The organism is Nostoc sp. NZL (assembly GCF_015714705.1).
Taxonomy (GTDB): domain Bacteria; phylum Cyanobacteriota; class Cyanobacteriia; order Cyanobacteriales; family Nostocaceae; genus Nostoc; species Nostoc foliaceum_A.
This window is the reverse complement of record NZ_WBKL01000152.1, coordinates 1-57,671: the sequence shown is the minus strand read 5'-3', so window position 1 is coordinate 57,671 and position 57,671 is coordinate 1. Positions and strand designations below refer to the sequence as shown.

The window sequence follows — 57,671 nt, the reverse complement described above, 5'->3', positions numbered from 1 at the left end:
TCTTGGGGATTTAACCAACAACACCCGCCAGAATAATCTCCCAAATATTGCTCTGAGTATTGAATAGCTAACTCTGTTTTACCTACCCCACCTTGTCCAGTCACATCGGTAATAGCCACAACATCATTTGCTTGCAATAGCTGACGCAATTGTTCTATTTGCTCATCCCTCCCAACAAATTTACGAGCTTGACTCTGTTGGATATTATGCGGGATATCAAAAGGATTGAAATGAGATTTTTCAATATCTCCATCCCAACTGCGGGAATAAAAATAAGTCGGCAGTTGTTTTTTATCTAAACTGCTAAATCGCTGCTTAACTGCCTCAGTAACTTCCCTCATATTCGGGGGAAAAGCCCCATTAGCTGCTGCAAAAGCTTCTCTCACAGCTTGAGAAAAGTATCCTGTTTTATTTTCGTAATTTACCTTAGCTTTCTCTCCTTCTCGCGTAGCCAGTAACACAAATTGTTGACTATCTTGCCTTGGCTGACCACTCAAAAAAGCTTTGCCACCTAAATTAGTTGGTCTTCCCTTCGACTCTAAAACATAATTGGCACAGGCATCAATAATACAAATATGATTACGAATCTGAAAATTATCCGAACCCAACAACAATAATAAAGAATTAAAATCCAAATTCTGCCAATTCTGTTTATTTGCATCAGCACAAAGCAACCGACGCTCTCGTTCTGAGGTAATCAAACCATGTCCCGCCCAAAAAATGTAGAGTAAATCCCCCGACTTTGGGGATAAAAAGTTAGTCACAATATCGGAGATATTTTGCTCTGTTGCTAACTCTACAGTTAATCCACATTCCCCAATTAACTGATGATTTTCTTCCAGTGCTGATAAACATAACCGAATATTCTCTTTCGGTACACCGTGCAGATGCAGCCAATAAGCAAATTTCAGCGCGTCATCGGCTGGCCCTCCACCTGGCACGTTCCAAGCGGTTTCGTGGTACTTTTCAATACCCACAATTAACCCAAATGTCCGCTCCGGTTTAGCCATCAACTGCATGATGACCTAGCCTCTGACGTTATGGGGAAAATGACCTAACCCCCCAACCTCCTTCCCTACAAGGGAATGGGGAGCCAAACTCCCCTCTCCGCTTCGGAGAGGGGTTGGGGGAAAGGTTCTTCTACGATTACTGAATTGGTTTTCTAAATACCGTAAAAAGTAACCCATTATGGCAACCTCGAAATAATCGCCTCCCAAGTTTTAGCATTTGTCCAATAAGCACCGTGGGAACGGGGAAACGGTTGTCTACTATCCACTCGCACATCCTGCACTCTATCAAGGAAAATTTTATTACCAACGTAACTGAGAAAATCCCGTAAATCGTAGATATTCAACCATTGCGGGAAATGCTCTGGTAATAACTGCCCATATTCTAAGCTGTAGAGGGCGTCAATCTCATATAAAAATGGTGCTTGGGAACCAACTGTTACCAATAATTCCACCTGAGACAACTGCTGCTGCACTAGCAAATCTACACAAGCGATACCTCCCAAGCTATGGGCGAGTAAAACCACTGGCGGTTCTGCTTGCTCAATCTGTTGCTGGATAAACGCCCTGATTTTTTCACCCCGCGTCTGATACAACAAAATATCACCAGGCATAGGCGAAATTTTATCAGTTAACTCAAGGCGGTTTCCTCTGACATAATTTGTTCCGCCGTGCTGCGCTAGTTCAACAAATGGCTTTAATAACCAGCCACCGAATCCTAACTCTGCCTCTCCCAAAGCCAGAGTCAGCAATTCCGCAACTTTATCCCGCAACTCTGCATCGGTGAGTATGGGGGGAAATTTTTCTTGCAATTCGCTAATAAACATTGCTTGAGCTGCGATCGCTCTAGCTATTGGTGCATAATATTCACTCAAATCAGATTCGGAAACTGTAAGCAATGCCCGTTCATACGGTTCACTGCGAATAACAGCCTCTCGTGCTTCTGCAAATATCTCTGCAATTCCCGCCTCTTGCAACTTAGCTTCCAGTTCCAATGTTGGAGTAAAACTCGCTACACGAGATTGTAAAACATCCCCTGGTTCTTCCCCAAAAGCATTTCCTGATTCAATAGGTTTCAAAGACAACAACCGCAATTCATACAGAGGGTCACGGTATAATTGCCCCCACAATACAATATCTGCGTCCTCTTCTGGCTGAGATAAAGCCAGTGTCGCATCCTCTAAGGGTACTGATGCCCGATTATCATTGAACTTTGCACCTAATTCACCCCAAAGACAGGGAGCAACTTTGATGTCAGGGCGTTGGGCGTGAATCTTTTGCTCAATTATCTCAAAGGTTTCGTTGTATTCTCGTTCTCTAATGCCAGTGCCATGTACAAATATTACAGTGGTCATTGTTTATTATCAGGGTGGCTAGCGATGCCTGCGGCGGGCTACGCCTACGCAAAGCTTCTCCTCTGTATTATTCATGACCACGTTATCCAAGACAAGAGAACTTATGCCAATTGCCTGTGAGGTTGCTCCAGAACTTGGGGTTTAAGCCCCAAGTCTTGCCATATCTACTCTTAAACCTTAGTCGTGAGAAATCTTGATATTTCTGCATGTGCCAACACAGCAGCAGGTTCGCGCTGGAGAGCGTTGTAATACTTTCTCTCAAAGGTATTGCCCGTCTCTAACGGTACAATCAGCGTGCGGACATCAGCAATCAACTTTTCAAAATCGTCCATCGATATCGGTTCATCTGCTTCGAGCATTTCATCAACTTGCACAACCACCTCAGAAATGCGATGTAGCCAAGCAAATTGTTCATGAGCGATAACTAGCTGAAGAAGTTCTCCGCTTGATACTCGTCCACTAACCTGTTCGTAGGCAATACGTTCTGTCTCCAGCAACATCTTATGAAGGTGGAGTAATTTGTTTCGTAAATCACGCAGATATTGATGTTGACGTATTCTTTGTGAAAGTGTGTTAGAAGTCAATGTTACCCATCCTTTCGTTACGATAGTCTTCAATGGCTTAAATAATTTCTGCGTCGGTATTCATCACGAATAGACTGTAGCGAACAACTGACCTAATACGGTTCGGTTAACAGGTTTGTCTCTCGAATATCCGCCCAACCCCCCGATAAATTGGCGGGCTTTTTCTCCTCTTCACCCTCTTTGTAAGGGGGTCACCGCAGGCGGGGGGATCTTATCCGAACTGTATTGTCATCTGCCCAATCTCAGTTCATGTATTCGGTATCCTTTTTAAGACGCATGACATTTAACATATCTTTTTATAGCTGTTATATCTTATATTTGATTACTCATATATTAGCATAAACTTATAAGAAGTACATAGTGTAGAACCTATCGAGAAAATATCAATTATGGGAAAACAGTCTTAATGTCGCTAGCATATGTAATTTTAGGTCTTCTTCAGCAGCAAGAAATGACAGGCTACGACCTCAAAACGAGCTGCTTTGATCAATGCATTGCTCATCTATGGCCAGCAGACCAGGCACAAATTTATAGAACTCTCGATAAGCTAGTTGAGCAAGGCTGGATTACCTGTAAGATTGAGATTCAGCACGATCGCCCTAACCGCAAAGTCTACAGCGTAACGGAGGCAGGGAAAGCCGAATTTGCCCGATGGCTTGGGACTCATCAGCCGTTACCAACTGTACGAGAACCAATGCTTGTCCAGTTGCATTTTGCAGACCAGTTGCCGAATGAAACCATCATTTACCTACTGGAACAAGAATTGGCAGCTCGAAGCAAAAAGCTTGCTGAATGTGAAATCATTGATTTGCCATCACTTGATGACGAGTCTGCCAACCGTGAGCAGGTGATGCAAAGGCTTGTGCTGGAGTTGTTGATCCGAAGAGAACAGACTTATATTAATTGGTTGAAGATAGCGATCAATGTTATCAGTCATCAAAAACCATATGCATCACATTATCAGATTCTATAAATCAAGGCAATGACAACAATAGCAGTCAATCCGTATCTCGATCGCAATTTTGCTCCAATCCATGAAGAAATCACCACAGACAAATTGCTAGTCATCGGTGAATTACCCCTTGACCTATCGGGGATGTTTGTCCGAAATGGCCCTAACCCTCAATGGACACCCATCGGTGAATATCATTGGTTTGATGGGGATGGGATGTTGCATGGTGTGCAAATTAGCAACGGCGTAGCTACATATTGTAACCGCTACGTCCAGACAGCCGGATGGAAAAAAGAACGAGAAGCGGGTAAGGCTCTCTGGAGTGGGTTGCTAGAACCACCACAAATGGATAACCCCTACGGTGGCTACAAAAATACTGCCAATACTGCCTTAGTGTGGCACGCTGGTCAGATGTTGGCGCTGAACGAGGGAGGTAAACCTCACGCCATCAAGCTTCCTGAATTAGAAACTATTGGTGAGTACACCTATAATGGCAAGCTAGTTTCTGCCTTCACAGCCCATCCTAAGGTAGACCCGGTTACAGGCGAAATGATCTTCTTTGGCTACTCTCTGTTTGTGCCACCGTATCTGCAATATAGTGTAGTCTCAGCCCAAGGCGAACTGTTGCGGACAGTGCCAATTGACCTGCCAATGGGAGTGATGATGCACGATTTCGCCATCACTGAAAACTATACGATCTTTATGGATTTGCCGCTGACTTTTAGCGCCGAGCGATCGCAACGAGGAGAACCCGTTATGATGTTTGAGCGCGATCGCCCAAGTCGTTTTGGCATTCTACCACGTCACGGTGATAACAGTAATATCCGCTGGTTTGAAAGTCCCTCTTGCTACGTCTTCCATACCCTCAATGCTTACGAAGACGGAGATGAAGTAGTGCTTATTGCCTGTCGCATGAGTTCTACCACTGTTTTGAGTTCTGATGATTTGCAACTCGACCCAGAAGGAAATATCCCCCGTTTATATCGCTGGCGATTTAATCTCAGTACGGGGACAGTGCGTGAAGAGATGTTGGACGATGTAGCTTCAGAATTTCCCCGTGTCAACGAAAATCTGTTGGGGCGAAAAACCCGATATGGCTACAGTAACAAAATGGCAAATAGTCCCCTACCTTTATTTGAAGGGATCATTAAGTACGACTTCAGCAGTGGACAGTCCCAAACCCACGAATTCGGACAGGGGCGCTATGGCGGTGAAGCTGTGTTTGCGCCGCGTCCTGGTGCAATTGCTGAGGATGATGGTTGGCTTGTAACTTTCGTCCACGATGAGAATTCAAACACTTCCGAATTAGTAGTGGTGAATGCCCAAGATGTAACTGCTGAACCTGTAGCGCGGGTGATAATTCCTCAACGAGTGCCTTATGGATTTCATGGTGCTTGGGTTGCACAGGAATAGTCAACTTAACGCTAAATGGGCGGTTACAAACCGCGTCTACACAGAACAAAACCCGCCTCCGCGGGTTAAAAAACCTTAATTTTCTCTTAGCCTACGGAGGTGTAGCTCCTGTTTGTGTAGCCACGATTTTTAATTGCTAGATATAGCAACAGCCAAGGTGATTACGACATCAACAGATGATAAAACTTAGACACAAAAAGACTTTTCACCCAGTCCCCAGTTCCCAGTCCCCAGTTCCCAGTCCCCAGTCCCCAGTCCCTTGCTATATATTCTTCCTATTCCTCCTTTCTAACCTCAAATTATTGTTCCCTATACCCCCCAGCGTAGTTAATTACGCAAATTGTTCTATAGGATTTGTGGGTTCCATAAGCAACACCAGACACTTTAAAAGCGGCGTTAAAAATGTTTTTTCTATGACCGCGATCGGGCACACCATCATCAATAATTAATTGCATGACAATATCTTGGGCGGTGTTTGGGCCATAACTGATATTTTCGCCTGCGGTTGTTTGCCATCTACCATAGCGGTTGATGCGATTAAAGGGGTTGCTACCATCGCTACCATCATGACCTGTAGCACCTTTTGGGCCTTGGTCTTTAACATGGTCTCTTGCTCCTAAAGACATACCTTTCGAGGCACTCAACGCTCCTACAGGACGTGCTGATTTCAGAAATGCGATCGCTTCATCGACTGCTTTGACTCCTTCTTGAGTTCGCAAATAGGTATTATTAGAAATTTTGACTCGGTTCCCCTCAAAGCGCTTTCTATAGTTTTCCATAATTGGAAGGTATGCTTTGGGGTTTGTTCGTACCTTATTTGTTTCCACAATTACCTGTTGTTCCAACGGTGAAAGATAACTCGCCTTTGCTAATAAAGTTGGACTAGTTGGTTTAACTACTGCTGGATTAGAGTTTGCCACAGACGGACTAGATTGAAACAATTGATTTGAGCAGCCGAAAATTAGGGCAACTGGCAAAAATACCCAAAATTTAATGCGATGCATTTATAACCTCACAATTTTTTATGGATTAATTTAGTGAATTAGAAGAAATAATAATTTTCAACACACACAGAAGTTGGTAACCGCTTCTTTATTCGGAATTTTAGAAGCGGCTTTTTGACAGATATCAGAACTTCGATCAGTCCCCGAAGAAGAACGGAAATAAGTTTATCAAGAGTATAGATAACGCTGCGCTCGTCTTTGTTCCTTGAGTGTGAAAAAAGGATTACTTAATACCTGTTGTAACCTAGCTAACACTCAAACGTAAAGCACAAAATTTTTTTACTTTATTACGCCTGTTTTTAAGTACAATAATTAAGAACATTGGCTAATACAAAATATAACGCAAATAAAAACTTTGCATATTTGCGTTTGATAGAAAAACCTAGAGTTTATATCATGTCCGATCAAATAAGTGTTTTTGCGATCGCTTGTTCTCAGCATTACCGTAGGCGATCGCATCGTCTCACTCGCAATTGACTAATTATTACACTTTGAGAAACCAGCGTTGTCGATACATCAGAACACCAACAGCCCACCACAACAACACGGTGACTATGGCAAACAACAGGGAACCATTCAAGACTCCCGCCCAAGATGCGAAAAAATTCTGGTAAATCCAATTGTAGGTACTGGGAGCGTCTTTGCCTGTACCGATAGTGGTTCTGACTAAGATTTTAATCAACAAAACGGATGGAACGAAAAGTGCGATCGCATTTAAGCCCATAATTTCAAAAGGTTTACTCCAGCGACGTATCAGCCGGATTTCGATGAGTTCATAACAAGCTGCTAATAAAAGTAAAGCCCAACCGCTGGTGAAAACTACATAAGAACTTGTCCATAGCTTTTTGTTAATGGGGAATATCCACCCCCACGCCCAACCGATAATTAAACAAGCAACTCCAAATAATCCTAAACCTATACTTGTGCGTGACTGTACAGGTTGGCTGCGTATCCATTGACCAGTGAAGTAGCCAGCGAGGACGTTTACTATACCGGGAACACTACTGAACAGCCCCTCTGGATCTCCCATAAAGTTGAAACCATCACCTTTATATAGATGTGCTTTGGGAATAATCAGGCGGTCAATATAAGCGCCGAAATTACCTTCTCGCGTCAGCATTCCCGCTCCATAATCGGGCACTGGTAAATACATCATCGTTAGCCAGTAGCCGATAAGTAGCGCTGCTGCAAGTATCCATTGCCCTTTACGCGGAAGGTTGAGAACTACCAAGGAAGCCAGCAGATAGGTAATGCTAATGCGCTGCAATACTCCCATCATGCGGATACTATTTAAGTCAAAAGTCCAAACACCTTGATTCCAAAAGCCATTTAGTAGCAAGCCTAAGGCAAAGAGAATGGCAGCACGGCGTAAGATACGCCAGTAAACATCTGAGGTTGGTTTGTTATCTTTGGTGTATTTTGACAGCGAGAAAGTCATTGCTACGCCGACAATGAAGAGAAAGAAGGGAAATACCAAGTCTGTTGGTGTGCAACCGTGCCAATCGGCGTGGGCTAAGGGAGGATATACATCATCTGCGACTCCCGCCATATTGACGAGAATCATCGCAGCGATGGTAATGCCGCGAAAAACATCCAGTGAAGTCAGGCGCATAAGCGGAATTTTATGTTAGATGAGTATCTAAACTACCCCGCCTGATGCAGGTAATCAAGCAAAATTTATAATATGTCTAATCAAGAAATTGAATCAACTAAAGATTTTGAGCAAAAAAAGGATGAACAGGATAATGAAAGTGGATATATAAAAATAAAATCTCCCTGAAGAATTAAATAATTTAAATCTTTTGCCAGAAATCAAGAAGGAAATAAAAACTTTTCTTTCTATGGGTTGCTTCTCGGCATAGTCTGTTTCATCAATTCTAGATAAAATTAATCAACAGCACATTACAAAAATACTTGAAAGCGTAGAAAAAGATAGTGAAAGAGCAATACGCTTGGATTAAGGCTTAACTCTTTGTCAAACAAAGCCAATTTTTTAACGAACCGCAAAGGACGCAAAGGGCGCAAAGGAAAAGAAGAAAGAGAAAAAAGGGTAGAAAGAAATGCTTAACTAACCTGTATTGAGTAAAAAAAATTGAGCTAGCTTATGGAAATAATGTAACGTGCGCCTCCGTTGGAGACTCACGTTAATGTAGTGCGTTAAAGCAGTGTAACGCACTCACAAATAAATTAACCCTTAAACTTCAACATTCAAAGTACGCACCAAAAAAGCCCATTTGTCTGCGGCTTCTTCGATAATTTTAGCTGTGGGTTTACCTGCACCATGTCCTGCCTTAGTCTCAATTCTAATTAACACTGGCGCATCACCTGTGTGAGCCTCTTGCAAAGCTGCGGCAAATTTGAAACTATGAGCAGGGACAACGCGATCGTCATGATCGGCTGTGGTAATTAAGGTTGCTGGGTAAGCTGTATCTGGTTTGAGATTCTGCAATGGCGAATAGGCATAGAGTGCAGGAAATTCCTCTGGATTATCCGGGGAACCATATTCGGAAGTCCAAGCCCAACCGATGGTGAATTTGTGGAAGCGCAACATATCCATCACGCCGACTGCTGGTAAAACTGCACCAAACAAATCGGGACGTTGCGTCATACAAGCACCCACCAATAAACCGCCGTTACTACCACCTGCGATCGCTAGCTTATCAGTCTTAGTATACTTATTAGCAATTAACCACTCAGCAGCGCCAATAAAGTCATCAAAGACATTCTGCTTTTTATCCTTCATTCCTGCTTGATGCCATTCTTCGCCGTATTCTCCACCGCCGCGTATATTGGGCATAGCATAGACACCACCCATCTCCATCCACACCAACAGACTCACAGAAAAACCAGGAGTCATTGAGGTATTAAAACCACCATAAGCATAGAGATAAGTGGGGTTATTTCCATCTAATTTTATGCCCTCTTTGTGCGTAATAAACATGGGTACTCTAGTACCATCTTTGCTCTGATAAAAAACCTGTTTTGTCTCATAATCGTTAGGATTAAAATCTACCTCTGGCTGGCGAAAAACAGTACTTTTACCAGTTATCATATCGTAGCGATAGATAGTTCCTGGTGTAGTGAAACTGGTGTAACTATAAAAAGTTTCGGTATCATGACGCTTACCACCGAAACCACCTGCTGAACCGAGTCCAGGTAGTTCTACTTCTCGAATAAATGCACCTTTGAGGTCAAAAATTTTAATTTGGCTGTGAGCATCTTTGAGGTAATCAGCAACAAATTGGTTATTGAGTATCCCGACACTTTCCAATGTTTCTGCTGATTGGGGAATGATTTCTCGCCAATTTTCCTTGGCAGGATTTTTCGTGTCAATCGCAATAACTCTTCCCCGTGGTGCATTTAAATCTGTGCGAAAATAAAACACGCTATCATCATTGTCGATAAAGCTGTAATCTGCCTCAAACTGGTTAATTAGTTCTAAAACTTCAGCATTAGGGTTAGTCAAATCTTTGGAGAAAACCAAATTTTTGGAGTCAGTACCCAGCCAAACTGAAATTATGAGATAGCATCCATCTTCAGTAACACCGCCACTAAAACCCCATTCCTTTTGGTCAGGACGATGATAAATCAGTACATCTTCTGATTGGGGTTGACCTAATTGATGATAGTAGAGCTTTTGATAATAGTTAACATCTTCCAATTGAGTTTTTTCATTTGGCTCATCGTAGCGACTGTAGAAAAAACCTTGATTATCATGTGTCCACGACGCACCAGAAAATTTAATCCATTTCAACTCGTCTTGTAGGTCTTCACCAGTTTCAACATCGCGGACTTTCCACTCTTGCCAATCAGAACCAGAAGCGGATAACCCATATGCTAAAAGTTTAGCATCCTCGCTAATAGATAATCCTGAAAGAGCAACAGTGCCATCTTCTGAAAGTTTATTTGGGTCGAGTAAAACTTTGGGTTGGTCGTCGAGGGTTTTCAGAGTGTAGAGGACACTTTGATTTTGCAGTCCGTCATTTTTAAAATAAAAGTAGCGTTCGGTAGAACTGTCTTGCAGAGATTCACCTTCTTTAAAAGGGATACCATATTTTTCATAATCCCAAAGTTTGGTGAGGCGCTGTTTAATTTTTTCCCTGGTAGGAATTTCACTCAAGTAGCCAAAAGTAATTTGATTTTGTGCCTCAATCCAAGTCCTTGTTTCTTCAGAGTCAGGATCTTCTAACCAACGATAAGGATCTGCGATTAAAGTACCGTGGTAGTTATCGACTTGATTGTTCTTGTGACTGGATGGGTAAGTGAGGGATTTTTTAGAGGAGGGCATAATCTCAGGTCAAAAGTGCTTCTTTACATACTACAAACATAGACCCAAGACATTGAGCATAGACTGAGTAAAAGTATTTTGTTTTAGAGGCAAAGTGCGTTCGCTTTTAGCGTCTCGTAGAGAAAAAAGCGAAAAATGCGGTCTTGAGGAAACCCCAAGAGGAGCAATTTTTCAAGACAAATAGGACTTACGCATGAGTACCGGAAAAACGTAGAAGTATTCGCAAAGCGTCTTGTAGAAAAGCGGCTGGTTGCAGGCTACCACAGAGACACAGAGAACACGGAGTAATAAGAGATTGAGAGAGTTTTTGCGTAAGTCCTCAGGATTTAGGAGACTATTTGCCACCAACCGAATGCTGGGCCGATAAAACGGATAGTTGCCCATCCGATAACCATAAGGCCAATGCCTATCCAGGCACCACGAGTAGTCCAACTAACAAATAGTTCGGCTTGATTTTTTGTGATGGGAAGCCAAGGCAAGATCCGAGTCTCTTGACCGTATGTTTCCCCTAGTGTGGTTTTACGACGCTTTGCTTCACCCATAATCAGCAACTCAAATTTTACTTAGGTTCTAAATTTATCTTGCCAGGAATAATGGCTACACAAAGGTGATGAATGGCATCACCTTCATAAAATGTAAATTGAGCATGGGGCATTGACAAATTGCTTTAGGCAGAATTTTCTTCATCGGTATTAGAAAACAGACTGGGATCGAGATAGTTAATGCGTGCCAGAGGACTTAAGGCGGCAAGAATTTGAGCGCCGTAGCTGCGATTAACTACACGACTATCAAGTAAAGCAACAATGCCTTGACTTTCTCGCACTGGAGCGATCGCTCTTTGTAATTCATTCAAGGCAGCCGGCAACAAATATAACCGAAACCAATCTTGATGCGATCGCTTATAACGAGCTACCCTACCAGCTACCAGGGGATTTTCTAAAGATGGTAGCGGCAAAGTAGCAATAATTAACAAATGAGGTGCAGGCAAGACTCTTTGATGTTCTCGCCAAAATTCCCAACCGCTAATCAAAATACCATTTTCATCTAAACAAGTTTTTTCTACTTGCACCCGCGAACCAAACTCTGAGGCCAGAATTGCCGCAACTTGAGACTTAAGTGGCACATCCCCCACCAAGATAACCGTTAATCCCGGTGCTGTAGCACTCAGACAAACCAGTGTGCGGACTTTGTGAATAAATGCCGCTTGGAATTCTGGCGTGTTAGGTAGGGGCAACTTATAAGGTACATACAGTTGAATTGCTTCTGCTTGACTCTCCGAAGAGAACTTCAAGCAAGTTAAATCGTCCAAACCCAGGCGCTGTCGGAAAAGAGGAGCCTCAGTTTCCGGTTCGATAGCGCTACCAATTAAAACTACTGGTTGTCGCTGCCAAATAGGCGAGAGAATTTCCCCTAATTGCATTGGGGCATAGTGTAAAGAAAATAAACCTTGTCGATGGGCAATTGTCGCCCAGAAGAGAGGAGAGGGAGAAAGATTTTCGTCAAGGCTTTGAAATTGCTGCCAGAAATTTTTCCAATTATCTGGGAGGTTGGCTTGATCTAAAGCCAAATACAGACGACTCAAAATTTCTATTTCTGGCTGGGAAATTAGATAACACTCATAAGGATTAGCTGGATGCTGAAAAAGCTCGTATGCCAGTTGTATCCGTGCTTCGCTAATTGCCTCAGCTTGGTTTGGGCAAGCCAGCATGAGTTGATCCCAATCATGGGGTTGAATATCTTGGGTAAGTTGATGACGCACCCAATCTTCGAGATCATCTACTCCATCAATAATAGTGGGAATGCCTTGGGGAAAGCGATCGCCACCAGCAAATTGTCCTTTTAACCAAGCTTCTGGGGAGGTCAACAGTAGCCCTTGGAACTCAGCACCAGGCCAAGCGTCACCTGTTCTAATCGATTTATTGGCTGGTAGCCACTGCTGTAGACGGGGAATTTCTACCCGCAGCAGAAGTTGCTGCACCGCTTCTTGAGCAACAATAATTACAGGGCCATGCCACATTAGGGCTGATGCTACGAAACTGGTACGATACCGCCCTTGATAGCCACAAACTGCCCCTACTTGAATGAGGGCGCTACGTCCCAGGCGCAAGGCGCGTGCTACCAACCGTGCCATCGTCAAATGATGGGGCCAGGAAGGGAACCCCGCCTGCGATCGCAAAAAGTTATGTAGTGAAAAATGAACTTCTGCCTCAATCACACGCTTTTAATTCCATACAAAGTGACTTTTACTTCCAATTGCCCCATTTCTATTATGTTGTTCTTTGTCATTGGTCATTTGTCCTTTGTTTTTGATCAATGACCAATGACTCATGACTAATCACCCAATACCCTGAATTATGCCAACTTACACAGGAATTTCCAGCGAAGCCTTCAGGCATCCACTAGATCGCCAAGCCGAGCAAGCTTTACGAAATTTACCAGGATTTGATTTAATCGCTCGTAAATTTGTGGAATTTATCTACGAACGCCCTCAGTTAGTTTATCTAATGGGTAACACCATCCAAGTCGGGCCGCGTCAATATTCCACTATTTACCAGATGTTTCGGGAATGCGTCCGAGATTTGGACATTTACCCAGAACCGACACTGTTTGTCTCGCAAAATCCCCAAGCAAATAGCTATGCGCTGGGGCAAGAGAATCCTTACATAGTCATAAATACAGGGATACTAGACTTACTAGACGAAGCCGAGATTCGGGTGGTGCTAGCCCATGAACTGGGGCATATTAAATGTGGTCATACTATTTTAATTCAAATGGCGATGTGGGCGATGAGTGCTGCTTCCGCCTTGGGAGAATTGACCTTCGGTCTCGGTAATATTGTCACACAAGGTTTGATTTATGCCTTTTTTGAGTGGCGGCGTAAAGCCGAGTTATCGTCAGATCGTGCCGCACTACTAGTGATGGATGACTTGAATCCTGTGATGACAACGATGATGAAACTTTCTGGCGGTAGTAATAAATATGCCAACGAATGTAGTTTACAAGAGTTTATCAAGCAGTCAGAAAATTATCAGGCACTGGATGAAGATGGACTAAATCAGATATATAAATTTTTGATCTACAATGGCGCTCAGGGTACGATGTTGAGCCATCCCTTCCCAGTGGAACGCTTGCATTACTTACGGGCGTGGGCAGTATCAGAAGAATACCAGCAAATTCGCCGAGGAAATTATCAGCGATCGCCTGCTTCCGGATCAGTAAATGTTGCAGCAGAATCTTCTGCAAATGAAACAGAAACTTTGCGCCGTCAAATTGAAGAATTACAACGCGAAATCGACAGAATGAAAAGGTCTGAGTAAATTCTTTTAGGGTTGTGTTAGACAAGCCTTTTTGAGGGGAGTCACTTGCTGATAAGGGAAATCCTTATCAGCAAGTGGGTTGCTGGGATCTTCCGGGGCAAAATATCACTAACCCAAGCATATTGTGGCAAAGACTATTTTTAGCCGTAGTTTACAAGTAACAATCTATTAATTGCATCAGGTTGAGTCCCGCAATTTTCTACAATAAGCGCAGGGACTTTGATTAAAGGTGTCAGTAAATAAATGCCTAAAACCGTTGCCGATGTGATGAGCCGCGATCCAATTGTCGTCCGGGGGGAAACTCCACTCAAGGAAGCTATCCAAATTCTCGCAGAACGCCACATCAGCGGATTACCTGTTGTGGATGATGTCGGTAAATTGGTGGGCATTATCTCCGAAACCGATTTGATGTGGCAAGAAACTGGTGTGACTCCACCTGCATACATTATGTTTCTTGATAGCGTTATCTATTTAAAAAATCCTGCTACATATGAACGTGACTTGCACAAGGCACTAGGGCAAACCGTTGGGGAGGTGATGAGTAAAAACCCGATCACTATTTCCCCTGATAAAACTTTAAGGGAAGCCGCTACAATCATGCACGATCGCAAGGTTCACCGCTTGCCAGTACTTGAGGGCACGGGTCAAGTAATTGGTATCCTCACTCGTGGTGATATTATTCGGGCAATGGCAGCAAGTCAAGATTAGTCAATAGTCATTAGTCATTAGTCAAGAGTTTTTTGACCCTTGAGTGTTGACTCATGCTGTTTTTTACACATTTGAAAATCAAGGATAACTAAATGAGTATTACTCCGGAGTCTGTTAAGCAATTGCTCAGTTCTGAGGATTTAGGCGATCGCTTACGTGCAGTAAATCAAATCCGGGAACTGGAACCTGCGATCGCCTTTGAATTGATTCAAACTGCTATTGGTGATCCCAATTCCCGTGTCCGTTACTCAGCAGTGAGTCAAATGGATACATTGGGAGCACAAAATTTACAGTTATCCTTGGATATCTTGCGCGATCGCTTGCTTCATGACTCCGAAGTAGATGTACAAGCAGCAGCAGCAGACTGTTTGGGTGCGCTTAAGTTACATGAAGCTTTTGAAGATTTGCAGCAGCTTTATCATACAACTGGTGAATGGCTAATACAATTCAGTATCATTGCTACATTAGGAGAGTTAGGCGATCCACGAGCCTTTGAACTACTCAAAGAGGCACTCTCATCAGAAAACGAATTAGTCCAAACTGCTGCTATTAGTTCTTTGGGTGACTTGGGAGATTTACAAGCAGTTCCCCTGTTGGCTCCCTATGCTAACAATCCAGATTGGCAAATTCGTTACAGACTTGTACAAGCCTTGGCTCGTTTGGATAGTGCAGAAGCCAAATCTATATTAGAAACTCTAGCTGATGATGAAATGGAAGCGATCGCAACTGAAGCTAAAAATTCTTTGCAGTCAGTTTAAGGCTATCTTAGGTTAAGAAAAGTCATTCTTAAATAGATTTGTCTGATGATAAAAAAATTCGACCTAGTTGGAAAAATTTTGCATTCCAGCCAAATCGAATAGATAAATTAGAGTTACTTTTAGTTTCTAAAAGTAACTTTTTTCTATTGAGGGTCTATTGAACGAAACTTTTACGTCGGCGAGACATAGCCATTACTGCACCGACTGCACCCAAGCCTAGTAATGCAGCTGGTTCAGGAACTGTACTTACTGCAAGACCTGTGAAACTTGCATTAAATGTTTTACCAGCATTGTAAATTGCTTCTGCATTAGTATCTTGAGTAGCAAAAGTGATGTATCCCTTTGCATTGGTTTTGTTACCAAATCCATCATCAAAGAATCCAAGGTAATTTATATTTATATCTGTTCCTCCGTCTTGTAAAGAGAATTCTGGGGTCTCCCAAGATGTCAAACTAAATGTATTTGCTCCATCTGCAAGAGTACCAGGGGTTGCAAATACACCTAAGTCAAGAAAAAGAGAACCAGATGTCAAAGGGTTAGTAGTAACGTTGAATATGTTAGCTGCATTGAATGCTGTAAAACTTCCACTTCGTAATGATAGTGAAGCTAAACCAGGGTCAGGGTCAAATTGTAACGATGTATTTGAAACTGTAACTGTAGTAGTAGGAAATCCAGCACCAGTGAAATTAAAACCACCATTCAGTGCGGCAGCTTGTGCAGAATCAGCAAAGCTAAACATTCCAGCAGTAGCTAAGGGAATTGCAGCAGTAACGGCTAAAGTTGCATTTAGTAATGTAGATTTAAAACCAATCATTGTTGTTTGAAGCTCCTAGTAATAACCTTAAATCAAAGCAATTGCTTTACTTTTAATCTCAGTAATTTATGGAAAATACTGTCAGTGAAAGCGAAACTTGCGTGATGTATTTCTTATCTCTATAAAATCACACATATCCAAGGACTGCAAGATTTACTTAGTTGGCTTCATCACATCTTTAATTAGTTTGTCATCTTCATAAAATTTTAATTCCTTGTATAACTAGTCTTCGTATCTTTTTCATTCTATAGGGTTGAGCAAAGGCTGGGGGTGAGGGCAAAACCTTGAAACAAAGCAGATTTTCACTTAAGTTTAACCCAATGTACAGATCACACTCCTACCTATGTAGAGGAATCAGATTTTATTTTGGTAATGATTACGTACACTTAAAGTAAGAGGTGATTAATCTTTCTTTATTACCTTAAAATGCTAAGAGCCAAAGACCTGTGGCCAAGTTGTCACAACAAAAACTACAACGGCTGCGATCGCTAACAACCCTTGAATCAAATTTCCAACCAAAGACCCGACTACAATTCCTATGCCCGCCTTAACCGCCAACCGGAATTCACGTCGGTAAAGATACTCACCAATAATTGCTCCCAAAAGTGGCCCTAGTAAAATACCTAACAGTGGGCCACCAAAAGGCAAGGTTGGCAATAATCCCAAAAAACCCACTACCAAACCAACAATTGCGCCAATTTGCCCCCACTTGCTAGCTCCAGCTTGTTTTGCTCCTACATAGCTAGCTAAAAAATCCACTCCGACACTGAGCACTAAAACTATAATTGTCACAATTAATGGAATCTTGATAGCTGCAAAAGAACTACTAACGATTCCCCAGACGATAATTGCAATTAAAATTAAGCTGCTACCAGGAATGGCAGGAACTACAGCACCGATGATACCCACAAGCATTACAGCAAGTAATAGCCAATAAATAATTTGCATAGATAGAATTGTAAATTTCTAAATTTCTGAGTCAGTTAGTCATTATTAGAGGCGCACAGCTAGTTGTGCGCCCTCATTGCATATTGTATCTGGGTGAGATACTGAAAAATGCTGAGATTTCAACCTGAACCAAATATAATTTTCTAGTTCAATCTGCTAAAATCTCTCTCTAGATCGCTCTTGGCTCGTCTTGGTAAATCTCGGTTGTGGGGACTAATTAAGTTGCTGGACAGATGCGATTTACACTGTTCAAAAAACTGAACAGCAAGTGCCTTACCTGCGGTTTGTTTATTACCCAAACCTCTAACCATAGGCGTAGTGAAAGCACAAGCCGTTCGTACTAAGTAACTGAACTTCCCAAACACTCCAAGACAAAGTTTAAAACCAATGACGAGAAAAATTTTAACTGGACTGAGTTCAGCAACCTACGAACACCCTTTTGATCGCAAAGCCTTGGCTTCTTTGCAAAATATGCCCGGTGTCTCTTTGCTACTTAAAAAAATTAACGAATACGGAATTGATCGCTTACTCAGACTGCAAAGCCTTGGTAGTGAAATCAGAATTTCATCCCGTAATTTTCCCCAACTACATGAGACATTTGTAGAAACCTGCCAAATTCTTGATGTTACTCCACTTCCTGAACTGTATCTGTTTCAAGGTACAGGTCACATTGAAACTTACATTGTTGGGGTAGAAAAACCCCTTGTCGGTATAAATTTAGATGGAATGGAGTGGCTTGACGCAGATGAGTTGCTTTACGTTTTCGGACACGAAATCGCTCGCATCAAGAGTCAGCATATGGTTTATCACCAAATGGCAATTGTTATGCCAACTTTGAAAAATTTGTTGAGCAGTACCACATTGGGTGTCGGTGGCTTGGTAGCTAGCGGAATGGAACTGGGTTTGTATAATTGGCGGATGATGGCTAGGTTTACTGCTGATCGGGCTGCAATGCTTGCTTGTCAGGATATTGACGTAGCAACCACTACACTCATGAAACTTGCAGGTTTACCAGATGAGTACTTGACTCCTGCTGTAATCGAAGATTTCCTTGTCCAAGCCCGTGAGTTTGCATCCAATAGCTTTGATACTGTTGATAAGGTCACTAAAGTATTAAGCTATACAGAACCTGGGCTTTCCTGGGTAGTTATGCGGGCTGGCGAGTTATTGAAATGGGTTGATTCAGGAGAATATGAGAATGTAATTCAACAGAAAAATTTAAAGACACCGGAAGAACCGGAAGAAAAAGAAGTAAATACACCAGAAGAGAAGGAAGGGTGGAATTTTTTGACTTCTTGGTAACTTAATAATTCGTAATTCGTAATTCGTAATTCGTAATTAAGGGACTTCCAGAAATTAAATTATCCAATTTCTGGACTTCACTACGACTATCCCTCCCCCTGCTCCCTGCTCCCTGCCTCTATAGCGATGGTATATTTTTTTATTTGGAAGTCCCTAACTAGATGGCGTTTCTTAATGTAGAGAGGTACAGCTTAACCTCACCCTAAGCTGTGCTTTATCTCCCTTACTTACTAAGGAGAGGGGCTGGGGGTGAGGTTTTGACATGTACTTCATGCATCTGGGAACCACTATAAAGTCGAGCTAAGAGTAACTGCTAATTTATCAGCAATTCCTGCAATCCAGTTTTCATCTTGTTTGGTGTAACTGCGAGGAGCATTCGCGCCCAAAATTAGGGCACCTTGGTTACCAATAGGTTGACAAATCACACCTTGAGTATTCTCTGGTAAATAATCAAATTCAAGCCTACCTGGATATATTTTTAGAGCAACTAGATAAATCGGCTTTTGTTTTTCGAGTACCTGTTTTAAGATTACTCCTAGTACAACCTCAGATTTAGTACCCAGAATCCCGCGACGCAATAAAACTTTACCTTGATAAAAAACCACCAGCGATCGCGTTACTGTATTAGTCAACAATAAATGAGATGCCCAGGCTAGTTCTGTTTTAACGGTATCTGGTAAATCTGCTGCTAGTACAAAACCTTCTTCTCCAATTAGTTCTACAGTATCAGGCGATCGCGGCTGAACTTGCTGCCAAATTAAACCCGTCAAAATTAACACTGCACTCAAAATTACACCCAGCACATCACCACGCGATTGAGACTGGGTTAATTCCGGTGTTAATAAACGGTTAATCAGCAAAAGCACAGCGCCTAGCCCACCCACGACAATGGGTAGACGCCGCAAAACTCGATTAGGATCAGGTTTAGTCATTAGTCATTAGTCATTAGTCATTGGGCATTGGGCATTGGGCATTGGACGATAATATAATAGTTCTTCTCCCCCTGCTCCCTCATCTTCCCCTGCCCCCTGCTCCCCTGCCTCATCTCCTCACTCCTCCCCTGGTTCAATAATTCGCTGGAAAAGATAACCAGTACCCCGCGCGGTGAGAATTAATTCTGGGTTGCTAGGATCATCTTCTAACTTTGCCCGCAAACGGGATATATGCACATCCACTACGCGGGTATCAACATGGCGTTCTGGTGTATAGCCCCAAACTTCCTGCAAAATTTCCGAACGAGAAAAAGCTTCTCCAGAGCGACTGACTAACAACTCTAACAAGCTGAACTCCATACCCGTCAATCGAATCCGCTCATCGCCTTTGTAGACTTGTCGCTTATTCGTATCGATTTTAATATTAGCGACATGGATTACGCCAGAACTGGGAATGCCAGTTCCACCGGTTTTGTCTACCCGCCGCAACACCGAGCGAATTCGAGCTTCTAGCTCTTTGGGGGAAAATGGTTTAACTACGTAGTCATCAGCACCCAATTCTAGCCCGGTGATGCGATCGGCTACATCCCCCAAGGCTGTTAGCATAATAATGGGGACATCTGATTCTTTTCGTAGTTCTTGACATACACCATAGCCGTCTAGCTTTGGCATCATTACATCCAAAACTACCAGATCAGGATCAGTTTTGCGAAAAGTTTCTAAAGCTTCTTCCCCATCGCCAGCCGTCACAACATCGTAGCCAATCATGGAAAGGCGCGTTTCCAAAATCCGGCGAATGCTGGCCTCGTCGTCTACCACCAAGATTTTTTCTTTATGGCTTTCCAAGTTTCTCTATGCTCCTTCACTAAAAATTTACATGATTAATTTTTAATACCATAATATTAAGATATCATTCCATCAATTGATTTGGAAAAAGCTCCAAATACTACTATTATTGGTTTTTAGTTTTTTTCAAGAATTAAGTAAATATTAAGATTATTTAATAAGATTTAAGAATGGCAAAGCCAAAAACCTTTTACGTTTGTAACGAATGTGGAGCAGAATCGCCCCAGTGGTTTGGTAAATGTCCAGCTTGCGGCACTTACAATTCTCTAGAAGAACAAATTTCTATTCAGTCCTCAGTAGATGTACCCAGCCGGGGAGGAGTGAGTAGTTGGCAATCAACTCAAACCAATGGCAAATCTCATGCTAAACCAGCTAAAGCACGAGCCTCTTTAACATTTGACCAAATTACTGATCGTCAAATTGCCCGCTGGGAGTCTGGTTATGAAGAATTGGATCGAGTGCTTGGGGGCGGAGTTGTCCCTGGCTCTATGGTGCTGATTGGTGGTGATCCGGGTATCGGTAAATCGACTTTATTATTGCAAGTATCAAATCAATTGGCACAGAAATATCGCATCCTTTACGTAACTGGTGAAGAATCAGGACAACAAGTAAAATTACGAGCTTCCCGTTTGGGAGTATCAAAAACCCTAAGTGTGGTGAATGAGGAGAAGGTAACAGTAGTAGTAGATACTACACTTCCTATAGACCCTGACAGTATAGGCGCAGATTTATATGTACTGCCAGAAACAGATTTAGAAGAAATTTTACGGGAAATAGACTCTCTTAAGCCGAACGTGGCGGTGATTGATAGTATCCAAACGGTGTTTTTTCCGGCGCTGACTTCTGCGCCAGGTTCGGTGGCTCAGGTACGGGAATGTACGGCAGCATTGATGAAGGTGGCGAAGCACGAAGATGTCACTATGCTGATTGTGGGACACGTCACCAAAGAAGGAGCGATCGCTGGGCCAAAAGTCTTAGAACATTTAGTAGATACGGTGTTGTATTTTGAAGGCGATCGCTTTGCCTCCCATAGGTTATTACGCACAGTAAAAAATCGCTTCGGCGCGACTCATGAAATCGGCATCTTTGAAATGGTGGCAGATGGATTGCGAGAAGTCTCCAACCCCTCAGAGCTATTTTTAGGCAACCGTGACGATCCCGCTCCTGGTACTGCCATTGTCGTTGCTTGCGAAGGGACTCGCCCGATAGTTGTGGAATTACAAGCTTTGGTGAGTCCCACCAGTTATCCCTCGCCTCGTCGGGCTGCTACTGGTATAGATTACAACCGTTTGGTGCAAATTCTCGCCGTCTTAGAAAAACGGGTGGGAATTCCCATGTCCAAGTTAGATTCTTACGTTGCTTCAGCGGGTGGGTTAAATGTGGAAGAACCAGCGGTAGATTTAGGAATTGCGATCGCGATCGTTGCCAGTTTCCGCGATCGCATAGTTGATCCCGGTACAGTATTAATCGGTGAAGTTGGGTTAGGCGGACAAGTGCGATCGGTTTCCCAAATGGAACTACGGTTGAAAGAAGCTGCTAAGTTGGGATTTAAACGAGCGATCGTGCCAAAAGGGACAAAATTTCCCGACTTGAATATTGAGATATTACCAGTATCTAAAGTAATAGATGCGATTATCGCCGCCATCCCCCATCAGGAACTAACAGCAGACGATTTAGAACCTGATGAAGATGAGTAAACAATAGCCTCCTTTTTTAAGGGTGTTGGGAGGATCTAAATAGCAGCACAATTGCGGTGCGGGCGGCGGGGATTGAGCCAGAAGTGTGATGAAATGTTTTAGGAAAAATTGAAAGCCACTGATCCCCGGCTTGTTTGACAAGTCCGGGATCTTAATTTCTCACAAATGATTAAGTAGGGCTGAATACCAGTTGTTAGGTAAGACGAGGGTTTAACAACTGCGATCGCCATAGGTTTATTACGATTGAATATACTGCTTATTGTCGGCTGCATCAGAATTGCCTAAAATCTACCTTGCCAAAGGCCGATATCTATGGCGTGCCAAAATAAATACCAGTAAAACTATGGTCTTGATAAATGGCGTGGAATCCAGGGCAGGAATTGTTTGGCGATCGCTACATTATCGAAAGAGAATTGGGTAGGGGCGGAATTGGCATTACCTACCTCGCTAGACCTTCATCCTTAATCGGCAGTATCAGAATAGAAAAGCTGGATAAATTTCACCTGTTCAAAACAAGTAGAAACAATTCAAGTCAGTGACGAAATGAATTTAGATATTGCTCCTGATTGCACAATTTATGGAATTGAATTGCTCAATGCTAACCACCAATTAGGTGCTGATGAACAGGGTAATTTAATCGTAGTCAATAAAGCATTAGGAGAATCTGCGGAAATTAAGTTGTTACTATAGTGTTGATAAATCAAAATAGTAAGTAGAAATTACAAACAATCAGATGTCAAAAAAATGCTAGAAATTACTAAAAATTACGTCATGGATGAAAATCAGCGTCCTATCGCTGTACAAATTTCCATCGCTGACTTTGGAAAAATTGAAGAAATATTGGAAAACTACGGCTTGGTACAGCTAATGGAAGAGTCGGAGGATGATGCTATCTACGACACGATTTAAGTAACACAAAAATATCAGTTATGACTTCTTCTCCTCACTATATTCCCCAATCTGACCCGCCACTTCCTCCTTGGGAAAACCTACCAACGATGTATGATTTACCAAGTGAAAACCCAGAGGAACCAGGTTTGCCAGACGATTTTCACTTTTTACAACCCTTACTTTTATACTTAACTTTTCAGCCCATTAACTGGAATCCAAAATTAGTTTATAGTGCTGCTGACCTTAATCTCTACTATGATCTCCAGCATCCTTTGTGGTATAAACGCCCAGATTGGTTTGGTGTAGTAGGTGTAGGAAAATTATATAAAGGGCAAGACTTACGGTTAAGTTATGTAACTTGGCAAGAACCAGCAAATCCCTTCGTGGTTGTTGAGTTATTATCTCCAGGTACGGAAGACGAAGATTTAGGCACAAGAAGAGAAAGTGCAGTAGATAAACCTCCTAGCAAATGGGAAGTTTATGAGCGAATTTTGCGGATTCCCTACTATGTTGTATTTAGTCGCTATACTAATGAACTTCGGGCTTTTCAATTAGTTGGCGGTCACTATGAACCGATGAATTTGACTGATGGATACCTACTAATGCCAGAGATAAATTTAAGTTTAGGCTTATGGCAAGGTTCATTTCGAGATATTGAAAGGTTGTGGTTAAGGTGGTTCACTTTGGCGGGAGAATTAATTCCCGCACCCACAGAGGAAGCTGCTGCTGCAACTGAACGAGCTATGATTGCTGAACAAGAAGCTGCTCAAGCCAAACGAAAAGCAGAACAATTAGCAGAACGTCTGCGTCAGTTAGGCGTGAATCCTGATGAACTAGATGAATTATTGTAGCTTCAGGCGTGTTGTCTTATACGTAGTATAATTTTCGCTTTTGAAGAATCACCTGTACAGAAAACTTTCATAGCTGATGACGAAGCAGCTATCTCTTAACGATATTGGCTCTCAGAAAGGTTAATTTTTGAGAGCGATCGCATATTCGGCACTGGAAATACATATAATAATTTCTTTGGCAAGTCTATAGCAACCTCAGTTTTTGTGAAAAACTATGAAATCACGCTATATCCTTACTGTTCCAAAGCTCAGTGCCAATTGAGTTACTAGGGGTAAGATGTGGTTCATCTGCGAATCCAAAAAGCGATGTCCAAAGCAGTCGCAGATATTACCGCAGACACTGGTCATGTTCCGGCTGCTAAAATACCTAAATATAAGTAGTCTTAGAGAACTACTCAGTTGAAAATTGTCTATTTGGTCACACAAGACCGTCAAAAGATTGTAGAAAAGTGTATTTCCTTGTGTTGATAGTGGTGTTAATCTCAATTTTAGGGATGTTATAAGCCTTTATCTGCTAGAGTTTCTGACTTTCAGCAAACTAAATAATCTATCAACAATAAAATCGCTAGGAGTGCGATGAGATGTCACAGTCCCCTATGACAAGACCAGAAATAGCTGCTGGAACTCTAATTGATAACCGCTATATTATCCAAAAACTTCTGGGACAAGGAGGATTGGGGCGAACTTACTTGGCGTTTGATACTCGCCGCTTTAATGAAGCTTGTGTTCTCAAGGAGTTTGCACCCATTAGCACAGGGGAGAGTGGACTGGAACAATATCGCAACTTATTTAAAAGAGAGGCAAAAATTCTTCATCAATTGCAACATCCTCAAATTCCTAAGTTTTTGGCTTGCTTTGAAGGAGATGGTCGGCTATTTCTAGTACAAGAGTATGTTGACGGTAAAACATATTCGAGGCTGCTGGGAGAACTTCAACGTCAAGGAAGGAATTTTTCTGAAGAGGAAGTTATACAGTGGCTAAAGAATCTGCTTCCTGTTTTGGAATATGTCCATCAGCACAACATCATCCATCGAGATATTTCTCCTGACAACATCATGTTACCTGATGGTAAGGATCTGCCAGTGCTGATTGATTTCGGTGTAGGCAAGCAAATTGCTGACATGAATGAAGGGAGAAGTTCCAACCACCAGGTGACCTTTGTTGGCAAAATGTCTCTTGTCGGCAAAGTGGGATATGCTCCCCGCGAACAGATTAGCTTGGGTTTATGTTCCCCCTCTAGTGACCTGTATGCTCTGGGAGTAACAGCTATTGTACTACTCACAGGTAGAGATCCATCCTTACTAATGGATCAGTACTCCTTAGAATGGAACTGGCGTTATTATACTTACGTCACTGATAATTTTGCTCAAGTACTTGATTGTATGTTGGCAGACAGGCCTAACAAGCGATACCAAACAGCTAGGGCAGTTCTCATGGATTTAGAGCGGATTGGAGAACCACAAGTGGTAATGTCTCCTGCAATCATGGTTGATGATTTGCCTCCCACGGTATTTAATCCTGAATTTCAGGCTATGTCGGCAATATCGCAGTCATACAACCAACCTGGAGAAACAATTTTTAGTTCACCTAGTTCACCTGTTAGTCCACAAACTGGGCGAATTGAACAACAAGAACCTTCACTCCAACCAGCATTTATCAAACATTGTCAGCAAGAGTTAGCCTACCACATTGGCCCAATGGCAAATCTGATTATAGAAGAAATATTAGGTCAAAATCCTTATATTTCACCTGAACAATTTGTTGAACTCATAGCCAGAGAAATTCCTGATTTTCAAGCAGCTTTTGAATTCAAAAAAACCTTATTCTCATAGAGATTTAGATCATCGTTAATTTAGAGATTCTTTTGAATTGTTTAACTAATCTGAGAGTTTAAGTGAAAAGCAACTAAGCGCAGCCAGTTTTATGGTGGGGTCTAAATTTTCGTTACAAAACTGAATTACGAATTACGAATTACGAATTACGAATCATTTTACTCCCCTGTACCTCCCTGAGTGCGTTTGATTCTTTTCATTGCCATTTCTAAACTTAATTGCATCCGTTTAAAGGCTTTAGCTAAATTACCGATTTCATCATTAGACATCTGCTCAAATTCAACTTCCATATGTCCGGTACTAACTTCTTCGGCTATGCGAGTCATGCGTTTGAGAGGCATAACAACTTGTCTATTCAAGAAAAAGTTGACTAGCAAGATAGTCGCTATAAAAATAGTTGATACAATTAAGATAATTAGTAAGGAAGACTGATTAGCTTTGTTGATAACATTATTCGCAGGTACTGATATAATTTGAGCGCCGACAATTTCATTCAACTTCCACCCAAATCCATTAGCTGTACCATAAAGACTAATCATACTTGGAGGTGCAGCTTCAGGTACACTATGACACTTCAGACAGCTTGCTTCAGAAATTGGGAGTGGACGAGCAATATAAAAGATATCCCCACCAGGAATTGAGCGAAATCCACTCACTTCTTTAAGGTCTGGTTTATTTCTGAATCTTTCTACAATTTCAGTCTCAAAACCGTCAGCCTTATCCCGAAGATTTGTGGGATTGAGAGTTGCTTCTTTATAAAAGAAATCACGGTAATCTGTTGTTTTCCGTAAAATCTCAAAGACCTCCCTTGCTGAGTATGCCGGCACACTTTGCGGCAAAAATTCAGTTTCCAATTTATCAGCTAGCTCTGGATTCACTTGAGTACTGGTGTATTTACGAACAGAACTCATGGTTTCCATGAGCATAAGACCTGTTGAGCTAATATCTTGTTTAGCATTCTCTCTGAGCAGAGAAGAAAGAGCAAACCCACTCAAGCTCAGACCGAATGTCAGAATTACCAATAGCAAAATTGTAAACTTTTGTTTCAAATTCAGATTCTTTAGCATAATTTTAGATTACCTACAAGTCAAATTATTATGAATAAATATGGCAAAAGTCACCGTTTACTCTACCATGAGCAATCAACTCTCATTTGGTATAAAGGCATAGTTTAGCTAAAACTATTAGGGTATACCTAACCTTATATTAGTAATTATTGAGGTTAATAAACATGTTCTCTAAGTAACTAAGTTCCAAAAAGCTACAACAGCAAAACAAAATTGAATTTCCAAAAATTCGTAGTGGCTGTTCTGATCCCGTGCCAAAATAAATACCAGCAATTGTCAAATATTACTAATGGTGTGGAATGCAGGAAAGTCTTTATTCGGTGGACGCTACATTATTGAAAGCCAACTAGGCGAAGGCGGAATTGGCATTACTTATCTTGCTAGAAATCAACGGAATCAACTGCGAGTGATAAAAACCCTCAAAGAAGAAATCCTGAATCACCCCGCCTGGATACTCCACCGAAACAAGTTACGGCAAGACTTCCGTGATGAAGCAGTTCGGCTTGCTGTGTGTCACCATCCTCATATAGTACAGATAGAAACTATCTTCGATGAGGGAAATTTGCCTTGCATGGTAATGGAGTACATCGAAGGCGAAGACTTAGGACAGCACCTGAGACGCATGGGGGTGCTATCAGAAGCAGAAGCTTTGCTGTACATTAGGCAAATTGGCGATGCTTTGACGCTAATTCACTCTAAAGGCTTGCTGCATCGGGATCTCAAACCACGCAACATTATGATCCGCATTGATAAATCAGAAGCAGTGCTGATAGACTTTGGCATCGCTAGAGAATTTATTCCCAATATGATCCAAAGGCATACAGTGTATCGTACTCCTGGTTTTGCCCCACCTGAACAGTATGAATCAGAAGCGCCACGAGGAGAGTACATTGATATCTACGCCTTAGCTGCTACATTGTATAATTTGCTTACCGCAGTTATACCGACAAGTGCTGATGATAGACGTCACAATGTTAATTTAGAACCACCACAATATTTTAATCCTAAGATCAGCGATAGGGTAAATCAGGCTATTATGTGCGGCATGGATTTGGAGTCAACCTATCGTCCCCAATCTGTGCAGGAGTGGTTGGATTTATTGGGCCCTGATACTGGCGAGAACATAGCACCAATATCATCCACTTTGGTAATAACGCCTAGACTTAAACCACCTCCACCTGTTGTAGTTGTATTAGATCAGCAGAACTGGCAATGCGTACAGACCCTCAGAGGTCATTCTAGTATGGTTCATGCGATCGCCATTAGCTCAGACGGACAATTGATTGCTAGTGGCAGTAATGACCATACTATTAAACTTTGGCAACTGGGTACTGGCAAGCTAGTGCGTCAACTGGGACGTTGGTCTTCTGGTCATTCCAGTATGGTTCATTCTGTAGCTTTTAGCCCAATCTCCTCAAAGCTTTCTTATCAAGGTGAGTCAGGCAAATCTGCGAGAACCGCAGACCTGAATTGGGGAATTTTGGCTAGCGGTAGTTGGGATAACACCATCAAATTGTGGGATGTAAACACAGGCAAAGAAATTCGTACTCTCATTGCTCATGCTAACTGGGTGAATTCCGTTGCTTTTAGTCCAGATAGCAAGTTTCTGGCTAGTGGTAGTGCTGACTGCACAATCAAACTGTGGCAAGTACACACAGGTATAGAAATCCAAAGTTTCATAGGTCATTCTGACTCAGTTTCGTCAGTCGCCTACTCTCCGAGAACACCTGCAACGAATAGCAAAGATAGACAGCTTGTAGCTAGTGGCAGTAATGATTACACCATCAAACTATGGCAAGTCTACACAGGTAGAAACATCTCCACATTATTGGGTCATTCCTTCTTCGTTAACTGTATTGCATTCAGCCAGGATGGGGAAATTATCGCCAGTGGTAGTGGTGACAACACCATTAAACTGTGGCATGTAAACACAGGCAGAGAAATTCGTACTCTCATAGGTCATTCTGATTCAGTTTGGTCAGTTGCCTTTAGCAAAGATGGGCAATTTCTCGCTAGTGGTAGTTGGGACAACACTATCAAACTGTGGCATTTACACAGTGGGAGAGAAATCAGCACACTTACAGGGCATTCCAACTATGTTAGATGCGTCGCCTTCAGTCCCGATGGACAAACCCTAGTTAGCGGTGGTGATGACGATACTATAAAGATTTGGCGACGGGGATCATAAATAATTCGTAATTCGTAATTCGTAATTCATAATATTTTTGCTTAGTGTGGTTCTGTAGTTTTAAACCTACAGATAGAACTGCGATCGCCCAAAAATTGTAACAATAATGACGACAACCGTTATTTTTGAGCAATAGATTATATGGGCTTTGGTATTGGTGATTTATTCTGGATTTTTCTCCTTCTGACTTCTTTGCAACCCCTTTGGCAAAAACGTCAAATAGAATATCGGCGCTTGCGTGCTTTACAACAATTCCAGCAGGAACGCAAAAGTCGGGTGATTTTACTGATTCACCGCCAAGAGTCTATTAGCTTATTGGGAATTCCCTTATCTCGCTACATTACTATCGAAGACTCAGAACAGATACTGCGAGCAATTCGCCTCACACCCCCAGATGTGGCGATTGACTTAATTTTGCACACTCCTGGTGGTTTGGTTTTAGCGACAGAACAAATCGCCAGAGCATTAATTCGCCACCAAGCAAAAGTCACAGTCTTTGTACCCCACTATGCTATGAGTGGCGGTACCATGCTTGCCCTCGCCTCTGATGAAATTATTATGGATGCTAATGCTGTCTTAGGGCCAGTTGATCCCCAATTGGGTAACTACCCAGCAGCAAGTATCCTAAAAGTAGTCGAAGATAAACCCATCAGTGAGATTGATGACCAAACTCTCATTATGGCCGATCTCTCACGCAAAGCAATACAGCAGGTACAGAGATTTGTACGGACTCTGCTTAAAGACAGTATACCCAAACAAAAAGTTTTGCCAGAAAATATCGAATCGATTATCGAAGCCTTGACAACCGGGCGCGTAACCCACGACTATCCCATCACTATTGAAGAAGCAACAGAAATGGGGCTGCCCGTAACCGTCGGACTGCCCCATTCTATTTATGATCTCATGGATTTGTACCCACAGCCACAAGGAGGGCGACCCACCGTTCAGTACATTCCTATGCCTTACAATGACCGCCGTCCAATTCTACCTACACCCAAGGGCAGACCCTTAGAAGAGCCAAATCAGATGACTTGAGGGACTTTGAAGTAGGAGTTTTTGGTAGCTGCTAGGGTGTAGCTGTCGGCGTAGCTGTTGGTGTAGCTGTTGGCGTAGCTGTCGGCGTAGCTGTTGGTGTAGCTGTTGGTGTAGCTGTCGGCGTAGCTGTCGGTGTAGCCGTTGGTTTAGCTGTCGGAGTAGCTGTTGGTTTAGCTGTCGGCGTAGCTGTCGGTGTAGCCGTTGGTTTAGCTGTCGGAGTAGCTGTCGGTTTAGCTGTCGGTTTAGCTGTTGGCGTAGCTGTCGGTTTAGCTGTCGGCTGACTGAAGACTGTCTTTGCTTCTTCATTCAGCTTTTGGCGGAGTGCTAAATCAGCAATTCCAGTTTCTGACAACTGATATTTCTTCTGATACTCCTTCACCACTGCTTCCGTGCGGGAATCATAAAAATGATCGCGCGCGAGGAGAGGATTTGGCTTTACCACTGCGTTCAAATTTGCTTCCAAAATCCGAACGATGTTAGCAGCAAAATCCTGGGTTTTTGGCCCTGCTATCCCATCAACTGATTTTAGCTTATAACCTGTCTGAAATTCACGAATTGCTTTTCTAGTTTCCTCATCCGTCAAAGGGCTATTTGTTACCTTGACGTTATAGCCTAATCCTCGCAACACAGAACGGAATTGCTCGGGTGTATAGCTACCTTGAGGAGCTGCGAAGCCTGTGTCTGCAATTACCACGCTAGCAGTTATCAGGCAAGTGACAGCAAAGGTCGCGCTTGATTTTCCAAACCCACACCACATATTTAAAACTCCTTTGGGTTAAATCAGCAGGATTATAAATGTTAACAGCTGCATTTTAAGTTTGTTTAATAACTTTTTTCGCTGTTATTTAATGATTTTTGAATAATTTGTGATTTATTTTTGTCATATCTAAGTCAATTTACAAAAAATAGTTTGTGTCATCCATCAAAAGACGTATCTTGTATGAGCAGAGATACAGCAGTTATCATTTGAATCGAATCCACCCTCTTGAGCGCTAAATTACATTAGGGACCACAGATGTGCGTCCTTACTGGGGTCTACTTAACTGCAAATCGCTGTAATTGGTTGGAAAGAGCCGAAAATTAGTAAATGAAAAAGCTTATATTCCAAACATCCAAACAATGTATAATATATGACAAAAAATGAAAAACATAAAATATTCTAAACAACGGAACCTTTGGTTTGAAAGATTTATGGCAATTGCTGCCACAGTAAATTTAGGTTTAGTTTTGTTTAATTTAAGTTACGTACCTTGGCGAGATTTCTACTTGCGAAAACTTCCTCAAATTATTCAGATTTATGACCCAATAAAAGGTATTGAACCCCATCGAGACACAAAAAGTTATCTAGAAACAATAGACGCATTAGAAGAACAAGTCAGCAAGACAGGGTTACAGTCGCCTCAGGTAAATAGCAGACTAGAGGAAATAAGGCGTCTAAGCAACGAGATGATTGACACTAACCCATTTGCGGGAGTGAATAAGAGTGGGACTCTGGAAAAAATCAAAAAGCGGATGCGATCGCACATCGGTAACGAATCTGCAAAACAGTCCTTTGGTACTTTTTGGAGTCAGCCTTACCTATCACAAAATGGCTGGGTTAAAGAAATTAATTTTTTTAACGAGAGCATCCGCCCTTTGATTGCATCTAACTACTACCGCCAAATCGGTGAAAATGGCGAACTTGTTGATAACTTCTGGATTATTGACTTACCCTTTGTGATTTTATTTGGCGTAGAGTTGCTGGGGCGCACTTTCTTGATTAGACGGCAACATCCTGGTTTAAGCTGGTTTGAAGCGCTATTGTGGCGTTGGTACGACCTATTTTTACTACTGCCATTTTGGCGGTGGTTGCGAATCTTACCTGTATTAGTCCGCCTCGATCAAGCGCGGTTATTGGATCTCCATCCAGTGAGAAAGCAAATTCATCAGGGGATTGTCGCCAATTTTGCCGAAGAACTCACAGAAGTAGTAGTGGTGAGGGTAATTAACCAGGTTCAGGGTTCAATTCAGCGAGGTGAGTTTACGCGCTGGCTCTTACAACAAGAAAATTTACGTCCCTACATAGATATTAATAATGTGAATGAAGTGGAAGCGATCGCAAGCCTTTTGGTAAAAACAATTGTTTACCAAGTATTACCCGAAATTCAACCTGCGATCGTTGCCATTTTGCGCCACAACATCGAAACCGTCTTCCATCAAGTCCCCGTCTATCGCAACCTCCAGAACCTCCCTGGCGTGGGACAAGCCCAAACCCAATTAAGCGAACAAATGGCGACTCAAATCACAACTAATCTTTACAAAACTTTAGTTAGTGCTGTTGAAGATCCTGTTGGGGCAAAACTCACCAGTCAACTAGTACAAAGCTTTAGCGATGCCTTGGGATCTGAAATGAAGGAAAAACACGTACTTTCAGAAATTCAGAGTTTACTTTTTGACTTCTTAGAGGAAATCAAAATCAACTACGTCCAGCGTTTGTCCCAAGAAGACATAGACCAAATTATTGAGCAAACCAGGCAGCTACGAACACAAGTATCAGTTCCAGCAGTAGTGAATAAAGGTACTACTTGGACAGAAAGACGGGAAGGGTAGAGAGAGCAGAGGAGCAGGGGAGCAAGGAAACAGGGAAGCAGTAGGGAGAATACGCAATGCCCAATGACTATTGACTATCCAAGAAATGCGCTAAACTCGAATTAGGCGAATCATTATTGGTTCGTCACAAGACTTCTTGGAAGATATACCTATCGCAGGAAGTGGGTCGATGCCCACTTTTTTTATTGAATTCTCTCATGGCTCATCCTTTAGTTCCACAAATTATTGATTTAGCGACACCAGTGGCAGAAGAACTGGGATTGGAAGTGGTTGGCGTGGTTTTTCACACCAACCAAAGTCCACCAGTATTGCGGGTAGACATTCGCAATCCTGAGCAAGACACTGGGTTGAACGATTGTGAGAGGATGAGCCGTGCTTTAGAAGCTTCCTTAGATGCTGCCCAAATTGTTCCAGATGCCTATGTCTTGGAAGTGTCTAGTCCTGGGATTTCGCGGCAACTGGTAACAGACAGGGAGTTTATTTCCTTTAAAGGATTTCCTGTCATTATCTCCACTTCGCCACCCTACGACGGACAACAAGAATGGACTGGTCAGTTGATTCGCCGGGATGAGACAGCACTTTACTTAAATCAAAAAGGTCGTGTAGTCGAAATTCCCCGCTCCCTAATTACTAAGGTGCAGCTAGACGAGCACCGATAAACAAAGAGCTATGGCTCAGGAGTTAAAGACTAGAGCACTTTGGCTCAAGGCTAGAGGTTAGGGGTTAGACGTTAGGGACTAAGGGCTAGAGATTAGGGGCTAGTGTAAAGCTATCCTCTAATCTCTGGCTCTAATGCGTAGTTTTCAGTTCCCATTCGCCACTCCCCATTCCCTAATTTTTAAAGGAGATTGCTTATGTCAATGGTTACTTTACCTGGATTAAAAGAATTAATTGAAAGTATAAGTCGAGAGCGGAATTTACCCCGTCTTGCAGTTCAATCAGCTATTAGAGAAGCACTACTCAAAGGCTACGAACGTTATCGCCGCGCCCAGAATTTAGAGCGCAAACAGTTTGACGAAGACTACTTTGAAAATTTTGAAGTAGAACTCGATATTGAAGGAGAAGGATTTCGCGTTCTTTCCACCAAAACCATTGTCGAAGAAGTCAATAACACAGACCACCAAATTTCCTTAGATGAAGTTCAACAAGTAGCTCCGGAAGCGCAGTTAGGGGACTCTGTAGTGCTGGATGTGACCCCAGACCAAGGAGAATTTGGTCGGATGGCGGCGATGCAAACCAAGCAGGTATTGGCTCAAAAATTACGGGATCAACAGCGCCAGATGGTGCAAGAAGAGTTCCAAGATTTAGAAGGAACAGTCCTGCAAGCAAGAGTCCTGCGGTTTGAGCGGCAATCTGTGGTTCTGGCAGTGAGCAGTGGCTTTGGTCAGCCAGAAGTAGAAGCCGAATTACCGAAGCGGGAACAGCTGCCCAACGATAATTATCGTGCAAATGCAACCTTTAAGGTATATCTCAAAAAAGTTTCCCAAGGCCAGCAACGAGGACCACAGTTGCTTGTGTCTCGCGCTGATGCTGGTTTAGTGGTTTATCTTTTCGCCAATGAAGTCCCAGAAATCGAAGATGAAGTGGTACGGATTGTTGCCGTAGCTAGGGAGGCAAACCCCCCTTCCCGCTATGTCGGCCCCCGGACTAAAATAGCAGTAGATACGCTTGATCGCGATGTAGACCCAGTTGGTGCTTGTATTGGAGCCAGGGGATCGCGAATTCAAGTGGTAGTCAACGAATTACGCGGTGAAAAAATAGATGTAATTCGTTGGTCACCAGACCCAGCAACATATATTGCCAATGCCTTAAGTCCAGCACGGGTGGATGAAGTACGCTTAATGGACCCCGAATCCCGGCAAACTCACGTACTCGTGGCTGAAGATCAACTGAGTTTGGCCATTGGGAAAGAAGGGCAAAACGTCCGTTTAGCAGCCCGCCTGACTGGTTGGAAAATTGACATCAAAGACAAAGCTAAATATGACTATGCAGGAGAGGATACCAAATTCGCAGCCGTCAGAACCAAATATCAATCAGAGGAATTAGAGGAAGACGATCTTGACTTTGAGGAAGAATTAGAAGATGAAAATCAGGACGAATTAGAAGAGGAGGATACTTTTGACAATAACGATGACGAGTGATTGATTAATTTTGTAAAGTTTTGATACTGTAGATTGTAGTCTCAGTCTCAAGGATTATTTTCTCAAAAGCTACTTGGTATAAGTAAAAAATAGTAATAATAAACTTCTTTTTACATCCAAAATCCTGGACTGAGATCACAGAAAACCGATGAAACCAAATTATCGGCGCTGTATTAGTTGCCGCAAAGTAGGCTCCAAAGATGAGTTTTGGCGGATTGTCCGCGTCTTTCCATCGGGAAAGGTACAATTAGATCAGGGCATGGGGCGTTCTGCCTACATTTGTCCAAAAACGAGTTGCTTACAAGCGGCTCAAAAAAAAAATCGACTAGGGCGATCGCTACATGCATCAGTGCCAGAAACACTGTACCAAAGCTTGTCGCAACGTCTAGCCCGCAGCAATACCCAAAACCAAATTTAGTTGGAACAACTTTGTGACGTCATCATCATAGGAATTGTACGAGAGCCGAAGTCGTGCTTTCATCACACCCTCTGTTGATCGTTAAGGTTAGTGCCAAAATAGTAAATGGGTGTAAAAGGCATTCGACTCTCCAATAATTAAGAGGGGCGAGGCAACATTCCCAGAACAAGATGTAATCGATTGTGTTGTGGAAGACTCAGAATCAACAAAACAAGAAACTACAAAATGGCAACCTGGTAGCGCTCAGGCGCAGTTCGGCGTCAGGGGTTCCTATAAAAATCTTTTATTTAAAAAATTTTTATGGGTGTCCCTCAACCATCATTCCTGGTGGGGATGCCATTATTAAACCGAAACATCTCTCTTTCCTGATTGGAGGCACCGGCAAAATCTGAACGGCAGTCTAAAAACAGTAATCCAAGGATGGAGATGTCGCAAACCAGGCAACCATCCGCTAAAACTGTAAATTAAAGGGGAAGAGTGGATGAACAACGGCAAAGTTAGAATTTATGAATTATCAAAGGAATTGAATTTGGATAACAAAGAGCTACTAGCAATTTGCGACCAGCTCAACATCGCGGTCAAAAGCCATAGCAGCACGATTTCAGAATCCGAGGCAGAAAACATCCGCACGGCTGCGGAAAAACTCGCAGCTACGAATGTCTCCGCCAAAAAGGAACTAGGTACAACCAGCCATAAACCAAATTCACCACCAAACGGCGGACCTGCGCGACCTGCTGCACCCCACAAACAGCAAATTTTGGAAATACGCAAACCCAAAATATTGAGAAATACTACCTCCAACGCCCCAGAGGCGTCAGTTGCTACCAATACCCAAGCTGCCTTGTCTGAAGCTAATCCTCCCTCACCTCCACGGCCCTTCGCTACACCAGTCTCACCTATGAAGCCGACGGCACCAACTCGACCCGTACCCCGGAATCAATCTGAGACCCAAGAGCAACCTCCTGTCACAGACTTGGAACAAACGCCAAGTCCAAATCAGGCATCAGAAAAAATAGCATCCCAAAAACCGGAAAAAATAGTTCCAGCCAGAGCGAAACCGGAAAAACCTCAAAAACCGCAACTAGTTGCTCCTCCGGCAAGACCTGCGGCGGAAGAAGCCCAGGTGGTAGATGAGCCAGTCTCTCAGGCAGATAAACCGATCCTCAAACGCGACCAACGGCTACGGCCTGCCGAAGGCGATCGCGAACAAATTAAGCCAAGAGTTGCTAAACTGCCAACTGACCAGTCTCCACCAGGTGCACCACAAAGAACAAGCCGTCCTACCCCTGCACCCACCAGACCAGAGCAGAGGGGCAGTAGACCATCTGCACCATCGCAACTAGGAGAGGGGCAACGACCGAGACCAGCACGCCCTGGTGAAGCTGTAGCAGCCGCAATGCCGATCGCTACTCCACCTAGACAGATGTCAGGAATAGCAGGCAAATCTCAAGGATTGGGTGATGAGCCAGTCGCACCTGATCTCCTCGATTTGAAACGCCCAAGTCCACCTCGCCCCACCAAAGGCGGTAAGAAGTGGGTAGAAGAGGAAATAATTGACGAAGTTAAAGAGAAAGCTAAAGCTGGCGTCAAAGGCAAGCGGATCAAGCCGATACTGGATGATGAGTTTGAAGAAGATTTGCTAGATGATGATGATCTAGACTCACCAGCCACTGTCCAAGTCAGCCTCTCCATTGCCCGTCCTCCCAAACCGAAAGCTACTCGACCTGTGCAGATGCCAGGCGCAACCCTTGCTAGCGCCCCAACTGCTAGAGGAAGTAGAAAACCTGGTTCTAAGTCTGGTTCTGGCCGTGACCATCACAATAACCGTCGTCAACAAGAAGCCGATACAAAACGTGACCGTCCCGAGAAGGTCACGATCACAGGCCCGTTGACTGTGCAAGAGTTGTCTGACGTTTTAGCCGTTCCCGATACAGAGATTGTGAAAATCCTGTTCCTCAAAGGCATGGCGGTGAGTATCACCCAAAATCTGGATATTCCCACAATTACCCTGGTAGGGAAAGAACTAGAAATAGAAGTCGAAACCGCCGAGCGAGAAGCAGAAGCTCGGAAAATTACAGAAATGGTCGGCGCAGAAGATCTAGAATATCTCCACCGCCGTCCACCTGTCGTGACAATTATGGGTCACGTAGACCACGGTAAAACAACCCTGCTCGACTCAATCCGCAAAACAAAAGTGGCTGCTGGCGAAGCTGGTGGGATCACTCAACACATCGGTGCGTACCATGTGGATGTGGAACATGAGGGCAAACCACAGCAGATAGTCTTCCTGGATACTCCTGGTCACGAAGCCTTTACAGCAATGCGGGCACGAGGAGCACGGGTAACAGACATTGCCGTGTTGGTAGTAGCTGCTGATGATGGTGTCCGTCCCCAAACCATTGAAGCCATTAGCCACGCCCAAGCAGCGGGAGTGCCAATTGTTGTTGCAATCAACAAAATTGACAAAGAAGGGGCACAGCCAGAACGCGTCAAACAAGAACTAACCCAGTATGGTCTGACCTCAGAAGACTGGGGTGGTGAGACGATCATGGTTCCCGTGAGCGCGATCAGGGGTGAAAACCTGGATACGCTCTTAGAGATGATTCTGCTAGTAGCAGAGGTTGGAGAACTATCTGCCAACCCAGATCGTACCGCCAAAGGTACTGTAATTGAAGCACATCTGGATAAAGCCAAGGGAGCAGTAGCTACCCTGCTAATTCAGAATGGTACCCTGCATGTGGGAGATATCTTGGTAGCTGGCTCGGCTTTCGGTAAAGTCCGGGCGATGGTGGATGACAGAGGTAAGAGAGTAGACATTGCTTCTCCTTCCTTTGCCGTCGAGGTGTTGGGTTTAAGTGATGTGCCAGCAGCAGGCGACGAGTTCGAGGTCTTCCAGAACGAAAAAGAAGCCAGAGCACTCGCTAGCGATCGCGCAGACAGACAACGCCTATCCCGTTTGTTACAGGGACGTGTTACCCTTACAACCCTGTCCGCTCAAGCACAAGAAGGCGAGTTGAAAGAACTCAACTTGATCTTGAAAGGAGACGTACAAGGTTCCGTAGAAGCAATTGTGGGAGCGCTCAAGCAAATCCCCCAAAACGAAGTCCAAATCAGGATGCTGTTGGCTACTGCTGGGGAAATCACCGAAACAGATATCGACTTAGCAGCTGCCAGTAACGCTGTGATTATTGGCTTCAACACCACCTTTGCCAGTGGCGCTAGACAAGCCGCTGATGAAGCGGGTGTGGATGTCCGGGAATACAACGTGATCTACAAACTACTAGAAGATATCCAAGATGCCTTGGAAGGTCTTTTGGAACCAGAGTTGGTCGAAGAACCCTTGGGTCAAACCGAAGTGCGTGCCGTCTTCCCAGTCGGTCGCGGTGCTGTTGCCGGTTGCTACGTTCAATCTGGCAAGCTAGTTCGCAACTGCAAAGTCAGGGTGCGACGCGGCGGTAAGGTTATCTTTGAAGGCGTCCTTGACTCCCTAAAACGGATGAAAGAAGATGCGCGTGAGGTCAACGCCGGTTATGAATGCGGTGTCGGCATGGATAAATTCAATGATTGGGTCGAAGGTGACATCATCGAATCCTATCAAATGGTTACCAAGCGCCGCACTCTCACCTTAACGAGATAGTGCTGAGGGTAAAATGGTTAGAAGTTAGGAGTGGTAAATTAGGAGTTAGGAGTTAAAAGCTGCTAATTCCTAACTCCTAACTCATAACTCATAACTTTTTATAATATGCATTCATTTCGCTCTGAACCGATTTTGTGGATTCACGTCGCTGGATTGGCGACGTTGCCTATTTTTTTAATACTCTGCTTATTGTTCCTGTCTGTAGGCGAGCCGTTTTTGCCAGTCTGGATGGAGCTATTCTTAGTTGCCGCTATTGGTGTTCTACCCCTGCTATGGATGCAGTTGCGTCGTCCTTTTTATATATTTGCTCTTTTAGGAATAGCCCTAAAGCCAGAAAATCTGACTGAGCGGCAGCGAAAAATTCTCTGTTTAATTAATACAAAGTTAAATCGTATCCTGGCATTAGTGGCAGCAGTATTGTCGATTTGGGTGCTGTGGAATCTTTACCAAATTGCTCCATTAGTAGCAGATTCAGCCAAATTTCTCCCACAATGGCGCAGCCTCGCACTACTGCTGGCGGGATTAGCCTTTTTAGGCAGCAATTTATTTTTACAAATACCTGTGAGTGTAATGCGAGTTTTAGTGACTAATGACACAGAATTTGCTGGCATAGAGCCATTATCTTTAGAAAAGATTAAGCAGGATTTCACAATTTTAGGGGTGCGGGTGAATCAAATCGTGCCCCGATTATTGCAATCCTTGTTTAGGATTAATACAGATTCATCACAGCCCTGAAAGTAATATTATTTACTTTAAAAGGCTAAAAATAAGCAGTAGGGAAGCAGAGGGGCAGAGAAGAATCGGGAAATTACCGATGCCCAATGCCCCATGCCCAATGCCCAATTACCTTGCAAGTAAAAATAAAGGAATGAGGAACTATGGCTCAAATTCCAGCTTCTAGCGATCGCCAATTTTCTGCTGATACTGAAATTTGGTATAGCCTCAAATGTGCAATCTCTACTAGTTCCGGTTTTCAACGCTGGCAACTAGAACGTGATGCACAATTACAGGGAATTCGCTTGGAACAACAGGTACAACGTTATTTAAGGGAAACTTTAGAAACTTTAGCTTACTAAAAATTTAGTAAATCTTGTAAGCTTGTTTGCAAGCGACGGAGTTGACGGTATGCACCTTCCAAGCGTTTGCCATCAACTTCCACTTCATTGGTGGGATAATTTTCAATAATTTCGATTAGCGACACCTGCCCGTCTTTACTCGCAGAAAGTACCAACGCGGCTCGCAAAGCCTGTCGGTCTGCTCTCCGAGAGGGTGTATAAATAACCTGACTAATTTGATCCAAAATAATATTACCAATCCGGCTATTCAGCACTCTATCTAAAAATACAACGTTTACCTTTACCGGCTCCGTTAAATACTGACGAATGGCTTTGGGGTCTTGTCGTGCCAAAGCGAAATTAACTCGTAGCGAACGTGAAAGTTCACCTGTTTGGGCAAAGGTGGATAGCTCCTCCACTGAAAGTGATTCACGGAAAATACCATAATTTAGCACTACTCGTTCCGCAGCAAAGACAGGAGTAGACAAAAGTAGAAGACAGGTACTACCTACTAAAACTAAAGCGCGACGTAGCCCCAAAAATCTAAAACGCATTTCTCCCGATTTCCAATAGGTTTGCTTTTCCTGTGATGATATTCCAGTAGAATTAGTACTGGCATCTGGCTTTAGGGTATAGCAAAAAATTAATCCTTCAGGAGTCTTAGGGGCTTGATAATAAAAAAATACCCCACAAGATTGAATAATTTATTTATTGAAAATCCCTTAAGGTGTATTAGGAGTAAACAGAGCGCGTAGATAAGGCAGCAAGCGACTTATCCATAGACATCGCCTCATCCTCATATTACCCCTAAGAGAATTTTCTGAATAACACAATATAACTAATGTATAAGTTCTGTGATCTATCTAGGGAATTTAGCTGAATCGGTGCTAATCATCCAGTATAGTTTTGCATGGGTTTGACCAGCAGCTACAAGGTTGCTACCGTCAACCCTGTTCAACATACCGTAATTCAGCACATCACAGACTCAAAAAATGAAATATCGGGGTTTTCACATTTCTCTAGCGAAAAATTTTCGCCTTTTTTCTAGCAGTCAGCTCAGATATACTTTACGCGTGGGAGCCGGACTAACGGCAATGCTTGTTGTTTCTAGTGGGTCAATACTACTACCTGGTGAGGTTAATGCTGGTGCTACTCACCCAGAAGGTATCGCCCCAACTCTCACAGCGCAAGCTCCTGCAACAGCCGCAGTGATTTACGTTAATCCAGCAACTGGTGCAGATAGTGCTGGTGCTGGTACAACGTCAACTACACCCTACAAAAGCATCAGTTTCGCTCTCAGTCAAGCCCAACCAGGTGCAGTTATTCAACTGGCACCTGGTAACTATAATCAGGAAAGTGGTGAAACCTTCCCGCTGTTGCTTAAACCAGGGGTGACACTGCGGGGTGATGAAGCTACAAAAGGTCAGGCGATATTGATTACAGGTGGAGGTTTCTACACGAGCCGCACCTTTGCAAGACAGGACATTACCATCCTTGCCGACCAAGATACCACGATCGCTGGTGTCAGCGTCACCAACCCAAATAGCCGGGGTACAGCGGTGTGGGTGGAGTCAACTAATCCCATTATCAAAAACAGTACTTTTACTAACAGTGTCAGAGAGGGTGTTTTTGTCACAGGTACAGGCAATCCCAAAATTGAAGGCAACCTCTTTGTGCAAAACAAAGGCAATGGGATTTCAATTGCTAGAGCTGCCCAAGGAGAAATTCGGAGCAACTTATTTCAGGATACTGGTTTTGGTTTAGCGATCGGTGGTACTTCCACACCCCTAGTTGTGGAAAATCAAATTATCGAAAACCAAGATGGTCTTTTTATCTCAGAGTCAGCGAAGCCTGTATTGCGTCAGAATGTCATTCAGAACAATAAGCGGGATGGCTTAGTAGCGACTGTCAACGCTTTACCCGACCTTGGCACTAACGAAAATCCTGGTGGCAACCTTATTCGCAATAACACTCGTTATGATGTGAACAACGCTACTAAAACCGGTCAAATTATTGCTGTTGGCAACGATATTGATCAGAAAAAGATTTTCGGCTCAGTAGATTTTGTTGCCGCAGCTGTCGACGTACCACCTGGAGGGCCTGTCGCCTTTAAAGATGTGCCAGCAAATTACTGGGCAAAAACCTACATTGAAGCTTTAGCCTCCCAAAATATTATTGCTGGCTTTCCTGATGGCAGCTTTAAACCCAATGATCCTGTAACCCGCGCTCAATTCGCCACTATTGTTACTAAAGCCCTAACACCACCAACCAAACGCACAGCGATTAAATTTAAGGATGTAGCAAGCAATTTCTGGGCTTACGCTGCAATTCAATCTGCTTACCAAAGTGAATTTGTTTCTGGTTATCCCGATGGCACTTTTAAGCCACAGCAGCAAATTCCGAGGGTGCAGGCGTTAGTAGCCTTAGCTAATGGTTTGGGCTTAACTGCGAATAATCAGAATGTCCTTTCCTTTTACACCGATGCTGCCCAGATTCCTAATTATGCGATCGCTCCTGTTGCGGCTGCAACTGCACGGCAACTAGTGATCAACTATCCCACAGCCAAGCAACTCAATCCTAATCGAGAAGCGACTAGAGCCGAAGTTGCTGCCTTTGTTTATCAGGCACTCGTCAATGCTGGACGTGCTCAACCAATTCCTTCATCCTATTTGGTAACAGTTCAGTAAATGCCTAGTACCGTTGCGCGTAATTCGTAATTACGTTTTTGCAAAGGTTTCAGACATTTCAAAAGGGTGGTTTATTGCCGCTGTGCTGTACTAGTTAGCAAATTGGAAGCGCCAGACTAACAAATTATCAGTCTGGCGCTTCTAATATTGTGAGTTTTATGAATTTTAGGGTTTTTTAAACATAAAATTTGGGGTCTTTAAATATAGCTAACCCCATTTGAATGTGATTGGTTTTATGGTCAGGGTCTTTATATTGGCTGACCCCGTTTCAACGATTTCTAGTTTCTCAGAAATTTTTGCTTTTTGGGATTTCCTAATAATTTTTTTATTTTTTATCTTTTGATATTTTCATCTTTATCAAAGCATTAATAAATTTGAAGAATATAAATATATATAAAAGGAAAGCAATAAAAAAATAACCACTAAAATTTCTCCCTTCAGGAATTAGAATTTTTACCCGATTGGGTGCTTCGTTGCCGACGCTGTTCCCAGCGCCAGAGGAAGACCATTAGGGCAACGATCGCTACTTGGAGAGCCAAACTAGGCAAAGCACTCTCAACATCTCGTCCGGCAAGCACTTGGAAAAAAAAGATGAATGCACCAATGGAGCCAGAAGCACCGAAAGCGATGTAGATAAATTGTCGTAAGCCACGATAAGGAGCGGCTATTTCTGCTTTGAGGCTGGCGTATTGTTCAGGGTTAAGGCGATTTTTGGGATTTTGGTTTATCATGACTAAATCATGTTATACTCTTAGATTGTGTACGCCGATGTGGCTCAGTGGTAGAGCAGCTGATTCGTAATCAGCAGGCCGTGGGTTCAAATCCCATCATCGGCTTTGATAAAAGTATTACTCAATAGTCAAGTTTGACATAAATCAAGTGTACAGTGACTAATTATTTGTCGTCGTTGACAGATTAATGTCGTAGTGACAAATTATTGTCATCAAACTTAGTAATTTGCTTCTGTATGTATTGGTGACAAATTATCAAAACACAATTCAGGAGTCAGGAGCTAGAATACCCTTTCAGGGAAGCAAGCTACAGAATTGAATTCTGTGATTTAACACCCCTACTCCCATTTTCAAGCTAGGTGGATTATTGCAGCAAAGGAGTTGTGCCATTACCGTTAGTTGACGCATTCACAATTGCAGCTTGAGTAGGTTGAGTCGTAAGAACCGCTACAACTGGAGTAACTTTTGAACTAGATTGTTTACTTCGTTTTCGATTGGAGCCGCCAGCCTTGGAATACTCCATACTGTTTCTGCCGTAGACAGTTGCAACTCCACTTAGCATTCGTTCAGACATTTCGGAGAGAGCTTTATCCATCTGGGTTACTGTTTTACGCGATTCTTCCAGATTGGAAACCAGCGTGTTATTAGCTTCTAGCACAGCACGGGTAGTGTTGATTAGATGGTTGTAAGCTTCAATGGTTAACCCATGTCCTAAATCCAGGTTTTCATCAATAGATTTAAGCAAGGCGAGACGAAGTTGGGCTTTTTCAATAGCAGCAGATCCACGAGTTTTTAAAGACATGAGATATCCTTTTTTTTATTCCTTTTTCAAGATAGTGGAGTATCCTTTTGCATGAGATGGGTAGTTTTGTGGATTTATTTCATTAAAAGTTCAACAAAAAAATTACGACTTTGACTGTGTTTTTACTCATTTTTCATATCAATTTCTTGTTTTAGAATAAGTACAATCAGCAACAGTAATCACAAAATCAATAAATGCGAACCTCGAAATAGCAATTGCGTACTCCGAAATAACAAATGCATACCCCGAAATAGCAATTGCGAACTCCGAAATAACAAATGCATACCCCGAAATAGCAATTGCGTACTCCGAAATAGCAATTGCGTACTCCGAAATAACAAATGCGTACCCCGAAATAGCAATTGCGTACTCCGAAATAGCAATTGCGATCGCCAAATCGATAAATGCGTTTGCGTAGCCCGCACTTCTTTACGAGGGGCTGCGCGTAGCTTGCTTCCCCGTAAGTTTTTATCTCTAATACTGAGCGTATTGGGATATTATGCAGGATAATAGAGATGGTTCAATTAGCGTGTCTAAATTTTCATGCAGTTTGAGTGGGATGAGGCGAAAAATTTAGAGAATCTTCGCAAACATGAGATTGATTTCGCCGATGTTCCTGAGATGTTTGAAAGTCCAATGCTAATTGAGTTAGATGATCGTTTTGATTATCGAGAAGACCGTTGGTTCGGTATAGGTTTTCTCGGCAACGGTGTAGCCGTTGTAGTTTGGACAGAACGCAAAAATAATGTGATTCGGATCATTTCAGCACGAAGGGCAAATCGGTATGAGCGACAAAAACTTGAGAAATACCTCTCGTACTAACTGGACAGCATTGGAGTCAATGAACGATGAAGAAATTGACTACTCTGATATTCCACCATTGACAGAAGATTTTTTTCAGAAAGCTACTCTCCGAGTTCCCGCACCTCAAGCACAGCAATTGGTACAGATTGAGCCAGATATACTAGAGTGGTTTCAAGCTCAAAGCGGAGAATATAAAACCTTAATCAACTCTGTTTTACGTCGTTACATCAAAAACTGCGACGAACACAGAGCAGTGTAACAATTTAAAATTCAATATTACACCGGAACTTCCCCCTCGATTAGATGACAAGTTATATCGGGGGGTATTGCTTGATATTTACTCAAAAGCTTCTTAGCAAAACGCGATCGCATCTTTTGGAAATCAAGCGATCGCAAAATCTGTATATCGTCTGTTCACAAGTAAAAAATACTCATCCACGAGGTTCTTTCATTGGCAGAAACACATCATTTGTGATGAAATTCTACACTTTTCTGGAATTTAGGGTGTTGGTGTTGAATTTTTCTTATGATCTAGTTGCGTCTCACACCTTTGCCCATGAATGATCAGCGTCAGCAAGCCTATGTCAACCTCATTCAAAGCCTGTTGAATTGCCGTACTAACGATGAATTCCAAGAAACTTTGACAGCAAACCAAGAATTAGTAGATATTGGCTTCTTGCAGACAATAGAAGCAGTAGCACAGAGGTTTTTACAGCAAGGGGATGAGAAGACAGCGAATTGGTTGCAAGGTTTGGCAATGCAACTAGGGGAAGCGTTGAATCTAGATAATAAAGTAGATTTGCAATCTCTTAGTGAGGAGGAGATACAGACATATTACCAATTCTTGATGCAGGTACTACAAGCAACCGCAGACAGTAGAGGTAATTCTCAGGTAGTTTACCCCTTGCTGGCAAAGAATACAGACAAACTCGACGGAGTGTTAGCAGAAATATTGCGCCGTTGGGGGACAAATAGACTTGGGGAAGCGACAGCAGATAAAGCAGAATATTTAGCATCAGTTATTGTTGAATTTAGCAATCTAATAGCGCAATTCCCCTTGGGTAGCAAAGCCAGCAATATGGAAATTGCCATTACTGGCTATGAAGTCGCGTTGACAGTCTACACTAGGGAAGCTTTGCCTCAAGATTGGGCAATGACGCAAAATAATCTCGGACTTGCCTACAGGGAGAGAATAAAAGGAGATAGGGCAGATAATATCGAAAATGCGATCGCTGCTTACACTGCTGCTTTACAAGTATATACCCGTGAAGCTTTTGCTCAAAATTGGGCTGAAACACAAAATAACTTGGGCATTGCCTACTCTGAGAGAATCGTAGGATGCAAGGCAAAGAATCTCGAACAAGCAATCAATGCCTACACAGATGCTTTGAAATTTTTTAACCGTGAGGATTTGCCCTTAAAATGGGCTGAAATACAAAATAATTTGGGCAATACTTACTCTAACAGAATACTACGAGACAAAGCAGAAAATCTTGAACAAGCAATCAATGCCTACACAGATGCTTTGAAAGTTTTAACCCGCGAAGTTTCACCCCAAAATTGGGCAATGATGCAAAATCATCTGGGAATTGCTTATCATTACAGAATTAAGGGAGACCTTGCAGAAAATCTCGAACAAGCAATCAAAGCCTACACAAATGCTTTGGAAGTTAGAACCCGCGAGGCGTTACCTCAACAATGGGCAGCAACACAAGACCATTTAGGTACTGCTTACTATAAAAAAATACTGATAAATCCGGCAGAAAATACTGAACTTGCTATTAAGGCTATTAAGGCTTATGAACATGCTTTGGAAGTGAGAACCCGCGAGGTTGCACCCCAAGATTGGGCAATAACGCAAAATAATCTGGGGAATGTTTACTCTATCAAAATTACAGAAGAACCAGCCGATAATTTTGAAAAAGCGATCGCTGCTTATACTGCTGCTTTAACTGTCAGAACCAAAGAAGCTTTGCCTGAAAACCATGCAGAAACTTTGTTTGGACTGGGAAGAACTTACCAAGACACAAACAAGTTTAACTTAGCATACAATACTTTTGAGTCTGCCATTGTCACCATAGAATCTTTGCGAGAAGAAATAGTATCTGGAGAAGAAAGCAAACGCAAACAAGCGGAACAGTTCAACAAAGTTTATAGCTGTATGGTAGATGTTTGCACAGAATTAAATAAGATTACCGAAGCAATTGAATATGTTGAACGTAGTAAAACCCGCAATTTAGTTGAACAGATCCTTGAACGTGATTCTAAAACCATCTTCCCTCCAGAAGTATTCCCTCAATTAGAAAAATACAGGGATGAAATAGCCGTAGGACAATATCAAATCCAAAATGGCAAAGCTGAAAATCCCAAAGTCCTTGCACAACATCTACAACAGTTACGACAGCAGCGTAATGAATTGCAAAACCGCTATTTACCCGTTGGTTATGGTTTCAATTTCGACTCCTTCCAAGGTTCTTTGGATGAGCATACAGCCATTATCGAGTGGTATATTCTCAACGATAAAATTCTGGCGTTTATTGTCACAAAACAAGGAGAAGCAACTGTTTGGCAATCCCAAACAAGAGACTTAGAAGCCTTGTATGATTGGCTAAATCAATATTTGCAAAACTACTACAATCAAAAAGACCAATGGCTGAATAGTTTAGGGGTAGAACTCAAAAAATTAGCCTCAATTCTGCACATTGATGAAATATTAACCCAGATACCAAACCACTGCGATAAACTCATCCTAATTCCCCATCGATTCCTGCACTTATTCCCCCTTCATGCACTACCAATAAATCAAAATTCTGAAAATTCGTCTTGTCTTCTGGATTTATTTGCTGGTGGTGTGGGCTATGCACCCAGTTGTCAACTACTGCAACAAGTACAACAGCGACAACGCCCTGATTTTCAATCTCTATTTGCAATTCAAAATCCTACAGAAGACCTGAATTACACCAATTTAGAAGTACAAGTTATTCAAAGCTACTTTAATACTTCCAACGTTCTGAAAAAAACAGCAGCGACACTCACAGCAATTAATAATACTGACTTAAACACTTACCACTGCACTCACTTTAGCTGTCACGGGTCTTTTAACTTAACAAACCCCGGTAAATCAGCCTTAATTTTGGCAAATGCACCCATCGCAGACACCCCAACAAAACCCGACTCCGAACGTTACCTGAATTTACGAGCAGGGGAAACCTACGATTTAGAAAAATGTCTGACTTTAGATAAAATATTCACTCTCAAATTAGAAAAATGTCGCCTTGTCACCCTTTCCGCTTGCGAAACTGGATTGATTGATTCTAAAAATACGAGTGACGAATACATTGGTTTACCTGGCGGTTTTCTGTTAGCTGGTAGTCCCAGTGTCGTTAGTTCACTGTGGAAAGTAGATGACTTGTCTACCAGTTTTTTAATGATTAAATTCTACGAAAATTTATTCACACTTGATAACCTAGAAGCAGGAGATATTGCCATAGCTCTTAAGCAAGCTCAAATATGGCTACGAAATCTGACTATTGAAGGATTAGACAGATTTTTAGAAGAACACAAACCCCAAATTGAAAAAGTCTTGGCTCAACTCAGAGTAGGACAACGTATCAGGTTTCAAGAATCTTTGGAACGAATCAAGCAACGTCAACCCCTACCTTTTGCAAATCCTTACTACTGGGCTGGATTTACAGCATCTGGACGTTAAGCACCAGATTCAGGGACTTGACAAAACTTTTTCGCCCCCAGTTTAAACACCAATATACTAAGTGCAGTGGCAGTACCCAAAGGAATACCTGTACTAATTGCCAATGGTTCTATAATTGGAGCAATTAATCCTGATTCTAAAAACTCTCTGACTTCCTCTTGACAGAGGAATTGGCGACATCTTTCTAGCAAATCATTTAACGATCTATCTGCTTCCTGTGCAGTTTCCCGCATAACCAACAGTGGAACAGCATCATCTAAATAGCCTTCACACTTTTCTATAGCATCCAAAGCCGCTAAAGCAGCCTCTGGACTATCGACCAACTGGTTGCGAAACTGAGTAATTTCCTCTGGTGTAACGGTAATCATTTAAATAAATACACGAAATTTCAGCAATTATACCTCTAATAGTTTCGCAGAAAGCTTTTAACAAATCGAGACAGTTAGCGATCGCCTTCGTGGATAGAGACAATCAAAAACTATAATGAATGCATAAAGCAACCAATACAGGCAAGGTTAGGAAAATCTAAACAATGCAGTCTCATAAAATTTCAGAGCAGAGGCTACTTGAAAAAATTCAAAAGCTGCCTCCCGAACAAGTTTTGCTAGTTGAAGATTTTATTGATTCTCTGGCTCTGCAAAATGCAGACCATAGCCTTACCTTTGCAGCAGCAAAACTTTCTGAACCAGTTCTGCTCAAAATCTGGGATAACCCTGATGATGCAGAATATGACAAACTATGAATTTGGTGATGTTATCTATTTTGGGTTGATATGCGATCGCACCTTCAAATCAAAGCCTAGACTTATCACTCAAACTCAGTTTCGCAGAAAGTTTTTAACAAATCGACACAGTTAGCGATCGCTCCTAAATGAGCAATTTCATAACCGTGGGTATTTTGGGTGGGAAACGCTAAACAAGCAGCACGTCCAACATGGCCAAATTTCATCGCAATCGAAGCATCACTGCCAAATCCGCTCAGAGTTGTGAATTGTATTGGCATATCGAGTTGCTTTGCACTATGGCGCAATTGACTATTTAACCCCTCATCATATATTCCATAGGCATCTTGAGATAAAAGTACAGGACTTTCCCCATCTTTAACGGGATATTCCTCAGATAATGGACAAATTTCTAAAGCAATTAAGGCATCCAAACGCTGATTTTGGGTGAAAAATAGCGCCCCAATTGCTCCTACTTCTTCTTTAGCTGATGCTACTAAATAAACATCAACAGCAGGCTGTTTCAGGTTTTCAGCCAAGGCTAGCAAAATGGCAACAGAAGCTTTGTTATCCAAGGTGTAACCGGCAATATGATTCTTTAACCGAATTGGACGCTTGCGATGTTTGCCGATTACCATTCTAGTTCCAGGTCGAATGCCAGCTGCTTCTAATTCCGCAGATGTCAGCTTCGTTTCAATCCAGGCATTTTCCCACTTAACAGTTGTATCTTCCTGCTGGACTTTTTGGGGCGATTCGTGGGAAACGTGGCGGGAACCAAAGCTGAGAATACCGCTAATGGTTTCGTTATCTCCGATTAAATCGACAACACCTTCACCATAAACCCACGGGAAAGAACCACCGAGTTTGCTGACTTTGACACGACCTTCATCACCTATATTCTTGACAATTGCGCCAATTTCGTCTTTGTGTGCGGTGATTGCGATCGCTCGGTCTGGATTTTTCCCTGGAATTTTCGCAATAATATTATCGGCGCGATCGCACCAGACTTCTATACCCAGCGCCACAAATCGTTGCATTAACAACTGATTAATCTCAGCTTCTACACCACTAGGAGAATGGTGCATAACTAATTCTTCGATAATTTCAAATAAGCGATCGTAATCCCACATCAATACAGTTAGTTTAGTTTTCAACTGTTGTATGAGACAATTGTGCATCAACAACCCGGACTACTGATACAAGTGCTGACCTTTTTTGTTGACGCTTCAGCACTCCTAGCGCACCAAAAGCACCAAGGGCTAAAATTCCCAAGTTTATCGCAGGTTCAGGGACAGACTTAGCCTCAATCGCCGCTAGTGCAGTATCTGCGACCAACTTATGAACGCCTGTTGTTGGATGCACAGAGTCAAAGAAGAAATAATCGTTTGGTTGAGAACATACACTTGTGATTGTCTGTAAAGTCCCTATTACGCAAGGGGTAGCCACATCTTTAAACCCAAATTCCCCTGGATTTGTTTGTACTTGATTAAATAAGGAAAACACATCCACAGAAATCAGATTCAGGTCAGAGTTATTGCTAAACTTGCCTATTTCCTCTGCTAATCTCGTGTTGTGGTCATTTGTCAAACCAGTCAAGTTACCAGATTGACCTGTTGCGAATGCAAATGGAATCTTGCCCAAATCGGGTAAATTAAAGACTAAAATATTTTTTGCGCCAGATGAGGCAAGTAACCCTACTGCATCTGATAAATTCTGGACTGTTTGAGCCGGATTGATAGCTTGACCAAACAGATAATCATTTGCACCTCCCGATACAGCATAAAGTGCATTTGGATCAAGCTTCTGATTGGCTTGGAAAATCGGTTGTGTCAACAAGCCGACTTGTTCCAGTACTCCTGGTAACGGTGCATTAGGAACAACAGCATTACCCTGACCAGAATTAGCGCCGCCCACAGCAAAGTTAATACCTTGATTGGGAATATTTGGATTTAAAGTAATGTATGGAGAGGGTTTTAATCCTAGTTGCTCTCCGAGGTAGTCTACCCACACCCGCTCATTGGAAAAACGCCCTTGAAAGTAGGGTGGATCTTGGGGAATGGCTGTTGTCGGAGCAACTAAACCACCAGTAGCAGCGAAAACATTGCCAGTATCAGAAAGACTGTCGCCAAATACATAAAATTTGCTAAAGCTCGCAGCATTCGCTTTGAGCGGCAACATAAAAGAAAATAGAACAAATCCTGCTGCTACAGCTTGTTTTTTCATATTTGTTTTACCCGTGATATTTTTTAGCTTGTTTAAAAGCAATGAAAGGGCTATAGTTCGACAACTTGTCTTTTGAGTTACTTCAAAACTAAGTAGGTCTATTGAGTAACTTACGTTGTTTCACTTAACTATGCCTCAAAAATTCATCAAACACAGGTAAAAACGCTGAAAATACTTAGATTTACCTTTTCTTAATAAAAAATAGTTTTTGTACAAAGAAATGGCAAAATTTACCTCCCAAAAGGTTTTAATTGCTCGCTTTTATGCTGATGATAGACCAACCGCCTTTTAACTTTGCTTTAATTTCAAAGCCTCAGCAGCCGATACACCCTCACCCTGTGTGCCGAAATACCACAAAGCCGTAGCAGCCTCAGCACGAGTTACTGGTTTTTTGGGTTGAAACAGAGTCGTATAACCAAACACCCGCCGAATATTTGATTGTTCGCTATTCTGGTAATCAGCCAACACTGCTCTTAAAGCTTTGGGGTCAATTCGCCCTGCATCTTGGAAACCCCAAGTTTGTTTGACCGCATCTAAGTTGGCAGAGGGTAAAGCTTGGCGAGTATCTAGGGGTAATTTCCACAGTAGTAACTGTTCTCGCGTTAGGGGTGCATCAGGACGAAACAAAACTACTGTAGAATCTCCAGACAAAGGACTAGGAATTAACCCAGCCTCAGCTAATCCCTGAATTGCTGGGAAATCAGGGTCTTTTGCCGACACATCACTAAAAGCTGGTTGAGTACTTTCTGATGCCAAGCGAATTTGTTTAGCTGGATTGCTGGCATACATGGCATTGTTAGCAGCAATTAGCCAACGGGCGTATTCCCGATGTGTAACGATTTTATTGGGTTCAAACTGGTTAGTTATAGCAGTAGAGTTGCTCTTAGTTGCCTTTGGTTCTAGAGCCAAAACACCTAATGCAGCCAAGTCTTGGATGTGTTGCCGCCATTCTTGCGGTACCTTATTCAGATCGTTGAATTCCTGAGATTCAGGTGTTGCTGTAGGAGTTGTTTGGTTATTAGCTGTACTTGGTGGCTGCGCTGCCAAGTTTGTAGGTGGTATTGGGCCAATAAACTGGGTATCTCCTGGTTGCGGAACGGCGTTAGTAGTTTCGTTAGAACTTGTAGTTGGGGTAGGTTGTGCCGTTGCAGTACTATTCGGTACGTACTCAATTAGTAATTCAGTAGCTGTTTGGGGTTGATTAAGTGTAGCGTTGGTAACTGATTTAGGCTGAATGGAAACCTTCAACAGCAAATCGTTCCGACGTGCCTCAAAAGCACCTCCCGCATCATCTGTTGGCTGTTGCAAAATCTGCCAGTTATTTGTTTGAAACTGGCTACTATAAAAGCTAGTAATAAAGTTGCTGGGGTCAGAACTTAACCAACGAGTTGAGACTCTGTTTTCTGAGCCACTAGCAGGTGTAACTTCCTGTAGTTTGGCATTGGAATATAGTGGGATATCTTTGGGAAAATCAGATGGTAACTGAAGTGTTGATTCGTTTTGCTGTGCTTGCGGTTGGTTACCCTGAGATTCTCCAAAGACAACTGGATTGCTTTGCAGCTTAGGATCTGCCGCCAAAGATTGCTCAAGGTTTTTGGCGACTGGACTGTTAGCACAGGCTGTTAACGAAGTGAGTAGAACAGCCCAAATTAGAAATACAGCTGGACGTTTACAGGGAAGCACAGGAAATCACAAGTTGAGTTTCAATTCCTACCCTAGCGCAGACTGTTCATTAAATGTGATTGGGACATTGGACATTGCGAAGAAACAAGGGAGAAACTTGTTTAATAATTCTCCCTTGTCCCCGTTGTCCCCTTGATCTCTCTCTCTTCCCCTGCTTATCTTCGCCTTGGTGAAGATGATATCTCAAAAAATTAGTAAACGGTAGCTTTTGCTACCGTGTTGTCTTCGTTCTACGCTTATTTGTTTTACGCTTATTTATATAGTTCCCTAAAAATCTAGCAAACTAACATTTTCGGAAAAAAAATAGAAATAAAGCTGTAATACTTGCTATACAAGAGTTGTATGATTTGGATGCTTGAAGTAAGTACTCCACCACAGGGATTATGAAAGCTTAAGAGAGTTCATAGTAAGTACTTTAGTGATTAGATGAGGGCTAGAGCCACCCACTATGAACTGATCAAAATTAATGTGGCAGACTACCAGATTGTGAATCAGTTTTTCAGATAGTTCTGTAATTATTCAGTTGCCAGAGCGGATAACTGATTGATAACTCACCAAAAAACAATGTAGCTACCAAAAGCTTTAATCTTCTTCCAGATACACTATCAGTCAGGCGATCGCAAAGCAATGGAAGTGATAGACTAGGATTAAAGCCCCCCTTAGCCTCACTCAAGGAGGGGAATAGATCAAGTTCGCTAACGCTGGCTTCCAATCGATTCTGGAAATTATTCATCTGACGATGGTAAGCTGAGTAAGGCAATAGGCAGAAAATGCCAGTGTTAAGCAATTTCAGGAACTTAGCGTAAGTTTGTGGTTCTTGGAGTCCGGGGCCATAGGCAAAGCAGCCAAGTGTCGCGGCAGTTTCCCTAATATCTATAAATAGATTTTCTGGGGAAATGCTACTTGTGCTGTAGTCAAGAGTTTCTTGGCAGCTTCGAGAGCAGTAAGTGCTTCCTCTAGAAATGCGTAGTTTACCGCCGTAGGCATCGCCTCTATGTTATCCAAAGCTTTCTCTGGGGCAATCCATCCCCTGTTATTCTGGGATAGGGCAACGGTTCTTTAGGAAGGCTGGGCACAGGGTGCGCTTTACAAGTTATAGAGGCAGTACATAGTCAGCTATGACTTTTTACCCAATCCTACAAATGATTGGGTAGAGGCAAAAAAGACACTTCATCGGATGCACTGGCGGTTGAGAAAACCCTCTACAAACTTGGTCTGAACAGTTAACAGCTTCCTGATAGATTAGATACAATTAGCATCTGCGTTTGCTTGGGTGATCGCTTGTTCAAAGCGAGTACTCTAATTGACATGCTGCTCCACTAGCCGATTTGACATAGTATTAAAACTTTTACCTGCTAGCTCTGGCGAAAATTTTTGATTCAGGGCAAATTAAAACTTATATTCAAGAGCAAGGATGTTTCTTGGAGATGAAGTCAGCGAAAAAGGGGCAAAAGGTTGAAAAACATATGTCTGATGTCAAAAATTCAGGTCTGATAAGAGTATGAAAATCTAAAATAGATATTAAATTGAAGAAAAACAACGACCATTGACAACCGTCAGTCCATTTTACTTTCTGTAAAGCGTCGCCAGGTTGTTACCAGTGCTGAAACACGATTACATGCAAGTTTCCCAGGATCAGCCTATTTATTCTGAGGCTCCACTCCAGCTGTTACTGTTTGTCGATGGACGCCCAAAGTCCCGACAGCAGGTACAGCGAATACGTGCTTACTTAAAAGAATTGCAGGCTGAGTATAGTTTTGAACTTCAAACTATCGATGTTGGACAACAACCTTACTTAGCAGAACACTTTAAGCTGGTAGCAACGCCAGCTTTAATCAAAATCCATCCCGAACCACGACAGGTTCTGGCTGGGAGTAATATCATAGCGCAATTGAAAAACTGGTGGCCTCGTTGGCAAGTCGCTGTAGACGCTTACTTAAAATTACAGGAAGACTTGCAAGAATGTATAGACGACAATTCTAGGGTGACATTACCCAAATCTACTATCCGTTCAGTTGCTGTTTCTGCTGAACTAATCCGACTCTCAGACGAAATTTTTCGCTTGAAACAGGAAAAAGATAATCTCCAAGAGCAGCTACAGTTTAAAGATCGGGTAATTGCTATGCTGGCGCACGATCTTCGTAATCCCTTAACTGCTGCCGCGATCGCTATTGAAACTCTCCAATCTAACTACAATTTAGAGACAGGGCAATTCCAGCGCCTTAAGCCATCGATGACGGCACATCTATTAAAACAAGCCCGCAATCAAACTAAGGTCATTGACCGGATGATTGCCGACCTTTTACAGGTAGGTCGTGGTAAAGATACAGAGTTTCCTATCTTACCACAAAAAGTACAGTTAGGCAAACTGTGCTTAGAAGTTCTGGAAGAATTGTGCGATCGCTACACCGCCAAATCGCACGAGGTAGAAACAGATATTCCTAATGACTTGCCATACGTATATGCTGACCCAGAACGCATCCGCCAAGTGCTAGTGAATCTGTTGGATAATGCCATCAAATATACACCAGAAGGTGGCAAGATTAGCGTTGCCGGATTACACCGCACTACCCAAAAAGTTCAGTTTAGTATTGGCGATACTGGGCCTGGTATTCCTGTAGAGAATCGCGATCGCATCTTTGAAAACCACTTCCGCCTACAACGGGATGAAGGTACAGAAGGTTACGGAATTGGTCTTTGTTTATGCCAACGCATCATCCTGGCACATTATGGCCAAATTTGGGTGGACTCTGCCCCCAATAACGGAGCATGGTTCCACTTCACACTACCAGTTTATCCTTCTTAGAGATTGGTCATTCAAAATGACTAACGACAACTAAGAACTTGAAACAAAGCGATCGCGTCCCCCAGCCTTTGCTTGGTAGAGTGCCTTATCTGCCTGGACAATCAAATCTGAAGGTGATGATTCCCAAGTGGGGACAACAGTTGCCACGCCCATGCTTAGGGTGACATACTGACTCACCGCAGACCCGTCGTGAACAATTTGCAAATCTTTAATTCCCGCTTGTATCGCTGCGGCAACGTGAACTGCTCCAGATGCAGGGGTGTATGGCATAATCACAGCAAATTCTTCGCCACCATAACGCGCTACCAAATCCTGATGTTTTTGGGCTTTAAGGTTTAAGACAGCACCCACTTTTTGTAAACAGACATCCCCAGCAGGATGACCATATCTATCGTTATAAAACTTAAAAAAGTCGATATCACACAAAATCATTGATAGTGGAGATTCCTCTTGTGCGAGATTAATCCACTGAGTATTGAGATAATCGTCAAAGCGACGACGATTAGCCAACTCAGTTAAACCATCTACATTGGCCAGGTGCTGCAAAGCTTGGTTTGCTGCCTCCAATTGTTTGTATACTTGCGCTTGCTGTAGCAGTCGGCGCAGGCGCTGGCGCAATACAGGCCAGTGAATTGGCTTAGTGACATAATCAGTCGCCCCTGCATCAAAAGCACGGTTTACAGAGTCCTCATCGTCCAAACATGTGATCATCAATATGGGAGTGCGCTCCCATATCTTCGAGATAACAGTATTGTTAAGAGTCGAGTCAGTATCAAAGGTTGCAAGGGCCGATATTAAATTATTCCTGGCAATCTGGAGCAAGTGCTTACAGCAGGTAAAGCCATCCATCACAGGCATTACAGCATCTAGCAAAACTATATCCGGTTTGATCGTCTCGTAAGCATCTAAACATTGCTTCCCATCATTGACCTCGACCACTCGATAACCTTCTTGTTCCATAGCTTTACGCAACAACACTCGGATGGTCTTGTCATCATCAGCCACTAGAATCAGTGGTGGTTGCTTAGAAAGAGAAAATGGGCTTATGCCTGACATGAGTTGCCTTCCACTTGCGGGACTATCCGAGAAAAGGCTGTGCAACTCAATCGCATAGGGGCGATCGCTCTTTTTATCAATGCCAGAATTTGCGGCAAAGGTGTGTCTGGCTTCACAATCAACTGTTTTTTGACAATAGACTGCTCAATGTTAGTGAGCCAAGCAAGCGGTAGATAACTAAGTTGCATAGACAATCTATAATTGGAACACGAAGGCAATTGTTACCTTTTTGTTCGGCTATGGTTATGGGAGGAAATGTTACTTTTATATTTCCCCATTGTTAAAGTTAAATTACAATTTTTTGGAGAATTGCAAATACACACCTTACTTATTTAATTTTTTAGTTAGTTTAGAAACTTTGTGAGACAGGGCAAAATAATTCCCAAAGTGCGCTTAGAAGATAGCTAATACTAAATAGTAATATCACTTGGCTTTAATTTATTTAGTCTATTCGATAAGTGTTGCAAAGATTTAGTATAATTACATATAATTGAAATTATACTTGGTTTAAGACTTTGGGAGCATCCACTTTTGGCAGAAAGACTTAAATAGTTAACAAACCATTGAGATAAGCACAACGAATAGAGAGGATGTGATTAACACTATCAACATTCCACTGTGCGCCAGAAATTTTAATTCTCGCACCAATTTGTTTAATAGCAGATTCAACTGCTCCAGAACCAATAGAACAAAGTTGTTCAGCCTGGTAATAGGCATAGTTGACAATACGAGAGCGATGTTTTTCAAGATAAGCAATGAAGTTCTTCGCCTGTTTACCTCGGCAATGAAGAAATAAAGCTTGAGTATTATCTACCTGACC

General features: G+C 42.6%; 54 protein-coding genes, 1 tRNA gene and 2 pseudogenes (1 of these 57 running past the window's edge). 30 read left to right on the top strand and 27 right to left on the bottom strand.

Annotated elements, in window-relative coordinates:
- The 3 genes from F8R90_RS21515 to F8R90_RS21505 form a co-directional block, all read right to left on the bottom strand.
- Positions 1-1,019 carry the 5' portion of an NB-ARC domain-containing protein gene (locus F8R90_RS21515; protein WP_196512375.1) on the bottom strand. 442 nt of this gene lie to the left of the window's left edge, so the window shows 1,019 of its 1,461 coding nt (coding positions 1-1,019); the start codon lies at positions 1,017-1,019; its stop codon lies beyond the left edge, outside the window.
- 167 nt (positions 1,020-1,186) lie between these two features.
- Positions 1,187-2,362: a hypothetical protein gene (locus tag F8R90_RS21510; RefSeq protein WP_196512374.1), complete on the bottom strand. Its 1,176-nt coding sequence runs from the start codon at positions 2,360-2,362 to the stop codon at positions 1,187-1,189.
- A gap of 170 nt (positions 2,363-2,532) precedes the next feature.
- On the bottom strand, positions 2,533-2,946 hold the full coding sequence (locus tag F8R90_RS21505; RefSeq protein WP_196512373.1) for a hypothetical protein: 414 nt from the start codon (positions 2,944-2,946) through the stop codon (positions 2,533-2,535).
- A gap of 406 nt (positions 2,947-3,352) precedes the next feature.
- On the opposite strand from F8R90_RS21505, the gene F8R90_RS21500 reads away from it, so the two are divergent.
- Both F8R90_RS21500 and F8R90_RS21495 read left to right on the top strand, forming a co-directional pair.
- Positions 3,353-3,919, top strand: a complete 567-nt coding sequence (locus F8R90_RS21500) for a PadR family transcriptional regulator (protein ID WP_196512372.1) — start codon at positions 3,353-3,355, stop codon at positions 3,917-3,919.
- A 9-nt stretch (positions 3,920-3,928) separates the two neighbouring features.
- A complete protein-coding gene (locus F8R90_RS21495) occupies positions 3,929-5,311 on the top strand; it encodes a carotenoid oxygenase family protein (protein WP_196512371.1) in 1,383 nt (460 codons plus the stop codon).
- Positions 5,312-5,610: 299 nt separating this feature from the next.
- Here the strand turns inward: F8R90_RS21495 and F8R90_RS21490 are convergent, their stop codons facing one another.
- Complete coding sequence (locus F8R90_RS21490; RefSeq protein WP_196512370.1) at positions 5,611-6,315, bottom strand: CAP domain-containing protein; 705 nt, start codon at positions 6,313-6,315, stop codon at positions 5,611-5,613.
- Positions 6,316-6,636: 321 nt separating this feature from the next.
- Here F8R90_RS21490 and F8R90_RS21485 point away from each other — a divergent pair, with 321 nt between their 5' ends.
- Positions 6,637-6,792, top strand: coding sequence for a hypothetical protein (locus F8R90_RS21485; protein ID WP_196512369.1), 156 nt, complete (start codon positions 6,637-6,639; stop codon positions 6,790-6,792).
- 7 nt (positions 6,793-6,799) lie between these two features.
- Here F8R90_RS21485 and F8R90_RS21480 read toward each other — a convergent pair whose 3' ends face one another.
- The 4 genes from F8R90_RS21480 to F8R90_RS21465 all read right to left on the bottom strand — a co-directional run bounded on the left by F8R90_RS21480 (position 6,800) and on the right by F8R90_RS21465 (position 12,818).
- Positions 6,800-7,927, bottom strand: a complete 1,128-nt coding sequence (locus tag F8R90_RS21480; RefSeq protein WP_196512368.1) for an acyltransferase family protein — start codon at positions 7,925-7,927, stop codon at positions 6,800-6,802.
- Between the two features lie 582 nt (positions 7,928-8,509).
- A complete protein-coding gene (locus tag F8R90_RS21475) occupies positions 8,510-10,603 on the bottom strand; it encodes a prolyl oligopeptidase family serine peptidase (RefSeq protein ID WP_196512367.1) in 2,094 nt (697 codons plus the stop codon).
- Positions 10,604-10,929: 326 nt separating this feature from the next.
- Positions 10,930-11,145, bottom strand: a complete 216-nt coding sequence (locus F8R90_RS21470) for a DUF2839 domain-containing protein (RefSeq protein ID WP_190894802.1) — start codon at positions 11,143-11,145, stop codon at positions 10,930-10,932.
- Between the two features lie 125 nt (positions 11,146-11,270).
- Positions 11,271-12,818, bottom strand: coding sequence for a helicase C-terminal domain-containing protein (locus F8R90_RS21465; RefSeq protein ID WP_196512366.1), 1,548 nt, complete (start codon positions 12,816-12,818; stop codon positions 11,271-11,273).
- 139 nt (positions 12,819-12,957) lie between these two features.
- Here F8R90_RS21465 and F8R90_RS21460 point away from each other — a divergent pair, with 139 nt between their 5' ends.
- The 3 genes from F8R90_RS21460 to nblB all read left to right on the top strand — a co-directional run bounded on the left by F8R90_RS21460 (position 12,958) and on the right by nblB (position 15,386).
- On the top strand, positions 12,958-13,920 hold the full coding sequence (locus F8R90_RS21460; protein WP_196512365.1) for a M48 family metallopeptidase: 963 nt from the start codon (positions 12,958-12,960) through the stop codon (positions 13,918-13,920).
- A gap of 243 nt (positions 13,921-14,163) precedes the next feature.
- Entirely contained in the window at positions 14,164-14,628 is a 465-nt protein-coding gene (locus F8R90_RS21455; RefSeq protein ID WP_196512364.1) for a CBS domain-containing protein, read from the top strand.
- A 92-nt stretch (positions 14,629-14,720) separates the two neighbouring features.
- Positions 14,721-15,386: a phycobilisome degradation protein NblB gene (gene nblB, locus F8R90_RS21450; RefSeq protein WP_196512363.1), complete on the top strand. Its 666-nt coding sequence runs from the start codon at positions 14,721-14,723 to the stop codon at positions 15,384-15,386.
- Positions 15,387-15,540: 154 nt separating this feature from the next.
- Here the strand turns inward: nblB and F8R90_RS21445 are convergent, their stop codons facing one another.
- The 3 genes from F8R90_RS21445 to F8R90_RS21435 form a co-directional block, all read right to left on the bottom strand.
- On the bottom strand, positions 15,541-16,200 hold the full coding sequence (locus tag F8R90_RS21445) for a PEP-CTERM sorting domain-containing protein (protein ID WP_196512362.1): 660 nt from the start codon (positions 16,198-16,200) through the stop codon (positions 15,541-15,543).
- 429 nt (positions 16,201-16,629) lie between these two features.
- On the bottom strand, positions 16,630-17,148 hold the full coding sequence (locus tag F8R90_RS21440; RefSeq protein WP_196512361.1) for a DUF456 domain-containing protein: 519 nt from the start codon (positions 17,146-17,148) through the stop codon (positions 16,630-16,632).
- A gap of 143 nt (positions 17,149-17,291) precedes the next feature.
- Positions 17,292-17,459 carry a hypothetical protein gene (locus F8R90_RS21435; protein ID WP_196512360.1) on the bottom strand — a complete coding sequence of 56 codons (168 nt, stop codon included), beginning with the start codon at positions 17,457-17,459 and terminating at the stop codon, positions 17,292-17,294.
- 76 nt (positions 17,460-17,535) lie between these two features.
- Here F8R90_RS21435 and F8R90_RS21430 point away from each other — a divergent pair, with 76 nt between their 5' ends.
- Complete coding sequence (locus tag F8R90_RS21430; RefSeq protein ID WP_196512359.1) at positions 17,536-18,450, top strand: M48 family metallopeptidase; 915 nt, start codon at positions 17,536-17,538, stop codon at positions 18,448-18,450.
- 287 nt (positions 18,451-18,737) lie between these two features.
- Here F8R90_RS21430 and F8R90_RS21425 read toward each other — a convergent pair whose 3' ends face one another.
- The gene (locus tag F8R90_RS21425; protein ID WP_196512358.1) at positions 18,738-19,382 is read right to left on the bottom strand and encodes a cofactor assembly of complex C subunit B; all 645 of its coding nucleotides are present in this window, start codon (positions 19,380-19,382) and stop codon (positions 18,738-18,740) included.
- 117 nt (positions 19,383-19,499) lie between these two features.
- A complete protein-coding gene (gene rpaB / locus F8R90_RS21420; RefSeq protein ID WP_190894793.1) occupies positions 19,500-20,228 on the bottom strand; it encodes a response regulator transcription factor RpaB in 729 nt (242 codons plus the stop codon).
- 170 nt (positions 20,229-20,398) lie between these two features.
- Between rpaB and radA the strand changes: the two genes are divergently transcribed.
- The 6 genes and pseudogenes from radA to F8R90_RS21390 all read left to right on the top strand — a co-directional run bounded on the left by radA (position 20,399) and on the right by F8R90_RS21390 (position 25,499).
- Positions 20,399-21,925 (top strand): DNA repair protein RadA, encoded by a 1,527-nt coding sequence (gene radA, locus F8R90_RS21415; protein WP_196512357.1) that lies wholly within the window; start codon positions 20,399-20,401, stop codon positions 21,923-21,925.
- A gap of 356 nt (positions 21,926-22,281) precedes the next feature.
- A pseudogene (locus F8R90_RS33900) lies at positions 22,282-22,377 on the top strand (serine/threonine protein kinase); the annotation flags it as partial.
- A 91-nt stretch (positions 22,378-22,468) separates the two neighbouring features.
- Positions 22,469-22,615 (top strand): hypothetical protein, encoded by a 147-nt coding sequence (locus F8R90_RS21405; RefSeq protein WP_230966586.1) that lies wholly within the window; start codon positions 22,469-22,471, stop codon positions 22,613-22,615.
- Positions 22,616-22,669: 54 nt separating this feature from the next.
- Positions 22,670-22,834, top strand: a complete 165-nt coding sequence (locus F8R90_RS21400) for a hypothetical protein (protein WP_196512356.1) — start codon at positions 22,670-22,672, stop codon at positions 22,832-22,834.
- A gap of 20 nt (positions 22,835-22,854) precedes the next feature.
- The gene (locus F8R90_RS21395) at positions 22,855-23,667 is read left to right on the top strand and encodes a Uma2 family endonuclease (RefSeq protein ID WP_196512355.1); all 813 of its coding nucleotides are present in this window, start codon (positions 22,855-22,857) and stop codon (positions 23,665-23,667) included.
- A gap of 581 nt (positions 23,668-24,248) precedes the next feature.
- Positions 24,249-25,499, top strand: coding sequence for a serine/threonine-protein kinase (locus tag F8R90_RS21390; RefSeq protein ID WP_196512354.1), 1,251 nt, complete (start codon positions 24,249-24,251; stop codon positions 25,497-25,499).
- A gap of 158 nt (positions 25,500-25,657) precedes the next feature.
- Here the strand turns inward: F8R90_RS21390 and F8R90_RS21385 are convergent, their stop codons facing one another.
- A complete protein-coding gene (locus F8R90_RS21385; protein WP_190894790.1) occupies positions 25,658-26,566 on the bottom strand; it encodes a c-type heme family protein in 909 nt (302 codons plus the stop codon).
- Positions 26,567-26,855: 289 nt separating this feature from the next.
- On the opposite strand from F8R90_RS21385, the gene F8R90_RS21380 reads away from it, so the two are divergent.
- Complete coding sequence (locus tag F8R90_RS21380) at positions 26,856-28,754, top strand: serine/threonine-protein kinase (protein WP_196512353.1); 1,899 nt, start codon at positions 26,856-26,858, stop codon at positions 28,752-28,754.
- A gap of 141 nt (positions 28,755-28,895) precedes the next feature.
- The gene (locus F8R90_RS21375) at positions 28,896-29,789 is read left to right on the top strand and encodes an SDH family Clp fold serine proteinase (RefSeq protein WP_196512352.1); all 894 of its coding nucleotides are present in this window, start codon (positions 28,896-28,898) and stop codon (positions 29,787-29,789) included.
- A 31-nt stretch (positions 29,790-29,820) separates the two neighbouring features.
- Here the strand turns inward: F8R90_RS21375 and F8R90_RS21370 are convergent, their stop codons facing one another.
- On the bottom strand, positions 29,821-30,546 hold the full coding sequence (locus F8R90_RS21370) for a peptidoglycan-binding domain-containing protein (protein ID WP_196512351.1): 726 nt from the start codon (positions 30,544-30,546) through the stop codon (positions 29,821-29,823).
- A 383-nt stretch (positions 30,547-30,929) separates the two neighbouring features.
- Between F8R90_RS21370 and F8R90_RS21365 the strand changes: the two genes are divergently transcribed.
- The 7 genes from F8R90_RS21365 to F8R90_RS21335 all read left to right on the top strand — a co-directional run bounded on the left by F8R90_RS21365 (position 30,930) and on the right by F8R90_RS21335 (position 39,650).
- Positions 30,930-32,378 (top strand): hypothetical protein, encoded by a 1,449-nt coding sequence (locus F8R90_RS21365; protein ID WP_196512350.1) that lies wholly within the window; start codon positions 30,930-30,932, stop codon positions 32,376-32,378.
- A 197-nt stretch (positions 32,379-32,575) separates the two neighbouring features.
- On the top strand, positions 32,576-33,037 hold the full coding sequence (gene rimP, locus F8R90_RS21360; RefSeq protein WP_196512349.1) for a ribosome maturation factor RimP: 462 nt from the start codon (positions 32,576-32,578) through the stop codon (positions 33,035-33,037).
- A 195-nt stretch (positions 33,038-33,232) separates the two neighbouring features.
- Positions 33,233-34,519, top strand: coding sequence for a transcription termination factor NusA (gene nusA, locus F8R90_RS21355; protein WP_190894784.1), 1,287 nt, complete (start codon positions 33,233-33,235; stop codon positions 34,517-34,519).
- Positions 34,520-34,667: 148 nt separating this feature from the next.
- Positions 34,668-34,937, top strand: coding sequence for a YlxR family protein (locus F8R90_RS21350; RefSeq protein ID WP_196512348.1), 270 nt, complete (start codon positions 34,668-34,670; stop codon positions 34,935-34,937).
- Between the two features lie 481 nt (positions 34,938-35,418).
- Positions 35,419-38,574, top strand: coding sequence for a translation initiation factor IF-2 (gene infB / locus F8R90_RS21345; RefSeq protein WP_196512347.1), 3,156 nt, complete (start codon positions 35,419-35,421; stop codon positions 38,572-38,574).
- Positions 38,575-38,679: 105 nt separating this feature from the next.
- Positions 38,680-39,309: a low-complexity tail membrane protein gene (locus F8R90_RS21340; RefSeq protein WP_196512346.1), complete on the top strand. Its 630-nt coding sequence runs from the start codon at positions 38,680-38,682 to the stop codon at positions 39,307-39,309.
- 143 nt (positions 39,310-39,452) lie between these two features.
- The gene (locus F8R90_RS21335) at positions 39,453-39,650 is read left to right on the top strand and encodes a hypothetical protein (protein ID WP_069073454.1); all 198 of its coding nucleotides are present in this window, start codon (positions 39,453-39,455) and stop codon (positions 39,648-39,650) included.
- Here the strand turns inward: F8R90_RS21335 and F8R90_RS21330 are convergent.
- Positions 39,647-40,183, bottom strand: coding sequence for an alpha/beta hydrolase (locus F8R90_RS21330; RefSeq protein ID WP_196512345.1), 537 nt, complete (start codon positions 40,181-40,183; stop codon positions 39,647-39,649). The two genes, F8R90_RS21335 and F8R90_RS21330, sit on opposite strands and share 4 nt — an antisense overlap.
- A 438-nt stretch (positions 40,184-40,621) precedes the next feature.
- Between F8R90_RS21330 and F8R90_RS21325 the strand changes: the two genes are divergently transcribed.
- Entirely contained in the window at positions 40,622-42,316 is a 1,695-nt protein-coding gene (locus tag F8R90_RS21325) for a DUF1565 domain-containing protein (protein ID WP_196512344.1), read from the top strand.
- Between the two features lie 437 nt (positions 42,317-42,753).
- Here the strand turns inward: F8R90_RS21325 and F8R90_RS21320 are convergent, their stop codons facing one another.
- On the bottom strand, positions 42,754-43,047 hold the full coding sequence (locus F8R90_RS21320; protein ID WP_196512343.1) for a DUF3493 domain-containing protein: 294 nt from the start codon (positions 43,045-43,047) through the stop codon (positions 42,754-42,756).
- 33 nt (positions 43,048-43,080) lie between these two features.
- On the opposite strand from F8R90_RS21320, the gene F8R90_RS21315 reads away from it, so the two are divergent.
- Positions 43,081-43,152, top strand: a tRNA-Thr gene (locus F8R90_RS21315).
- A 259-nt stretch (positions 43,153-43,411) separates the two neighbouring features.
- Here the strand turns inward: F8R90_RS21315 and F8R90_RS21310 are convergent.
- Positions 43,412-43,849, bottom strand: coding sequence for a hypothetical protein (locus tag F8R90_RS21310; protein ID WP_196512342.1), 438 nt, complete (start codon positions 43,847-43,849; stop codon positions 43,412-43,414).
- Between the two features lie 543 nt (positions 43,850-44,392).
- Between F8R90_RS21310 and F8R90_RS21305 the strand changes: the two genes are divergently transcribed.
- The 4 genes from F8R90_RS21305 to F8R90_RS21290 are packed head-to-tail and all read left to right on the top strand — an operon-like array spanning position 44,393 to position 48,362.
- Complete coding sequence (locus F8R90_RS21305) at positions 44,393-44,671, top strand: BrnT family toxin (protein ID WP_196512341.1); 279 nt, start codon at positions 44,393-44,395, stop codon at positions 44,669-44,671.
- The gene (locus F8R90_RS21300; protein ID WP_181927838.1) at positions 44,634-44,912 is read left to right on the top strand and encodes a BrnA antitoxin family protein; all 279 of its coding nucleotides are present in this window, start codon (positions 44,634-44,636) and stop codon (positions 44,910-44,912) included. The genes F8R90_RS21305 and F8R90_RS21300 overlap by 38 nt, the downstream gene beginning before the upstream one ends.
- A gap of 44 nt (positions 44,913-44,956) precedes the next feature.
- On the top strand, positions 44,957-45,217 hold the full coding sequence (locus tag F8R90_RS21295) for a hypothetical protein (protein WP_196512340.1): 261 nt from the start codon (positions 44,957-44,959) through the stop codon (positions 45,215-45,217).
- The gene (locus F8R90_RS21290; protein WP_196512339.1) at positions 45,210-48,362 is read left to right on the top strand and encodes a CHAT domain-containing protein; all 3,153 of its coding nucleotides are present in this window, start codon (positions 45,210-45,212) and stop codon (positions 48,360-48,362) included. Before F8R90_RS21295 ends, F8R90_RS21290 begins: the two co-directional genes overlap by 8 nt.
- Here the strand turns inward: F8R90_RS21290 and F8R90_RS21285 are convergent.
- Entirely contained in the window at positions 48,359-48,730 is a 372-nt protein-coding gene (locus F8R90_RS21285; RefSeq protein ID WP_196512338.1) for a hypothetical protein, read from the bottom strand. The genes F8R90_RS21290 and F8R90_RS21285 overlap by 4 nt on opposite strands.
- 164 nt (positions 48,731-48,894) lie before the next feature.
- Here F8R90_RS21285 and F8R90_RS21280 point away from each other — a divergent pair, with 164 nt between their 5' ends.
- On the top strand, positions 48,895-49,104 hold the full coding sequence (locus F8R90_RS21280; RefSeq protein ID WP_196512337.1) for a toxin-antitoxin system, antitoxin component, Xre family protein: 210 nt from the start codon (positions 48,895-48,897) through the stop codon (positions 49,102-49,104).
- A 65-nt stretch (positions 49,105-49,169) separates the two neighbouring features.
- Here the strand turns inward: F8R90_RS21280 and F8R90_RS21275 are convergent, their stop codons facing one another.
- The 5 genes from F8R90_RS21275 to F8R90_RS33510 form a co-directional block, all read right to left on the bottom strand.
- Positions 49,170-50,213, bottom strand: coding sequence for a M42 family metallopeptidase (locus F8R90_RS21275; protein WP_196512377.1), 1,044 nt, complete (start codon positions 50,211-50,213; stop codon positions 49,170-49,172).
- Between the two features lie 13 nt (positions 50,214-50,226).
- Positions 50,227-51,306: an SGNH/GDSL hydrolase family protein gene (locus F8R90_RS21270; RefSeq protein WP_196512336.1), complete on the bottom strand. Its 1,080-nt coding sequence runs from the start codon at positions 51,304-51,306 to the stop codon at positions 50,227-50,229.
- Between the two features lie 288 nt (positions 51,307-51,594).
- The gene (locus tag F8R90_RS21265; protein ID WP_196512335.1) at positions 51,595-52,989 is read right to left on the bottom strand and encodes an S-layer homology domain-containing protein; all 1,395 of its coding nucleotides are present in this window, start codon (positions 52,987-52,989) and stop codon (positions 51,595-51,597) included.
- Between the two features lie 499 nt (positions 52,990-53,488).
- Positions 53,489-53,722 carry a hypothetical protein gene (locus F8R90_RS21260; RefSeq protein ID WP_196512334.1) on the bottom strand — a complete coding sequence of 78 codons (234 nt, stop codon included), beginning with the start codon at positions 53,720-53,722 and terminating at the stop codon, positions 53,489-53,491.
- A gap of 140 nt (positions 53,723-53,862) precedes the next feature.
- The gene (locus F8R90_RS33510) at positions 53,863-53,994 is read right to left on the bottom strand and encodes a hypothetical protein (protein ID WP_269141782.1); all 132 of its coding nucleotides are present in this window, start codon (positions 53,992-53,994) and stop codon (positions 53,863-53,865) included.
- Positions 53,995-54,589: 595 nt separating this feature from the next.
- On the opposite strand from F8R90_RS33510, the gene F8R90_RS21255 reads away from it, so the two are divergent.
- On the top strand, positions 54,590-55,795 hold the full coding sequence (locus F8R90_RS21255) for a histidine kinase (RefSeq protein ID WP_196512333.1): 1,206 nt from the start codon (positions 54,590-54,592) through the stop codon (positions 55,793-55,795).
- A gap of 30 nt (positions 55,796-55,825) precedes the next feature.
- Here the strand turns inward: F8R90_RS21255 and F8R90_RS21250 are convergent, their stop codons facing one another.
- The 3 genes and pseudogenes from F8R90_RS21250 to F8R90_RS21240 all read right to left on the bottom strand — a co-directional run.
- Positions 55,826-56,851 (bottom strand): response regulator, encoded by a 1,026-nt coding sequence (locus F8R90_RS21250; RefSeq protein WP_196512332.1) that lies wholly within the window; start codon positions 56,849-56,851, stop codon positions 55,826-55,828.
- On the bottom strand, positions 56,839-57,039 hold the full coding sequence (locus F8R90_RS21245) for a hypothetical protein (RefSeq protein WP_196512331.1): 201 nt from the start codon (positions 57,037-57,039) through the stop codon (positions 56,839-56,841). The genes F8R90_RS21250 and F8R90_RS21245 overlap by 13 nt, the downstream gene beginning before the upstream one ends.
- 356 nt (positions 57,040-57,395) lie before the next feature.
- A pseudogene (locus tag F8R90_RS21240) lies at positions 57,396-57,671 on the bottom strand (ISKra4 family transposase); the annotation flags it as partial.

Bases quoted from the DNA above. Each gene is read 5' to 3' on its own strand.
- F8R90_RS21510 (WP_196512374.1), bottom strand. From the start codon at position 2,362: ATGACCACTGTAATATTTGTACATGGCACTGGCATTAGAGAACGAGAA.
- F8R90_RS21500 (WP_196512372.1), top strand. From the start codon at position 3,353: ATGTCGCTAGCATATGTAATTTTAGGTCTTCTTCAGCAGCAAGAAATG.
- F8R90_RS21495 (WP_196512371.1), top strand. From the start codon at position 3,929: ATGACAACAATAGCAGTCAATCCGTATCTCGATCGCAATTTTGCTCCA.
- F8R90_RS21490 (WP_196512370.1), bottom strand. From the start codon at position 6,315: ATGCATCGCATTAAATTTTGGGTATTTTTGCCAGTTGCCCTAATTTTC.
- F8R90_RS21480 (WP_196512368.1), bottom strand. From the start codon at position 7,927: ATGCGCCTGACTTCACTGGATGTTTTTCGCGGCATTACCATCGCTGCG.
- F8R90_RS21475 (WP_196512367.1), bottom strand. From the start codon at position 10,603: ATGCCCTCCTCTAAAAAATCCCTCACTTACCCATCCAGTCACAAGAAC.
- F8R90_RS21470 (WP_190894802.1), bottom strand. From the start codon at position 11,145: ATGGGTGAAGCAAAGCGTCGTAAAACCACACTAGGGGAAACATACGGT.
- F8R90_RS21460 (WP_196512365.1), top strand. From the start codon at position 12,958: ATGCCAACTTACACAGGAATTTCCAGCGAAGCCTTCAGGCATCCACTA.
- F8R90_RS21455 (WP_196512364.1), top strand. From the start codon at position 14,164: ATGCCTAAAACCGTTGCCGATGTGATGAGCCGCGATCCAATTGTCGTC.
- nblB (WP_196512363.1), top strand. From the start codon at position 14,721: ATGAGTATTACTCCGGAGTCTGTTAAGCAATTGCTCAGTTCTGAGGAT.
- F8R90_RS21445 (WP_196512362.1), bottom strand. From the start codon at position 16,200: ATGATTGGTTTTAAATCTACATTACTAAATGCAACTTTAGCCGTTACT.
- F8R90_RS21440 (WP_196512361.1), bottom strand. From the start codon at position 17,148: ATGCAAATTATTTATTGGCTATTACTTGCTGTAATGCTTGTGGGTATC.
- F8R90_RS21435 (WP_196512360.1), bottom strand. From the start codon at position 17,459: ATGGTTAGAGGTTTGGGTAATAAACAAACCGCAGGTAAGGCACTTGCT.
- F8R90_RS21430 (WP_196512359.1), top strand. From the start codon at position 17,536: ATGACGAGAAAAATTTTAACTGGACTGAGTTCAGCAACCTACGAACAC.
- F8R90_RS21425 (WP_196512358.1), bottom strand. From the start codon at position 19,382: ATGACTAAACCTGATCCTAATCGAGTTTTGCGGCGTCTACCCATTGTC.
- radA (WP_196512357.1), top strand. From the start codon at position 20,399: ATGGCAAAGCCAAAAACCTTTTACGTTTGTAACGAATGTGGAGCAGAA.
- F8R90_RS21405 (WP_230966586.1), top strand. From the start codon at position 22,469: ATGAATTTAGATATTGCTCCTGATTGCACAATTTATGGAATTGAATTG.
- F8R90_RS21400 (WP_196512356.1), top strand. From the start codon at position 22,670: ATGCTAGAAATTACTAAAAATTACGTCATGGATGAAAATCAGCGTCCT.
- F8R90_RS21395 (WP_196512355.1), top strand. From the start codon at position 22,855: ATGACTTCTTCTCCTCACTATATTCCCCAATCTGACCCGCCACTTCCT.
- F8R90_RS21390 (WP_196512354.1), top strand. From the start codon at position 24,249: ATGTCACAGTCCCCTATGACAAGACCAGAAATAGCTGCTGGAACTCTA.
- F8R90_RS21385 (WP_190894790.1), bottom strand. From the start codon at position 26,566: ATGCTAAAGAATCTGAATTTGAAACAAAAGTTTACAATTTTGCTATTG.
- F8R90_RS21380 (WP_196512353.1), top strand. From the start codon at position 26,856: ATGGTGTGGAATGCAGGAAAGTCTTTATTCGGTGGACGCTACATTATT.
- F8R90_RS21375 (WP_196512352.1), top strand. From the start codon at position 28,896: ATGGGCTTTGGTATTGGTGATTTATTCTGGATTTTTCTCCTTCTGACT.
- F8R90_RS21370 (WP_196512351.1), bottom strand. From the start codon at position 30,546: ATGTGGTGTGGGTTTGGAAAATCAAGCGCGACCTTTGCTGTCACTTGC.
- F8R90_RS21365 (WP_196512350.1), top strand. From the start codon at position 30,930: ATGAAAAACATAAAATATTCTAAACAACGGAACCTTTGGTTTGAAAGA.
- rimP (WP_196512349.1), top strand. From the start codon at position 32,576: ATGGCTCATCCTTTAGTTCCACAAATTATTGATTTAGCGACACCAGTG.
- nusA (WP_190894784.1), top strand. From the start codon at position 33,233: ATGTCAATGGTTACTTTACCTGGATTAAAAGAATTAATTGAAAGTATA.
- F8R90_RS21350 (WP_196512348.1), top strand. From the start codon at position 34,668: ATGAAACCAAATTATCGGCGCTGTATTAGTTGCCGCAAAGTAGGCTCC.
- infB (WP_196512347.1), top strand. From the start codon at position 35,419: ATGAACAACGGCAAAGTTAGAATTTATGAATTATCAAAGGAATTGAAT.
- F8R90_RS21340 (WP_196512346.1), top strand. From the start codon at position 38,680: ATGCATTCATTTCGCTCTGAACCGATTTTGTGGATTCACGTCGCTGGA.
- F8R90_RS21335 (WP_069073454.1), top strand. From the start codon at position 39,453: ATGGCTCAAATTCCAGCTTCTAGCGATCGCCAATTTTCTGCTGATACT.
- F8R90_RS21330 (WP_196512345.1), bottom strand. From the start codon at position 40,183: ATGCGTTTTAGATTTTTGGGGCTACGTCGCGCTTTAGTTTTAGTAGGT.
- F8R90_RS21325 (WP_196512344.1), top strand. From the start codon at position 40,622: ATGAAATATCGGGGTTTTCACATTTCTCTAGCGAAAAATTTTCGCCTT.
- F8R90_RS21320 (WP_196512343.1), bottom strand. From the start codon at position 43,047: ATGATAAACCAAAATCCCAAAAATCGCCTTAACCCTGAACAATACGCC.
- F8R90_RS21310 (WP_196512342.1), bottom strand. From the start codon at position 43,849: ATGTCTTTAAAAACTCGTGGATCTGCTGCTATTGAAAAAGCCCAACTT.
- F8R90_RS21305 (WP_196512341.1), top strand. From the start codon at position 44,393: ATGCAGTTTGAGTGGGATGAGGCGAAAAATTTAGAGAATCTTCGCAAA.
- F8R90_RS21300 (WP_181927838.1), top strand. From the start codon at position 44,634: ATGAGCGACAAAAACTTGAGAAATACCTCTCGTACTAACTGGACAGCA.
- F8R90_RS21295 (WP_196512340.1), top strand. From the start codon at position 44,957: ATGACAAGTTATATCGGGGGGTATTGCTTGATATTTACTCAAAAGCTT.
- F8R90_RS21290 (WP_196512339.1), top strand. From the start codon at position 45,210: ATGAATGATCAGCGTCAGCAAGCCTATGTCAACCTCATTCAAAGCCTG.
- F8R90_RS21285 (WP_196512338.1), bottom strand. From the start codon at position 48,730: ATGATTACCGTTACACCAGAGGAAATTACTCAGTTTCGCAACCAGTTG.
- F8R90_RS21280 (WP_196512337.1), top strand. From the start codon at position 48,895: ATGCAGTCTCATAAAATTTCAGAGCAGAGGCTACTTGAAAAAATTCAA.
- F8R90_RS21275 (WP_196512377.1), bottom strand. From the start codon at position 50,213: ATGTGGGATTACGATCGCTTATTTGAAATTATCGAAGAATTAGTTATG.
- F8R90_RS21270 (WP_196512336.1), bottom strand. From the start codon at position 51,306: ATGAAAAAACAAGCTGTAGCAGCAGGATTTGTTCTATTTTCTTTTATG.
- F8R90_RS21260 (WP_196512334.1), bottom strand. From the start codon at position 53,722: ATGAATAATTTCCAGAATCGATTGGAAGCCAGCGTTAGCGAACTTGAT.
- F8R90_RS21250 (WP_196512332.1), bottom strand. From the start codon at position 56,851: ATGTCAGGCATAAGCCCATTTTCTCTTTCTAAGCAACCACCACTGATT.
- F8R90_RS21245 (WP_196512331.1), bottom strand. From the start codon at position 57,039: ATGCAACTTAGTTATCTACCGCTTGCTTGGCTCACTAACATTGAGCAG.